The organism is Streptomyces sp. NPDC058664, from assembly GCF_042716635.1.
Lineage (GTDB): Bacteria > Actinomycetota > Actinomycetes > Streptomycetales > Streptomycetaceae > Streptomyces.
Window position 1 is genome coordinate 109,680 of the sequence record NZ_JBHXRW010000012.1, and the last position, 46,239, is coordinate 155,918.

At 72.1% G+C, this 46,239-nt stretch carries 41 protein-coding genes and 1 tRNA gene (1 of these 42 cut by a window edge); 21 read left to right on the forward strand and 21 right to left on the reverse strand.

Annotated elements, in window-relative coordinates; all coding sequences use genetic code 11:
* Positions 1-800, reverse strand: the beginning of a protein-coding gene (locus ACFWUY_RS12860; RefSeq protein WP_384106406.1) for a protein kinase. Its footprint begins 841 nt before the window's first position; 800 of the gene's 1,641 nt are visible here — the first part of the coding sequence; the start codon lies at positions 798-800; its stop codon lies off the left edge, out of view.
* 275 nt (positions 801-1,075) lie between these two features.
* Between ACFWUY_RS12860 and ACFWUY_RS12865 the strand changes: the two genes are divergently transcribed.
* Positions 1,076-2,719: a protein kinase gene (locus tag ACFWUY_RS12865; protein ID WP_384106409.1), complete on the forward strand. Its 1,644-nt coding sequence runs from the start codon at positions 1,076-1,078 to the stop codon at positions 2,717-2,719.
* A 114-nt stretch (positions 2,720-2,833) separates the two neighbouring features.
* Here ACFWUY_RS12865 and ACFWUY_RS12870 read toward each other — a convergent pair whose 3' ends face one another.
* Positions 2,834-3,130 carry a hypothetical protein gene (locus tag ACFWUY_RS12870; protein ID WP_384106412.1) on the reverse strand — a complete coding sequence of 99 codons (297 nt, stop codon included), beginning with the start codon at positions 3,128-3,130 and terminating at the stop codon, positions 2,834-2,836.
* A gap of 34 nt (positions 3,131-3,164) precedes the next feature.
* Between ACFWUY_RS12870 and ACFWUY_RS12875 the strand changes: the two genes are divergently transcribed.
* The 5 genes from ACFWUY_RS12875 to ACFWUY_RS12895 all read left to right on the forward strand — a co-directional run bounded on the left by ACFWUY_RS12875 (position 3,165) and on the right by ACFWUY_RS12895 (position 8,800).
* Positions 3,165-3,626, forward strand: coding sequence for a hypothetical protein (locus ACFWUY_RS12875; RefSeq protein ID WP_384106415.1), 462 nt, complete (start codon positions 3,165-3,167; stop codon positions 3,624-3,626).
* Positions 3,627-3,721: 95 nt separating this feature from the next.
* Positions 3,722-4,477 (forward strand): PadR family transcriptional regulator, encoded by a 756-nt coding sequence (locus ACFWUY_RS12880; RefSeq protein WP_384106417.1) that lies wholly within the window; start codon positions 3,722-3,724, stop codon positions 4,475-4,477.
* A gap of 99 nt (positions 4,478-4,576) precedes the next feature.
* Positions 4,577-5,287 (forward strand): ABC transporter ATP-binding protein, encoded by a 711-nt coding sequence (locus ACFWUY_RS12885; protein WP_384106420.1) that lies wholly within the window; start codon positions 4,577-4,579, stop codon positions 5,285-5,287.
* Complete coding sequence (locus ACFWUY_RS12890; RefSeq protein ID WP_384106423.1) at positions 5,284-8,154, forward strand: ABC transporter permease; 2,871 nt, start codon at positions 5,284-5,286, stop codon at positions 8,152-8,154. The genes ACFWUY_RS12885 and ACFWUY_RS12890 overlap by 4 nt, the downstream gene beginning before the upstream one ends.
* A 97-nt stretch (positions 8,155-8,251) precedes the next feature.
* A complete protein-coding gene (locus ACFWUY_RS12895) occupies positions 8,252-8,800 on the forward strand; it encodes a bacterial proteasome activator family protein (protein WP_384106427.1) in 549 nt (182 codons plus the stop codon).
* A gap of 77 nt (positions 8,801-8,877) precedes the next feature.
* Here ACFWUY_RS12895 and ACFWUY_RS12900 read toward each other — a convergent pair whose 3' ends face one another.
* The 7 genes from ACFWUY_RS12900 to pdhA form a co-directional block, all read right to left on the reverse strand.
* Entirely contained in the window at positions 8,878-9,864 is a 987-nt protein-coding gene (locus tag ACFWUY_RS12900) for an NAD(P)H-quinone oxidoreductase (protein ID WP_384106430.1), read from the reverse strand.
* Between the two features lie 130 nt (positions 9,865-9,994).
* The gene (locus tag ACFWUY_RS12905; protein ID WP_384106554.1) at positions 9,995-11,056 is read right to left on the reverse strand and encodes a potassium channel family protein; all 1,062 of its coding nucleotides are present in this window, start codon (positions 11,054-11,056) and stop codon (positions 9,995-9,997) included.
* A 20-nt stretch (positions 11,057-11,076) separates the two neighbouring features.
* On the reverse strand, positions 11,077-12,495 hold the full coding sequence (locus tag ACFWUY_RS12910; protein ID WP_384106433.1) for a molybdopterin molybdotransferase MoeA: 1,419 nt from the start codon (positions 12,493-12,495) through the stop codon (positions 11,077-11,079).
* Positions 12,492-13,346: an NTP transferase domain-containing protein gene (locus tag ACFWUY_RS12915; protein WP_384106436.1), complete on the reverse strand. Its 855-nt coding sequence runs from the start codon at positions 13,344-13,346 to the stop codon at positions 12,492-12,494. Before ACFWUY_RS12915 ends, ACFWUY_RS12910 begins: the two co-directional genes overlap by 4 nt.
* 285 nt (positions 13,347-13,631) lie before the next feature.
* Positions 13,632-15,035 carry a dihydrolipoamide acetyltransferase family protein gene (locus ACFWUY_RS12920; RefSeq protein ID WP_384106439.1) on the reverse strand — a complete coding sequence of 468 codons (1,404 nt, stop codon included), beginning with the start codon at positions 15,033-15,035 and terminating at the stop codon, positions 13,632-13,634.
* On the reverse strand, positions 15,035-16,081 hold the full coding sequence (locus ACFWUY_RS12925) for an alpha-ketoacid dehydrogenase subunit beta (RefSeq protein WP_384106442.1): 1,047 nt from the start codon (positions 16,079-16,081) through the stop codon (positions 15,035-15,037). Before ACFWUY_RS12925 ends, ACFWUY_RS12920 begins: the two co-directional genes overlap by 1 nt.
* Positions 16,081-17,241, reverse strand: a complete 1,161-nt coding sequence (gene pdhA / locus ACFWUY_RS12930) for a pyruvate dehydrogenase (acetyl-transferring) E1 component subunit alpha (protein ID WP_384106445.1) — start codon at positions 17,239-17,241, stop codon at positions 16,081-16,083. The genes ACFWUY_RS12925 and pdhA overlap by 1 nt, the downstream gene beginning before the upstream one ends.
* A gap of 178 nt (positions 17,242-17,419) precedes the next feature.
* Here pdhA and ACFWUY_RS12935 point away from each other — a divergent pair, with 178 nt between their 5' ends.
* On the forward strand, positions 17,420-18,034 hold the full coding sequence (locus ACFWUY_RS12935; RefSeq protein ID WP_384106448.1) for an Lrp/AsnC family transcriptional regulator: 615 nt from the start codon (positions 17,420-17,422) through the stop codon (positions 18,032-18,034).
* Positions 18,035-18,105: 71 nt separating this feature from the next.
* Here the strand turns inward: ACFWUY_RS12935 and ACFWUY_RS12940 are convergent, their stop codons facing one another.
* Both ACFWUY_RS12940 and ACFWUY_RS12945 read right to left on the reverse strand, forming a co-directional pair.
* Positions 18,106-18,699: a TetR/AcrR family transcriptional regulator gene (locus tag ACFWUY_RS12940; RefSeq protein ID WP_384106451.1), complete on the reverse strand. Its 594-nt coding sequence runs from the start codon at positions 18,697-18,699 to the stop codon at positions 18,106-18,108.
* Positions 18,699-20,297 carry a 3-hydroxyacyl-CoA dehydrogenase gene (locus ACFWUY_RS12945; RefSeq protein WP_384106454.1) on the reverse strand — a complete coding sequence of 533 codons (1,599 nt, stop codon included), beginning with the start codon at positions 20,295-20,297 and terminating at the stop codon, positions 18,699-18,701. Before ACFWUY_RS12945 ends, ACFWUY_RS12940 begins: the two co-directional genes overlap by 1 nt.
* A 124-nt stretch (positions 20,298-20,421) precedes the next feature.
* Between ACFWUY_RS12945 and paaN the strand changes: the two genes are divergently transcribed.
* Positions 20,422-22,119: a phenylacetic acid degradation protein PaaN gene (paaN, locus tag ACFWUY_RS12950; RefSeq protein ID WP_384106456.1), complete on the forward strand. Its 1,698-nt coding sequence runs from the start codon at positions 20,422-20,424 to the stop codon at positions 22,117-22,119.
* Positions 22,120-22,159: 40 nt separating this feature from the next.
* Here the strand turns inward: paaN and ACFWUY_RS12955 are convergent, their stop codons facing one another.
* The 3 genes from ACFWUY_RS12955 to ACFWUY_RS12965 are packed head-to-tail and all read right to left on the reverse strand — an operon-like array spanning position 22,160 to position 24,986.
* On the reverse strand, positions 22,160-22,891 hold the full coding sequence (locus ACFWUY_RS12955) for a TrmH family RNA methyltransferase (RefSeq protein WP_384106459.1): 732 nt from the start codon (positions 22,889-22,891) through the stop codon (positions 22,160-22,162).
* Positions 22,888-24,189: an HTTM domain-containing protein gene (locus ACFWUY_RS12960; RefSeq protein ID WP_384106461.1), complete on the reverse strand. Its 1,302-nt coding sequence runs from the start codon at positions 24,187-24,189 to the stop codon at positions 22,888-22,890. The genes ACFWUY_RS12955 and ACFWUY_RS12960 overlap by 4 nt, the downstream gene beginning before the upstream one ends.
* A complete protein-coding gene (locus ACFWUY_RS12965; RefSeq protein WP_384106464.1) occupies positions 24,186-24,986 on the reverse strand; it encodes a DUF5819 family protein in 801 nt (266 codons plus the stop codon). The genes ACFWUY_RS12960 and ACFWUY_RS12965 overlap by 4 nt, the downstream gene beginning before the upstream one ends.
* Positions 24,987-25,098: 112 nt before the next feature.
* Here ACFWUY_RS12965 and paaA point away from each other — a divergent pair, with 112 nt between their 5' ends.
* From paaA to ACFWUY_RS12995, 6 genes are all read left to right on the forward strand, one after another.
* Positions 25,099-26,121, forward strand: coding sequence for a 1,2-phenylacetyl-CoA epoxidase subunit PaaA (gene paaA, locus ACFWUY_RS12970; RefSeq protein WP_384106467.1), 1,023 nt, complete (start codon positions 25,099-25,101; stop codon positions 26,119-26,121).
* Positions 26,118-26,405 carry a 1,2-phenylacetyl-CoA epoxidase subunit PaaB gene (gene paaB, locus ACFWUY_RS12975; RefSeq protein WP_055599070.1) on the forward strand — a complete coding sequence of 96 codons (288 nt, stop codon included), beginning with the start codon at positions 26,118-26,120 and terminating at the stop codon, positions 26,403-26,405. The genes paaA and paaB overlap by 4 nt, the downstream gene beginning before the upstream one ends.
* Entirely contained in the window at positions 26,402-27,139 is a 738-nt protein-coding gene (gene paaC, locus ACFWUY_RS12980; RefSeq protein ID WP_384106470.1) for a 1,2-phenylacetyl-CoA epoxidase subunit PaaC, read from the forward strand. Before paaB ends, paaC begins: the two co-directional genes overlap by 4 nt.
* Positions 27,133-27,636, forward strand: a complete 504-nt coding sequence (gene paaD, locus ACFWUY_RS12985; protein WP_384106473.1) for a 1,2-phenylacetyl-CoA epoxidase subunit PaaD — start codon at positions 27,133-27,135, stop codon at positions 27,634-27,636. Before paaC ends, paaD begins: the two co-directional genes overlap by 7 nt.
* Positions 27,637-28,728 (forward strand): 2Fe-2S iron-sulfur cluster-binding protein, encoded by a 1,092-nt coding sequence (locus tag ACFWUY_RS12990; RefSeq protein ID WP_384106476.1) that lies wholly within the window; start codon positions 27,637-27,639, stop codon positions 28,726-28,728. It begins immediately after the preceding gene.
* Between the two features lie 94 nt (positions 28,729-28,822).
* Positions 28,823-29,956 (forward strand): acyl-CoA dehydrogenase family protein, encoded by a 1,134-nt coding sequence (locus ACFWUY_RS12995; RefSeq protein WP_384106479.1) that lies wholly within the window; start codon positions 28,823-28,825, stop codon positions 29,954-29,956.
* Between the two features lie 10 nt (positions 29,957-29,966).
* Here the strand turns inward: ACFWUY_RS12995 and ACFWUY_RS13000 are convergent, their stop codons facing one another.
* The 4 genes from ACFWUY_RS13000 to ACFWUY_RS13015 form a co-directional block, all read right to left on the reverse strand.
* Positions 29,967-30,311, reverse strand: a complete 345-nt coding sequence (locus tag ACFWUY_RS13000; RefSeq protein ID WP_384106482.1) for a rhodanese-like domain-containing protein — start codon at positions 30,309-30,311, stop codon at positions 29,967-29,969.
* A gap of 56 nt (positions 30,312-30,367) precedes the next feature.
* Positions 30,368-31,111, reverse strand: coding sequence for a hypothetical protein (locus tag ACFWUY_RS13005; protein ID WP_384106556.1), 744 nt, complete (start codon positions 31,109-31,111; stop codon positions 30,368-30,370).
* A gap of 265 nt (positions 31,112-31,376) precedes the next feature.
* Positions 31,377-32,834 carry a DUF2252 domain-containing protein gene (locus ACFWUY_RS13010; RefSeq protein WP_384106485.1) on the reverse strand — a complete coding sequence of 486 codons (1,458 nt, stop codon included), beginning with the start codon at positions 32,832-32,834 and terminating at the stop codon, positions 31,377-31,379.
* 122 nt (positions 32,835-32,956) lie between these two features.
* A complete protein-coding gene (locus ACFWUY_RS13015; protein ID WP_384106488.1) occupies positions 32,957-34,027 on the reverse strand; it encodes a hypothetical protein in 1,071 nt (356 codons plus the stop codon).
* Between the two features lie 115 nt (positions 34,028-34,142).
* Between ACFWUY_RS13015 and ACFWUY_RS13020 the strand changes: the two genes are divergently transcribed.
* Complete coding sequence (locus tag ACFWUY_RS13020; protein WP_384106491.1) at positions 34,143-34,613, forward strand: MarR family winged helix-turn-helix transcriptional regulator; 471 nt, start codon at positions 34,143-34,145, stop codon at positions 34,611-34,613.
* A 107-nt stretch (positions 34,614-34,720) separates the two neighbouring features.
* Here ACFWUY_RS13020 and ACFWUY_RS13025 read toward each other — a convergent pair whose 3' ends face one another.
* The 3 genes from ACFWUY_RS13025 to ACFWUY_RS13035 all read right to left on the reverse strand — a co-directional run bounded on the left by ACFWUY_RS13025 (position 34,721) and on the right by ACFWUY_RS13035 (position 37,452).
* Positions 34,721-35,380, reverse strand: coding sequence for a response regulator (locus ACFWUY_RS13025; RefSeq protein ID WP_384106494.1), 660 nt, complete (start codon positions 35,378-35,380; stop codon positions 34,721-34,723).
* A 38-nt stretch (positions 35,381-35,418) separates the two neighbouring features.
* Positions 35,419-37,197, reverse strand: a complete 1,779-nt coding sequence (locus ACFWUY_RS13030) for a histidine kinase (RefSeq protein WP_384106558.1) — start codon at positions 37,195-37,197, stop codon at positions 35,419-35,421.
* Positions 37,198-37,365: 168 nt separating this feature from the next.
* Positions 37,366-37,452, reverse strand: a tRNA-Leu gene (locus ACFWUY_RS13035).
* A gap of 503 nt (positions 37,453-37,955) precedes the next feature.
* On the opposite strand from ACFWUY_RS13035, the gene ACFWUY_RS13040 reads away from it, so the two are divergent.
* The 6 genes from ACFWUY_RS13040 (at position 37,956) to pknB (ending at position 46,130) form a co-directional block, all read left to right on the forward strand.
* Positions 37,956-38,816: an FhaA domain-containing protein gene (locus ACFWUY_RS13040; RefSeq protein ID WP_384106497.1), complete on the forward strand. Its 861-nt coding sequence runs from the start codon at positions 37,956-37,958 to the stop codon at positions 38,814-38,816.
* A gap of 10 nt (positions 38,817-38,826) precedes the next feature.
* A complete protein-coding gene (locus tag ACFWUY_RS13045) occupies positions 38,827-39,351 on the forward strand; it encodes an FHA domain-containing protein (protein ID WP_030549817.1) in 525 nt (174 codons plus the stop codon).
* 182 nt (positions 39,352-39,533) lie between these two features.
* Entirely contained in the window at positions 39,534-41,024 is a 1,491-nt protein-coding gene (locus ACFWUY_RS13050) for a Stp1/IreP family PP2C-type Ser/Thr phosphatase (protein ID WP_384106501.1), read from the forward strand.
* A gap of 26 nt (positions 41,025-41,050) precedes the next feature.
* Complete coding sequence (locus ACFWUY_RS13055; protein WP_384106504.1) at positions 41,051-42,472, forward strand: FtsW/RodA/SpoVE family cell cycle protein; 1,422 nt, start codon at positions 41,051-41,053, stop codon at positions 42,470-42,472.
* Positions 42,469-43,935, forward strand: a complete 1,467-nt coding sequence (locus tag ACFWUY_RS13060) for a peptidoglycan D,D-transpeptidase FtsI family protein (RefSeq protein WP_384106507.1) — start codon at positions 42,469-42,471, stop codon at positions 43,933-43,935. Before ACFWUY_RS13055 ends, ACFWUY_RS13060 begins: the two co-directional genes overlap by 4 nt.
* A 155-nt stretch (positions 43,936-44,090) precedes the next feature.
* The gene (pknB, locus tag ACFWUY_RS13065) at positions 44,091-46,130 is read left to right on the forward strand and encodes a Stk1 family PASTA domain-containing Ser/Thr kinase (protein WP_384106510.1); all 2,040 of its coding nucleotides are present in this window, start codon (positions 44,091-44,093) and stop codon (positions 46,128-46,130) included.
* Positions 46,131-46,239: the final 109 nt, after the last annotated feature.

Consider the following 46,239-nt stretch of genomic DNA (forward strand, 5'->3'; position numbering starts at 1 on the left):
TCGAGCTCCGGCGGCACGGAGTGCGTGACGTCGGACGGCGGGACCGGCACGTCCTGGACGTGCTGGTACACGACGGACAGCGGGGTCTCGCCGGTGAAGGGGGGCCGCAGCGCGAGGAGTTCGTAGAGGAGGCAGCCCGTCGCGTACAGGTCGGAGCGGTGGTCGACGGCCTTGCCGAGCGCCTGCTCGGGGGAGAGGTACTGCGGGGTGCCCATGACCATGCCGGTCTGGGTCATCGTCGACTGCGCGCCGTGCAGGGCACGGGCGATGCCGAAGTCCATGACCTTGACGGCGCCGCCGTGGGTGATGATCACGTTCGCCGGCTTGATGTCGCGGTGCACGATGCCGTGCTGGTGCGAGTAGGCCAGCGCCTCCAGGACTCCGGAGACGATGATCAGGGCCTGCTCGGGCCCGGGGGCCTCGGCGCTGAGCAGCAGCTCGCGGATGGTGCGGCCCTCGACCAGCTCCATCACGATGTACGGCACGGGCCGGCCGGCCACGAGGTCCTCGCCGGAGTCGTACACGGCGACGATGGCGTGGTGGTTGAGCCCGGCGACGGACTGCGCCTCGCGGGTGAAGCGGGCCTTGGAGACCGGGTCCTCGGCGAGGTCGGCGCGCAGCAGCTTCACGGCGACGGTGCGGCCGAGCCGTACGTCCTCGGCGGCGAACACCTCCGCCATGCCGCCGCGGCCCAGTCGGTGGGTCAGGCGGTAGCGCCCGTCGCCGACGACTCCGCCGACGCCCCAGGACTCCGCCGACGCGTCCGGCACACCGCCACCTGATCCGGATTCGGGTGCCATCAGTCCTCGCCGTCGTCTGTCGTGCCGTGTCCAGTCGTCACGCTACAGGCTCCGTACGACACCACGGTCCGAGATGGACCGGCCATCCAACCCCGCCCACGTACACCTGTGCAAATTCGGCGGGTTTCCTCCGCCGCTCAGGAAACGCTTCGGAGAAGGTTCCTGTGCGGAGGGTCACGGAACGGGCACCCGGCTTGACGTGTCACTGCCCTCGGGCAGACTTGGCCAGGAAATTCCGGATCAACGCCGCCACGCGCGCGTAGGGGGAAGCACAGATGAGCCAGGACGGCGCACAGGGCCGCTATGCGGGCGGTTCGGTCGCGGGCGGCCGGTACCAGCTGCGCGACCTTCTCGGCGAGGGCGGCATGGCGTCGGTGTACCTGGCCTACGACAGCGCCCTCGACCGGCAGGTCGCCATCAAGACGCTGCACACCGAGCTCGGCCGGGAGCAGTCGTTCCGCGAGCGCTTCCGGCGCGAGGCCCAGGCGGTCGCGAAGCTCTCGCACACCAACATCGTCTCGGTCTTCGACACCGGCGAGGACACCCTCGACGGCTCCGTCATGCCGTACATCGTCATGGAGTACGTGGAGGGGCAGCCGCTCGGCTCGGTCCTCGCCTCGGACATCCGGCAGTACGGCGCGATGCCGGCCGACAAGGCGCTGAAGGTCACGGCCGACGTGCTCGCCGCCCTCGAGGTCAGTCACGAGATGGGCCTGGTCCACCGCGACATCAAGCCGGGCAACGTGATGACGACCAAGCGCGGTGTGGTCAAGGTCATGGACTTCGGCATCGCGCGGGCCATGCAGTCCGGGGTCACGTCGATGACGCAGACCGGCATGGTCGTCGGCACCCCGCAGTACCTCTCCCCCGAGCAGGCGCTCGGCCGCCCGGTGGACGCCCGCTCCGACCTCTACTCGGTCGGCATCATGCTCTTCCAGCTCCTTACGGGCCGGCTTCCCTTCGACGCCGACTCCGCGCTGGCCATCGCGTACGCGCACGTGCAGGAGGAGCCGGTCGCCCCGTCCACCGTGAACCGGGCGGTGACGCCGGCCATGGACGCCCTCGTGGCCCGCGCGCTGCGAAAGAACCCGAACGAGCGGTTCCCGAGCGCGGCGGCGATGCGTGACGAGTGCCTGCGGGTGCTCTCGGCCGGTCAGACCGGCGCCCCGGTGATCGTCCAGGGCGGTCCGGTCAGCAGCGGCGCGGGCGTCGGCTCGGCGGTCTTCCCGCCCGTCGGCCAGACCCCGCCGCCGACTCCGCACGGGGTGCAGCAGCCCTACCAGCCGGGACCGTACGGCCCGGCGACCCCCGCGCCCGCCCCGTCGTACGGCTACCCGCAGCAGGCTCCGACGCCCGCGCCGGCGTACCAGACCCCGGCCCCCGGGCCCGCGGCGTACCAGCAGGCGCCCGCACCCGCGTCGTACGCCCCGGCGCACACGCCCGCGCCCGCCCGGGCGGGCGGCGGCTCCCGGCGGAACATGCCGATGCTCGTGGGCGCGATCGTCGTCGCCCTGCTCGCGATCGGCGGCGCGCTCGTGGTGTTCAACCAGAAGGAGGACGACCCGCAGGCGGGCGGCACCGGCGGCACCACGGGCACGGAGCAGGGCCAGACGGCGGCCCCCGGCCACAAGGGCCCCGACCTGACCAAGACCATCGACCCGAAGAAGTGCACCCAGCCGACCGAGTCGAACGACGACCCCGAGAAGTTCGAGGTCCCGAACTTCACGTACAAGAACATCCAGTCGGTGAAGGACTGCGTCCGGGCGGCCGGGTGGAAGATCATGACCCAGACCCCGGTGGACGAGGCGACGTACGGCGAGGGCACCGTCCTGGAGCAGTACCCGCCGGCCGGCGAGGACATCACGGCCGGGGACGCCGAGTTCACCCTCAAGATCTCGACGGGCAACCCGCCGCAGTAGTCCTGACGCCCCCTCCGGCGCTTCGTTACGCCTACCGACCCCGTCCCGGATGCCGGAATTCTCCCGACATGTGACGCTGAGTCGACCATCTCGGCGGCTCGGTACGGGAGGGGGTCACCCGGTGACTCCAGCACTCCGCAGGGCACGGGCGCGGGCTCTCGGCCCCGCGCTCACCTGCGTGTTCGCCTGCACATGCACCTTGTACGCCGCGCCCCTCGGGTACGGGCAGGGCCTGGCGTACGGGGCGGAGGCACCCGGCACCTCGGTGAGCGGCACGGCCCCGCCGCCCACGATCGGCGGTACCACCACCCCCGCGACGCCCTCGCCCTCCTCGTCGCCCCCCTCGCCCTCCGCACCCCCTGCGCCCTCTTCCTCGCCCCCTTCTTCCGGTGCGCCGTCAGCGACCGTCACCCCTTCCCGTTACCCCTCCGCGTCCGCCTCCCCGGTGCGGACCGGTGGCTCCGGTACGCCACCGCCCCCGGCGCCCGCCCCGACCGGCACCGGGGCGCCCGCGCCCGCCGCGTCGAGCGCCGAGCCCACCGACGCACCCGCCCCCAGCGGCTCCGCCTCCCTCGCGGGCCGGCCGGCCGGTGAGGGACGGACCCGGCCCGGACGGCCCCCGGCGCCCAGCCCCACGGAGGCCTCCCCGGACGACTCCCGTACCGAAACGGCAACAGACCCGCGTACCCCCGAGGCCGACGAGGAGCAGGCCGAAGCGGTACGTGAGGAGGACCCGGTCGTGACGGAGGTGCCGCGGGCCAGTCGGCCGGCCGCCGCGCCGCACGGAGCGGCCGAGGCCGCTCCCACCCTCGTCGACCAGCGGATTCCCGTGATGACCCTGGGGGTGGGCCTGGCCCTGATGGGGCTCGGGATCGGTTTCCTCGGGCTACGGATGCGCCGTCGCTGAGCCTTCCGCCAGGCCCGGGTCCCCCTTGAGGCGGACCCCCCGCTTCCGCCTCAGGACGGTTGTCCGCCTCGGCATACCCGGTATACATACTGAGTATGTCGATCCGCCACGGGCTTCTCGCCCTCCTCGAAAGCGGCCCTCGGTACGGCTCCCAGCTCCGTACGGAGTTCGAGTCCCGCACCGGCTCCACCTGGCCGCTCAACGTCGGCCAGGTCTACACGACCCTCAGCAGGCTGGAGCGCGACGGCATGGTCGCCCAGGGCGGCGAGGACGCGGCCGGGCACGCCCTCTACGCGATCACCGACAGCGGCCGCGCCGAGCTCAGGACCTGGTTCGAGAAGCCGGTGGACCGCACCAGCCCCGCCCGTGACGAGCTGGCCATCAAGCTCGCCATGGCCGTGGGCGCCCCCGGCGTCGACATCCGCCACGTCATCCAGTCCCAGCGCCGGCACACCGTGAAGGCGATGCAGGACTACACCCGCCTCAAGGCCCAGGCTCTCGTCGCCGTCGAGAGCGGCGCGGCCCGCGAACGGGACGACGTGGCCTGGCTGCTCGTCCTGGAGCAGTTGATCTTCCAGACCGAGGCCGAGGCGCGCTGGCTGGACCACTGCGAATCCCGGCTGATCCGGCTGTCGGCTCCGACTCCGGCTCCGGCTCCGGCTCCGGCCGCGAACGCCCCGGGCACGCCGACGACGCCGGACGTGTCCGCTCCGGACGCTCTGAACGCTCCGGACGTGCCGCCCGCCGCGCCTCCCGCGCCCGGTCCGGCTTCGGCGCCCGCTCCGGCCCCCGCTCCCGCTCCCGCAGGGCGGGACGCCGAGGCCGCCCCGCCCGTGGCCGGGCCGCGCTGACCACCGGCGCGCGCCCCACCCGTACCGCTGACGCACCACCTTTCACCGCTCGTTCCCGTACCCGGCCGACCGTCGTGTACGTCCAAGGGGGGACCCCTCATGTCCGCACCGCAGCCCGTGCTGCAACTCCAGAACCTGACCCGCGTCCATGGCGCGGGTGCCACCGAGGTGCACGCCCTGCGCGGTATCGACCTCGCCGTGTACCCGGGTGAACTCGTCGCCGTCATGGGCCCGTCCGGCTCCGGCAAGTCCACGCTGCTGACCATCGCGGGCGGCCTCGACACCCCCACCTCCGGCCGGGTGATCGTCGAGGACACCGACATCACCACCGCGAGCGCCAAGGAGCTCGCGGCACTGCGCCGCCGCAGCATCGGCTACGTCTTCCAGGACTACAACCTCATCCCGGCGCTCACCGCCGCCGAGAACGTGGCCCTGCCCCGCGAGCTGGACGGGACCTCCGCCCGCAAGGCGCGGGTCGAGGCCCTCAAGGCACTGGAGGAGATGGGGCTCGGCCACCTCGCCGACCGCTTCCCCGACGAGATGTCCGGCGGCCAGCAGCAGCGGATCGCCATCGCCCGTGCCCTCGCCGACGAACCGACCGGCGCCCTCGACTCCGAGACCGGTGAGTCCGTGCTCGCCCTCCTGCGCACCCGCTGTGACGCGGGTGCCGCCGGTGTCCTCGTCACCCACGAGCCGAGGTTCGCCGCCTGGGCCGACCGCGTCGTCTTCCTCCGGGACGGCGCCATCGTCGACCAGACCGTGCGCAGCGAGGCCGATTCCCTGCTGTCGGGCCAGGTGGCAGAGGCGTGAAGACCTGGTTCCATTCCTGGCGGGCCGCGATCCGCATCGCCCGTCGTGACGCGTGGCGTTCCAAGGGCCGCAGCGCCCTCGTCCTGGCCATGATCGCCCTGCCGATCCTGGGCGTGAGCGCCCTCGATCTGACCTACCGCAGTTCCGAGCTGTCCCCCGCCGAGCGGGCGACGAGGTCGATGGGCGCGGCCGACGCGATATTCCGGGACGCCCAGGTCGAGGGCGTCCCGATCTACCAGGACCCGACCGGCGAGATGAACACGCCGGTCAAGGAGTACAAGGACCAGCCGTGGCCCAACGGCCGCACCGACGTCACCAAGACGTTCCCCGCGGGTTCCAAGGTCCTCGAGGACAGCACCGGGTCGGCCAAGCTGACCACGGTCCACGGCCTGCTCACGGCCGACGTGCGTGAGCTGAAGGCCTCCGACCCGATGGCCCGGGGCATCATGACCCTCCTGACGGGGCGTTTCCCGGAGAAGAACGACGAGGTCGTGGCGACCTCGCACTTCCTGGAGAGCAGCGGTCTGAAGGTCGGCTCGACCCTTTCCGCCCGCAACTTCGACCGTCCGTACCGGATCGTCGGCTCCTACGAACTTCCCGACGCGCTCGCCGCCGACCAGGTCAACGCGCTGCCGGGAGCCTTCCTCGCCCCGTACGGCAAGGCGGTCGAGAAGGCCGGACTCTCGGCCCCCTCGACCTCCACCACCTATCTGGTGAGCAAGTCCGGTGGTTTCACGTGGAACATGGTCAAGGAGATCAACGCCAAGGGCGTGACCGTCACGTCGCGCGCCGTCCTCATCGACCCGCCCGCCGATTCCGAGGTACCGCTCTACCAGAAGGAAAGCTGGGGCCTGTACGAGTCCAGCCCGGTGGACGACGCCGCCGAACTCGCCGCCATCGGCACGGTCGTCGGCCTGGCGATGCTGGAGATCTGCCTGCTCGCCGGACCGGCCTTCGCCGTCGGCGCCCGCCGCTCGCGCCGCCAGCTCGGTCTGGTCGGGGCCAACGGCGGTGCCCGCAGCCACATCCGGGCCATCGTGCTGAGCGGCGGTCTGGTCATCGGCGTCGCGGCGGCCGTCACCGGCACCGTCCTCGCCGTGATCCTCACCCTGGCACTCCAGCCGGTCCTCGAGGACGTCATGAACCAGCGGTTCGGCGCCTTCGACGTCCGGCCGCTCGAACTCCTCGGCATCGCGCTGCTCGCCGTTCTGACCGGTCTGCTCGCGGCGATCGTGCCGGCCGTCACCGCCTCCCGGCAGACCGTCCTCGCCTCGCTCACGGGCCGTCGCGGCGTCCGCCGCAGTAGCAGGGTGCTGCCGCTGATCGGCCTCGCGGCCGTCCTGCTCGGCGGCGCGATCGCCCTGTTCGGCTCCATGGTCTCCGAGCAGTTCATCGTCGTGGCGGCCGGCTCGGCCCTCGCCGAGCTGGGCGTCGTCGCCATGACCCCGGCCCTGGTGGGCCTGTTCGGGCGGGCCGGGCGCTGGCTGCCGCTGTCGCCGCGGCTCGCGCTGCGGGACGCCGTCCGCAACCGGGGACGTACGGCCCCCGCCGTCGCCGCCGTCCTCGCCGCCGTCGCGGGCACGGTCGCCGTCTCCACCTTCACGGCCAGCAGCGAGGCGCAGAACAGGGCCGGCTACCAGGCCCGCCTGCCGCACGGGGCGGTCTCCACCTTCGTCCTGGAGGAGGGCGGCCGGGACGTCCCCGCGGTCCGCGAGGCGGTCCAGCGCCACCTCCCCGTCGACGTCCGCGCCGACGTCGAGCGGGTCTCGGTCGGCAAGCCCGGCTGCGACCCCTGGGGCAACACCCCGGGCTGCGGCCGCTACGAGGTCGTGCTTCCCAAGGCGAACGAGTGCCCGCTGTACGCCACCACCCTGCCCGGCGAAGGCGACCCCAGCCAGAAGTACACCCCCGAACAGCGGCGAAAGATGATCACCGAGGACTGGCGGTGCGACCAGGCCTCCAGCGGCGGCTGGGTCTCCGTCGACGGCGGCCTGCTCGTCGGTGACGCGAAGGTCCTCCAGGTCCTCGGCGTCGACGACCCGGAGGCCGTGAAGGCCCTCGCCGACGGGAAGATCGTCGCCTTCTCCCGGGCCGAGATCGACAAGAACGGCACCGTCGGCATCAAGCAGGTCACCGACATCCCCGCCGCCGACAGGGCCTCGGAGAAGGGCCTGCCCGCGCCCGGAAAGGTCAGCTCCGTCCCCGCCTATCCGGTGCCCGAGGGCCAGGAGTCCTACGGCGTCCAGTTCCTGATGACCCCGGCCACCGCGAAGGCCGCCGGACTCTCGACCCTGCCGGCGGGTGCGTACTTCAGCACCGAGCGGATGCCGGGCACCGAGGAGCGCCAGAAGCTCGAGGGCGAGCTCGCCAAGCTCGGCAGCGATGTCGACCTGCACGTGGAGGAGGGCTTCGTCAACGACGACGACCTCTTCCTGATCGCCCTGGCGATCTTCGCGGGCCTCGTCACCATCGGCGCCGCCGGCATCGCCACCGGCCTCGCCCAGGCCGACGCCGAGGCCGACCTCAAGACGCTCGCCGCCGTGGGCGCCCCGCCCCGGGTCCGCCGTACGCTCAGCGGCTTCCAGTGCGGAGTCGTCGCGGCGATGGGCGTGATCCTCGGATCGGCGGCCGGTGTCCTGCCGGCCATGGGCCTCCGTCTCACCGAGGAGCGCGAACAGATCCGCTACTACGAGGAGGCGATCAGCCAGGGCTGGGACAACGGCATGTCCGGCCCGCCGTACGTCCCGATCGTCATCCCCTGGGAGACCCTCGCGGGCCTGCTCGTCGCCGTACCGCTGGGTGCCGCGCTGCTCGCCGCCCTGGTGACCCGCTCGCGCGGCGCGCTGGCCCGGCGCGCGGCGACCTGACGGTCTTCGTTGCCTTCCTGTGCCCCTGTACGAGGGTGGATCACCCTCGTACAGGGGCACACCCCGTCGTGACGCGTATGTACGAGAGAATGGCGGCATGGAGATGCCGAGGAATGACAGGTCGCAGGAGAGCCCCCAGGTCCTCATCGTGGGACAGAACGGGATGGCGCTCGGCGGCACTCAGGGCGACGACGAACCCCGCGAGGTCCCGGTGACGGAAATGGTCGAGCAGCCTGCGAAGGTCATGCGGATCGGCAGCATGATCAAACAGCTCCTGGAGGAAGTACGCGCGGCACCTCTCGACGAGGCCAGCCGGGTCAGACTCAAGGACATCCACGCCAGTTCCGTGAAGGAACTGGAGGACGGGCTCGCGCCCGAGCTGGTCGAGGAACTGGAGCGCCTCTCCCTGCCGTTCACGGACGAGGCGATCCCCTCCGAGGCGGAGCTGCGCATCGCGCAGGCCCAGCTCGTGGGCTGGCTGGAGGGCCTCTTCCACGGCATCCAGACCGCCCTCTTCGCCCAGCAGATGGCGGCCCGCGCGCAGCTGGAGCAGATGCGCAGGGCGCTGCCGCCGGGCGCGTCCCACGACGATGACGATGACGACCGGGGCCCCGGCCACGCGGTCCGCTCGGGGCCGTACCTGTAGGTCCATCGCCCGTAGGGCGTCCGTGGAGACAGAAGGGGCCCGGCACACCGTGTGCCGGGCCCCTTCCGCATGGCGCGTCAGCCCCGGGGCGCGAGCAGCAGCACCTTGCCGACGTGACCGCCGGACTCCAGCGCGCGATGGCCCTCGGCGGCGTCCTCCAACGGCACCGTACGGTCGACCACCGGCCGGACCGTGCCCGCGCCGATCAGCGGCCAGACGTGCTCCCGTACGGCGGCGACGATCGCCGCCTTCTCCTCCGCCGGACGGGAACGCAGCGTGGTCGCCAGGACGGCGGCACGCTTCGCGAGCAGCGCCCCCAGGTTCAGCTCGCCCTTCACACCGCCCTGGAGACCGATGACGACGAGCCGGCCGTTCACGGCCAGCGCCTGCACGTTCCGCTCCAGGTACTTGGCGCCGACGATGTCCAGGATGACGTCCGCGCCCGCCCCGTCGGTCGCCTCGCGCAGCTCCTCGACGAAGTCCTGCTCGCGGTAGTCGATGAGGATGTCCGCACCGAGTTCGGCGCAGCGCGCCAGCTTCTCCGGGCCCCCCGCGGTGACAGCGACCCGCGCCCCGACCGCCTTCGCCAGCTGGATCGCCATCGTGCCGATGCCGCTCGCGCCGCCGTGCACGAGCAGCGTCTCGCCCGGCCGCAGGTGCGCGATCATGAAGATGTTGGACCAGACCGTGGAGGCGACCTCCGGAAGCGCGGCGGCCGTGGCCACGTCGACACCCTCCGGTACCGGGAGCAGCTGGCCGGCCGGGACGACGACCTTCTCCGCGTAACCGCCGCCGGCGAGCAGCGCGCACACCTCGTCGCCGACGGACCAGCCGGACACCCCCGGGCCGACGGCGGCGATCCGGCCCGAACACTCCAGACCGGGGTACGGGGAGCTGCCCGGCGGCGGGTCGTAGAAGCCCTGGCGCTGGAGCAGGTCGGCGCGGTTGACGGCGCTCGCCACCACCTCGACGAGCACCTCGCCCTCGCCGGGTACGGGATCGGGCACCTCGGCCCAGACGAGTGCCTCGGGACCACCGGGTTCCGGAATCGTGATCGCATACATGGCGGCGAGGCTACTCCCGCCACCACCCCGGGGCGGGTGCCCCCGCTCCCTCCTCCGGCGGACGGTCCCCGCTCGGTCCTCCCGCGGCGGGTGGGTCCCGCTCGATCCTCCGGTGGCGGGTGGTTCCCGCTCAGTCCTCCGGCGGTGTGGTGAGCCGGGTGACCGGCGCGGCGCGCACGATGGTGATCACCCGGTCGGTGAGCTGGAGCGGACTGGCCGCGGGATCGTCGTAGCCGAGCAGCCGGTGGCCCCGGAGGACGCTCACCACCAGGTCGCCGGTCTCCCGCACGCTCTTGCCGACCTCGCTCTTGGTCACCGGGCGCTCCACGAGGTCCAGGCCGGAGCCCTGCTGGATCAGGTCCTCCATCACCGTGCCGGCGCTGGGGCTGAGCACGGAGAGGCCGAGCAGGCGCCCGGCCGCGCTGGCGCTGGTGATGACCGCGTCCGCGCCGGACTGGCGCAGCAGCGGCGCGTTCTCCTCCTCGCGGACGGCGGCGACGATCTTCGCGCCCCGGTTGAGCTGCCGGGCCGTCAGGGTGACCAGGACGGCCGTGTCGTCGCGCTGGGTGGCGATGACGATCTGCCGGGCACGCTGCACCTCGGCACGGAGCAGCACGTCGCTGCGGGTCGCGTCGCCGACGACACCGACGAACCCGTCCGCGTTCGCCGTCTCGATGACCTTGCTGGACGGGTCGACGATGACGATCTGCTCCTTGCTCAGACCGGTGGCGCAGAGGGTCTGGATCGCGGACCGCCCCTTGGTGCCGAAGCCGACGATGACGGTGTGGTCGCGCAAGGTGGACCTCCAGCGGTTCAGCCGGAACTCCTCGCGGGTCCGCTCGGTGAGGACTTCGAGAGTGGTGCCGACCAGGATGATCAGAAACAGCACGCGCAGGGGCGTGACCAGCAGGATATTGGCGAGCCGCGCCGTGTCGCTGTACGGGACGATGTCGCCGTACCCGGTGGTGGAGAGCGTCACGGTCGCGTAGTAGACGCAGTCGAGGAAGTCGAGCGTCTCGTTGGCGTTGTCGTGGTAGCCATCGCGGTCGACGTAGACGATGAGGACCGTCAGGACCAGCACGCCGAGCGCCATGAGCAGACGCTTGCCGACCTGGCGCAGCGGCCGCTCGACGACGTGTCGAGGCATGCTGACCCGGGGGCCGGAGAGTTTCTCGTCCGCGTGGCGGGCCATCACGTCACGACTGGGAAGTTTCACGTGAAACACGCTCCTTGGGCCGGTACGGCCCCCGCCTCGGTCGGCCAGGGAAGGCCGAGGATGTCCAGCTCCTGGCCGGGCAGCGCGCCGCCGGGCGGTACGACGGCCAAGCCGTCCGCGGCGGCGATGCCCCGGAGCATGGCCGGTCCGCTGTAGTGCAGGGGTATGGCCCGCCCGCCACGGCGGACGACCGGGACGAGGCGTGTGTCGTACGGATGCCCGTGCACCTCGTCCTGGACGGGGACGCGGGGCAGGAGCGGGGCCGGAGCGGCTTCGATGCCTGTTTCGACTACGACTTCGGCTTCGGGCCCAGGTCCCGGTCCCGGTCCGGCGCCGATCAGGGCCGTGAGCAGGGGCTCGGCGAGCGTGAGGAGGCCGGACACGGCCGCGAGCGGGTTGCCGGGGAGCCCGACGAGGTGCCGGACGTGGCGGTCCCGGGCGTGGCGGTCCCTGACCTGGTGATCCCGGGCGGGCTCGGCCCCGAGGCGGGCGAGCAGCATCGGGTGGCCCGGCCGGACCTTCACCCCGTCGACCAGGAGGGCGGCGCCGGCCTTCTCCAGCACCCCGTGGACATGGTCCACGGGCCCGGCGGCGGTTCCACCGGTGGTGACGACGAGGTCGGCGGTGGAGCCGGTGACGGCGGCGTACAGCTCCTCGGCGTCGTCACCGATCCGCCGGGTGGCGAGGACCTCGGCGCCGAGCACCGTCAGCCAGGGGCCGAGCATCGGGCCGAGGGCGTCACGGATGAGCCCCTCGTGGGGGAGGCCCGCCGTGAGCAGCTCGTCGCCGAGGACCAGGACCTCCACCCGGGGGCGGTACGGCACGGGCAGCTCGTCGTATCCGGCGGCGGCCGCGAGGCCCAGCACGGCCGGGGTCACGCGGGTCCCCGAGGGGAGAAGTTCGTCACCGGCGCGGCACTCCTGGCCCCGGGGGCGGATGTCCTGCCCCGGCACCACCTCACGGAGGGCGTGCAGCAGGGTGGCGGCGCCTGTGCCCGCCTGCTCGGTACGGGAGTGCTCGGTACGGAGGACGGCGGTGGTGCCGGAGGGGACGCGGGCGCCGGTCGCGATCCGCACGGCCTCACCGGCGGCGGACACGGCCGAGGACGCCTGCCCGGCGAGCACGGCGCCGTCCTCGCGCACGGTCCAGGGGCCGGGGCCGGCGACCGCCCAGCCGTCCATGGCGGAGGTGTCGAAGGGCGGCAGGTCGGTGAGGGCGAGCAGCGGCTCGGCCAGGACCTCGCCGAGCGTCTGCCCGAGCGGAACGCCCCGCGGCGTCCGGCCGGCCCGCGCGAAGACCCCGGCGCGGACGGCGGCGGCTCGCGCCTCGGGCCAGGCGGTGGCCCGGTGCGGCTGCCCGGCACGCGCGTCGGTGGCGGTGCCCGGGGGCACCGGGGCGGGCTCCTTCGGGCTCATCCGGCCTCGTCCTGCTCGGCGGCCCAGCGCTGGGCCAGCGCGGCGGCCTTGCGAGCGGCCTCGGCGACCGCTTCCGGACCGCCCTCGGCGCCCGCGCGCGCCGCCGCGTACCCGACCAGGAAGGTGGTCAGGGGCGCGGCGGGGCGCGCCACTCCATGGGCGGCGTCACGGGCCAGGTCGAGCAGCACGCCGGTGTCGACGTCCAGCTCGATGCCCAGTTCGTCCTTGACTGCGGTGATCCATTCATCCAGCACGGTCCCATGCTCCCTGATGCGGGCCCGGGCCGTGGCGATGTCCTCCCAGGTGTCGCAGTCGAAGGAGGCGAGAGCGCCCGCGGCGACCCGGACGGGGCGGAGCACCCGCGTGAGGTAGCGCAACGGCAGGTGGTCGAGTCCTCGGTGGTCGTGCGTGAGACGGCGCAGCTCGCGTCGCAGCGGTCCGGTCCGGTACGCGGCGACGAGCGGCTGGTCCTTTCCCTCGGCGTCGACGAGGAGGGCGGCCTCCGCCTCGGGAGCCCCGTCGAGCGCCGCCAGGAGGGTCCGTACGGTGTCCCGGTCCAGGAAGGGCAGATCGGCGGAGAGGACGAGGAGGACGGCGGCCTCCGTCTCCCGGGCTCCGGCGTCGAGGGCGGCCACCGGCCCACCGCCGGGCGGCTCCTCCCGGGTCCAGCGGACGGGACGGGCCGTCGGGCGCGGATCGCCGACGACCACGGTCAGGCCCGCGTCGGGGCAGGCCGCGAGGACCCGGTCGAGGAGGGTCCTTCCCCCGACTCGTACCGCGGGTTTGTCGGAACCGCCGAGACGCCGGGCGGCGCCCCCGGCGAGCACGACGGCGTCGTAGGCGGTGGTCACCCCAGCAGTATGGGGCTCGGGGGTCCGCGGACGCCCGCCCCGTCCCACCCAGAGAGACGGACCGGGCCGGACCAACGGCTCTCACGGAGGAGGGAGTCCCGCCGGCAGGCCCTCCCAGGAGCGTCCCGGGCGGTGGGCCGCCGCAGAGAGCGCCCACTCAGGAACACCGGACACCGAGCGCCCCGGGCCGGCGGGCCGCCGCGGAGAGCGTGCTCCCGCAGGAGCACTTCCGGGCCGGCGGGCCGCCGCCCCGGGGAGGGCGGTGGCCCGGACCGGCGCGGACCGTCAGAGCGTGCGCAGCAGGACCGCGGGCCGCTCGACGCAGTCCGCCACGTACCGCAGGAAGCCGCCCGCCGTGCCGCCGTCGCAGACGCGGTGGTCGAAGGTGAGCGAGAGCTGCACCACCTGACGGACGGCCAGTTCGCCCTGGTGCACCCAGGGCTTGGGGATGATCCGGCCGACGCCGAGCATCGCGGCCTCGGGGTGGTTGATGATCGGTGTGGAGCCGTCGACCCCGAACACCCCGTAGTTGTTCAGGGTGAACGTGCCACCCGTCAGATCCGCCGGGGTGAGCGCGGACTGCCGGGCGGCCTCCGTCAGCCGGGCGAACTCCGCCGTCAGCGACTCCGCCGTGCGGCTCCCCGCGTCCTTGACCACGGGGACGACGAGACCGCGCGGGGTCTGGGCGGCGAAGCCGAGATGCACGGCCGGCAGCCGGACGATCTCCCTGGCGGCGGTGTCCACGGTGGAGTTGAGCTCGGGGAACCGGGCGAGGGCGTGGACGCAGATCCGGGCGAGGAGCGCGAGCAGCGAGATCTTCGGCCCGCCGGCCGCGTTCATCGCCGCACGCGCGGCCATCAGCTCCGTGGCGTCAGCGTCGACCCAGCAGGTGGCGTCCGGGATCTCCGTACGGCTGCGTGACAGCTTGTCCGCGACGGCGCCGCGGACCCCGCGCAGCGGAATCCGCTCACCGGCCGCGGCGGCGGGTGCCGGAGCGGGAGTACCGGCGGACACGGGCACGGCCGCGGTCGCGGTCGCGGCGGCCGACGGCTCGACGGCCGTGAGGGCCCGCTCCACATCGGCCCGCAGGATCAGCCCCTCGGGCCCCGATCCGCGGACCTCCCGCAGGTCGAGTCCCCCGTCCCTGGCCAGCTTCCGCACGAGCGGCGAGATGACCGGCACCGGCCCCTCGTGTCCGCCGACGCCCACGGCGGCGGGCGCCGGAGCAGCCGCCGGAACCGGGACGGGGGCAGCGGCGGGCGCGGGACTCTGAGCCACGGCCGGGCTCTGGTGCCGCACCCGGCGGCGCCGGGCGGCGGGCTCCGCCGTGCCGTATCCGACCAGCACGTTGCCCGAGTGCTCGGACGACACGGCGGAGGCGCCGGAAGCCGCGGAGGCGGTTTTCCCCGAAACGCCGGGGGAGGCGATCTCCGGCGCCCCCGTACCGCCCACCGCGACCGTCAGGAGCGGTGCGCCGACGGGGAGTTCGGTGCCCTCCTCGCCGTACCGGGCGGTGACGACACCGCCGTACGGGCAGGGCACCTCGACCATGGCCTTGGCCGTCTCGACCTCGACGACCGGCTGGTCGATGGCGACGACGTCGCCGACGCTGACCAGCCAGCGGACGATCTCCGCCTCGGTGAGCCCCTCACCGAGGTCGGGCAGCTTGAACTCGAGCACCTGCGCCATCAGCTTCCCGCCTCCCACTGCAGCCGCGCCACCGCGTCCAGGACCCGGTCCACGCCCGGCAGGTGGTGCCGCTCCAGCATCGGCGGCGGGTACGGGACGTCGAAGCCCGCGACCCGCAGCACCGGTGCCTCCAGGTGGTGGAAGCATCGCTCGGTCACGCGCGCGACGATCTCCGCGCCGGGGCCGCCGAAGCCGGTCGACTCGTGGACCACGACCGCGCGGCCGGTGCGCCGCACCGAGGCGCAGACCGTCTCGTCGTCGAAGGGCACGAGGGAGCGCAGGTCGACGACCTCCAGGTCCCAGCCCTCGGCCTGGGCGGCCTCCGCCGCCTCCAGGCAGACGGGCACGGAGGGACCGTAGGTGATCAGGGTGGCCCCGGTGCCCCGCCGCCGTACGACGGCCTTGCCGATCGGCTCCACGGGCGCGGGCGCCTCGGGGGACCAGTCGGACTTGGACCAGTAGAGCCGCTTGGGCTCGAGGAAGACCACGGGGTCGTCGGAGGCGATGGCCGCGCGCAGCAGCCCGTAGGCGTCCTCGACGGTGGCCGGGGTGACGACGTGGAGACCGGGGGTTGCCGTGTAGTAGGCCTCGGAGGAGTCGCTGTGGTGCTCGACGCCACCGATGCCGCCGCCGTACGGGACGCGGATGACGATCGGCATCGGCATCGTGCCGCGCGTCCGGTTCCGCATCTTCGCCACATGGGAGATCAGCTGCTCGAACGCCGGGTAGGCGAACGCGTCGAACTGCATCTCGACGACCGGTCGCAGGCCGTACATGGCCATGCCGACGGCCGCGCCGAGAATGCCGGCCTCGGCCAGCGGGGTGTCCGTGCAGCGGTCCTCGCCGAACTCCTTGGCGAGCCCGTCGGTGACCCGGAAGACGCCGCCGAGGGTGCCGACGTCCTCGCCCATCACGTGGACGGTCGGGTCCTCGGCCATCGCGTCGCGCATGGCGCGCTGGAGCGCCTGCGCCATCGTGGCGGGCTTGGTCCTGCCGGCGTTTCCGCCGGCCTTGGCCGCGGCCGGGCCGGTCGTCGCGGTCGTCATCACGCCTCACCCTCGGCTTCGAGCTCGGCGCGCAGCTGCGCCGCCTGTTCGCGCAGCTGCGTGGTCTGCTCCGCGTACACGTGGGCGAAGAGGTCCATCGGGTCGAGCACCGGGTCGGCGTTCATCCGTTCGCGCAGCTCCGCGGCCATCGTCTCGGCGGCCTCCGCCGCCGCGCGCCTGCCGTCCTCGTCGAGCAGGCCGCGCTCGGTCAGTTCCCGTTCGAGGATCAGGATCGGGTCGTGCGCCCGCCAGGTCTCGACCTCGCCGGCCGCGCGGTAGCGGGTGGCGTCGTCGGCGTTGGTGTGGGCGTCGATCCGGTACGTGATCGCCTCGACGAGCGTGGGGCCGCCGCCGCGCCGCGCGCGTGCCACGGCCTCGGTGAGGACCTGGTGGACGGCGACCGCGTCGTTGCCGTCGACGAGCCGTCCGGGCATCCCGTATCCGACGGCCTTGTGGGCGAGGGAGGGGGCGGCGGTCTGCTTGGCGAGCGGCACGGAGATCGCGAAGCCGTTGTTCTGCACGAGGAAGACCACCGGGGCCTGCCAGACGGCCGCGAAGTTCAGCGCCTCGTGGAAGTCGCCCTCACTGGTGCCGCCGTCGCCGACCATGGCGAGGGCGACCACGTCGTCACCCTTGAGCCGGGCGGCGTGGGCGAGGCCCACCGCGTGCGGCAGCTGGGTGGCCAGCGGGGTGCAGAGCGGTGCGATGCGGTGCTCGTGCGGGTCGTACCCGGTGTGCCAGTCGCCGCGCAGCAGGGTCAGCGCCTGTACGGGGTCGAGGCCCCGGGCGACGGCCGCCAGGGTGTCGCGGTACGAGGGGAAGAGCCAGTCCCGCTCCTCCAGGACGAGGGCGGCGGCGATCTCGCACGCCTCCTGGCCGGTGGTGGACGGGTACACGGCGAGGCGGCCCTGCTTGGTGAGGGCGGTGGCCTGCGTGTTGTACCGGCGGCCGCGGACCAGCTCCGCGTAGAGCCGGAGCAGCAGCGCGGGGTCGGCGTCGGCCACGGCGTCCGTGCCGAGCACGCGCAGCGGCTCGGCGTCGGGCAGCAGCGGGGCGGGGTCGGTGCGCGGCTGCCACGCCGGCGGCGGGGTGGGCCGGTGGGCGGGAACGGCACCGGGCGGCTCTTGGACTGTCGAACTGCGCTGTTGCAACGAGTCCACCTCCTCGTGGGAGCGGGCATGAAGACCCGAAGGCGGATGGCGCGAGTGTGGTGCGCCTCACCTACCGATTGTTCGGTCGTGGAGGCATTTTGGCTACAGGCACCTTCAGCCTGTGGACAAACGGTTCTCCACAGCCTGGGATAGGAGCAGGTCGTCCAGCGGAGAGAGGCGGGGGGACATGGCGGATGAACAAATGGCCGTCGACCGGAGCGGGGTTCCGGGCGACGAGACGGGCCGCGACATGGGCCGCGACACGGGCGGGGCCCCCGGCGGGGCCGAGGACGAGGTGCCCGGCGAGGCCCTGAGCGCGCCGGTCGGCGTGCCGACGGGCGCGCCGTCGGCACGCCCGCTCGACGCGATCGACCGGGACATCCTGCGGTTGCTGCAAACGGACGGCCGTGCCTCGGTGCGCTCCGTGGCCGAGCGGGTGCACGTCTCCCGCGCCAACGCGTACGCGCGCATCAACCGGCTCATCGACGACGGGGTGATCCGCGGCTTCAGCGCCCGGATCAACCACGAGCGCGCGGGCCACGGCGCCTCCGCCTACATCACGCTCAAGATCGTCCAGAACTCCTGGCGCACGGTCCGGGACCAGCTCAAGACACTGCCGGGCGCCGCCCACATCGCACTGGTCAGCGGGGACTTCGACGTCCTGCTGCTGGTGCACACGCCGGACAACCGGACGCTGCGCGAGCTGGTGCTCACCCGGCTCCAGGCGATCCCCGAGGTGCTGTCGACGCGCACGCTGCTGGTCTTCGAGGAGACGGACCTGAACACCGATCCGCGCGCGTGAGGCCGGCGGCGCAGTACGGGTCCCGGCCACACCGACCCGCGCCCGAAGGCCGCGGCGGAGCCGAGCGGTCCTCAGCGGGCCGTCCGCAGCCCGTCGAAGGCCAGGTGGGCGACGGTCTCGGCGAGCTGCTCCCGCTCCGCCGTCGCGTCCGGATGGGGCCGGTACCACTCCACAAGCGAGTTGATCATGCCGAAGAGGAGCCGGGTCGCGAGCCGGATGTCCACGTCGGCCCTCAGGTCGCCCTCGTCGGCGGCGGCCCTGAGCAGTTCGGCCACCCGGTGGTCGAACTCGCGCCGCCGCTCCATGGCCCACCGCTCGGTGGACGTGTTGCCGCGCACCCTCAGCAGCAGCGTCACGTACGGCAGCTCCGCTATCAGCACCTCGACCGTCCGCCGCGTGACGTACTCGACCCGCTCGACGGCCCGGCCACGCCCGGCGCCCGGCTCGTCGAGGATCCCGAAGAGCCCGTCGAGCGCCCGGCTGACCGCCCGCCGCAGCAGCTCCTCCTTGCCGGACACGTGGTGGTAGATCGACGACTTGGAGATCCCGGCCGCCTTGGAGAGGTGCTCCATGGAGGTGCCGTCGTAGCCGCGCTCGTTGAAGATCCGCACGGCGACCGAGAGCAGCGTCTCGGGGGTGTACGTGTCGCGCTTCGCGGTCGTCATCAGGACTCCCCGGCTTCCTCGGCGTAGCCCCGTCGTACGAGGGCGACGCTCGGCGCGTACCGCCCCGTCGGGTACCACCCGTGCAGCTCCCGCAGCAGGCCGCACGTGCGGCGGTAGCCGACCTTCCCGGCCCACTCGAGCGGTCCGGCCGGATAGTTGACCCCGAGCCGCATCGCCGTGTCCACGTCCTCCTCGGTCGCGACCCCGCGGTCGACCGCGTCGGCCGCCACGTCGGCCAGCATCGCGACCGTACGGGCCACGATCATGCCGGGCACGTCCCCGATGACGGAGACCTGCTTGCCGAGCGCCTGGAAGAGCCCCACCGCTTCGGCGAGCACCTCGGGGTCGACGCCCTCGCGAGCCGACAGGACGATCCGGGTCGCGGCGGCGTAGTCGAGCGCGAGGTCGAAGTAGAGGATGTCCTCCTTGTGGTACTCGAAGGAGGACTCGCCGTCGGCGAGGCTGAGCTCACCGCCTCCGGGCAGCTTGATGTACCCGCCGTCCCCCTTCTTGCGCCGGACCGTGATCCCGGCCTCCTCGAAGAGCCCCACCAGCGGCTCCGCCGGCCCGAGGTCACCCCGGACGACGATCCGCTCGGGCGCCTTCGCCGGCGCCGCCGTGTGCGGTGCGGGCCGCTCGGCGCCCTCCGCGTACGAGAACCAGCCCTGGCCCGTCTTGCGGCCGAGCCGCCCCGACTCCACGAGCCGCCGCTGAGCGAGCGAGGGCGTGAACTTCGGGTCCTGGTAGAAGGACTCCCACACCGAGCGGGTGACGGCCTCGTTCACGTCCTGGCCGATCAGGTCGGTCAGCTCGAAGGGGCCCATGCGGAACCCGCCGCACTCGCGCAGGGCCGCGTCGATCGTGGCCGGATCGGCCGCGCCCTCCTCGTAGACCCGCAGCGCCTCGGCGTAGAAGGGCCGCGCGACGCGGTTCACGATGAAGCCGGGGGTGTCCGCGCAGCGCACCGGGGTCTTGCCCCAGCCCTTCACCGTCTCGTACGCGCGCGTGGCGACGTCCGGGTCGGTGGCGAAGCCGCTGACGACCTCGACGAGGGGGAGCAGCGGCGCCGGGTTGAAGAAGTGCAGTCCGACGAACCGGCCGGGCAGCCGCAGTCCTCCGGCGATGGCGGTGACGGAGAGGGAGGAGGTGTTGGTGGCGAGGAGGGTGTCGTCGCCGACGACCTTCTCCAGGTCGGCGAAGAGCTGCTGCTTGACGGGGAGGAGCTCGACGATCGCCTCGACGACCAGTGCCGCGTCCGCGAGCTCGTCGAGCTCCTCGGCCGCGTGCAGCCGCCCGACGGCGGCCTCGCGCGCGGTGGCGTCCAGGCGCCCCTTCTCGACGAGCCGGTCGAGGCGGGCGGTGAGGGCGGCCACGGCCTGCTCGGCGCGGCCGGGGGCGCTGTCGTAGAGACGGACGGGGTGGCCGGCGACCAGGGCCACCTGGGCGATCCCCTGGCCCATGGTCCCGGTGCCGACGACGGCGACGGTGCGGTCCTGTCCCACGGTTTCGACGGCTCCTGCCGCGGCGGGCTCACTGGCGGTCACGTCGTCGCTCCCCCTGACGGTCACGGTGGCGCTCATGGTCGTGTCGGCGCTCATAGGGGTGATCCTCCCCGATGGGTTTTCCACAGGATCGACGGCCCCCCTTGTCCCGACCGATCGTTCGGTTACTCTAACTCCGTACGCGTCTCCCTGCCCAGCTCGACGAGGAGTTGGTCCATCCATGGCCACCGCTCAGCTGACCACCGACCGTCTGGCCGAGAAGCACCGGTCCACGCTCGACCAGGCGCTCGACACCATCCGGACCCGTGCCTACTGGTCGCCGCACCCCGAGCACCCGAAGGCGTACGGGGCGGACGGCTCGCTCGACGCCGCGGCCGGTCTCGCCGCCCACCAGGCCACTCTGAACAGCCGCTTCGAGCTCGACCAGCCCGGCACGGACGGCTGGACCGGCGGCGAGACCTCGCCGTACGGCCCGTCGCTCGGCATCGAGTACCCGCACGCCGACATCGACGTCCTGCTCCCCGCGATGCGCGCGGGCATGGGCGCCTGGCGCGACGCCGGGGCCGAGACCCGGGCCCTGGTCTGTCTGGAGATCCTCGCCCGGATCTCCGCCCGCACCCACGAGTTCGCCCACGCCGTCATGCACACCAGCGGACAGGCGTTCATGATGGCGTTCCAGGCCGGCGGCCCGCACGCGCAGGACCGCGGCCTCGAAGCCGTGGCGTACGCGTACGCGGAGCAGACCCGCACCCCCGCCGGGCGGGCCGACTGGTCCAAGCCCCAGGGCAAGCGCGACCCCCTGCAGCTGAGCAAGGAGTTCACCCCGGTCGGCCGCGGCATCGCCCTGATGATCGGCTGCAACACCTTCCCCACGTGGAACGGCTACCCGGGCCTGTTCGCCTCGCTCGCCACCGGCAACCCGGTCCTGGTCAAGCCGCACCCGCGCGCGGTGCTGCCGCTCGCGCTGACCGTCCGCGTCGCCCGTGAGGTGCTCGCCGAGGCCGGCTTCGACCCGAACCTGGTCGCGCTCGCCGTCGAGCGGCCGGGTGAGGGCATCGCCAAGACGCTGGCCGTGCGCCCCGAGATCCGGATCATCGACTACACCGGCTCCACCGAGTTCGGCGACTGGCTGGAGGCCAACGCCCGGCAGGCGCAGGTCTACACCGAGAAGGCCGGCGTCAACACGGTGGTGGTCGACTCCACCGACGACTACAAGGGCATGCTCGCCAACCTGGCGTTCTCGCTGTCCCTGTACAGCGGCCAGATGTGCACCACCCCGCAGAACCTGCTGATCCCCCGCGACGGCATCACCACCGACCAGGGCCCCAGGTCGTACGACGAGGTCGTCGCCGACCTCGCGGCGGGGGTCGGCGGTCTGCTCGGCGACGACGCCCGGGCGAACGGCATCCTCGGCGCCCTGGTCAACCCGGACGTGAAGGCGCGCCTGGAGGCCGCCGCCGACCTCGGCGAGGTGGCACTCGCCTCCCGCGAGGTGGTCAACCCGGAGTACCCGGACGCGGTCGTGCGCACGCCGGTCATCGTGAAGCTGGACGGCTCCAAGCCCGACGCCCAGGCCGCGTACTTCTCGGAGTGCTTCGGCCCGGTCTCCTTCGCCGTCTCGGTGGACTCCACCGAGGAGGCCCTGGAGCTGCTGCGGCGCACGGTCCGGGAGAAGGGCGCGATGACGGTCGGGGCCTACACGACCTCGGCGGAGACCGAGCGCGCGGTGGAGGAGGTCTGCCTGGAGGAGTCGGCCCAGCTCTCGCTGAACCTCACGGGCGGGGTGTACGTGAACCAGACCGCCGCGTTCTCCGACTTCCACGGCTCCGGCGGCAACCCGGCGGCGAACGCGGCGCTGTGCGACGGCGCCTTCGTCTCCAACCGCTTCCGTGTGGTGGAGGTCCGCCGCCAGGCCTGACGACGCGCGCGTGGAGGCCCCGCGGGGCCTCCACGCCACCTCAAGGGCTCTCGATCTCCGCGTAGCGCTGTACCCACGCGTGCATGGCGATGGCGGCGGCCGCCCCCGCGTTGATCGAGCGGGTCGAGCCGAACTGGGCGATCGAGCAGACCATCTCCACGTGGGCGCGGGCCTCCTCGGTGAGCCCAGGGCCCTCCTGCCCGAAGAGCAGCACACAGCGGCGGGGCAGCACGGTCCGCTCCAGCGGCACGGCGCCCGGCAGGTTGTCGATGCCGATGACGGGGATGCCCTCGGCCGCCGCCCACGAGGTCAACGACTCGGTGTCCGGGTGGTGCCGGACGTGCTGGTAGCGGTCGGTGACCATGGCGCCGCGCCGGTTCCAGCGCCGCCGGCCCACGATGTGGACCTCCTTCGCCAGGAAGGCGTTGGCGGTCCGCACCACCGAACCGATGTTGAAGTCGTGGCCCCAGTTCTCCACCGCCACGTGGAAGTCGTGCCGGCGGGTGTCCAGGTCGGCGACGACCGCCTCCCGCGTCCAGTACCGGTAGCGGTCGACGACGTTGCGCCGGTCGCCGTCGGCAAGCAGCTCGGGGTCGTACCGCTCACCCTCGGGCCACGGCTCCGGGTGCGGCCCGACGCCGACCTCGGGGCCGAAGCCCTCGTCGTACTGGACCGGCTCCGCGACTCCGGCCTCGCCCGCTGCCCCGGTTCCGGCCTCGCCCGCGGTTCCGGCTGCGGTTCCGGTTCCGGGCTTCTCTTCGGTGGTGCTCACCCGACGAGGGTACGGGGACCGTGCTCCTCACCCGTACGGCGCTGCTCGGGCAGCTTCTCGACGGGCGCACGCCGCAGCAGCCGGTCCCTGCCCCGCACGACCCGCGCACCGAGCGCCACCAGGAAGGGCGTCGGCAGGAACACGGCGTCGGCGGAGATCATCGCGAGCGAGAAGACCGGCAGCCCGAGGAGCACCGCGATCCCCGCGTGCTCCAGCATCATCACGACGAGCAGGACGTTCTTGACCTTGCGGTGGAAGAGCGTGAAGGGGAAGGCGACCTGGACGATCACCGTGCCGTAGGTCAGCAGCATCACCATCACCCCGCTGCTGGCCAGCAGGTCGGAGAGGGCCGGCCACGGCGTGAAGTAGTCGAGGTGGAGCGGGTAGTACAGCGCGGTGCCGTCCTGCCAGCGCGAGCCCTGGATCTTGTACCAGCCGGCCGTGGCGTAGATCAGACAGACCTCCGCCATGATCACGAAGAGGGCGGCGTTGTGCGCGAGGTGGGCGAGCGCGTCGAGCAGGGTGCGCGGCTCCCCCGGCGCGTACCGGCAGACCAGCCACCACAGGCCGTTCCCGAGCCACAGGACCCACAGCAGCACGGGCAGCCACCACTCGCCGGTGACCTCGCTGAACCAGGTCGTGGCGAGGAGGAAGCCGCCGAGCACGATCCACAGCAGCGGGCCGACGCGGTCGGCGCGCGGTGACCCGCCCGCGCGGGCGGCACGGGCGTCACGGGCCGCCCGCCGGGCGTCGAGGGACCACACCTGGGCGCAGCGGGTGAGCACGAGGTAGATCGCGACGAGGTGGAGGACGTTGTCGCCGCCGTCGCCCACGAAGACGGAGCGGTTCTGCAGCGAGAGCACCCCGGCCATGAAGACCACCGAGACGGCCCGGGTGCGCCAGCCGACGAGGAGCAGCACGGCGGAGAGCACGGCGAGGCCGTAGACGAACTCGAACCAGAGCCGGCCGTCCGACCACATGAGGACGGTGAAGGACCGGTTGTCGGCGATCAGCCGGCCGGCCATCTCCCAGGACCAGGGGCCTTCGGGGCCGTACAGCTCGTGCCGGTGCGGCAGCTCGCGCAGCAGGAAGACCAGCCAGGTCAGCGAGAAGCCGATCCGCACGATCGCGCTCTGGTACGGGCCGAGTGAGCGGCCCGTGAGGGCTTGGACGGCGCGGGCGAGCCGACGGTCGAGAGGCTCACGGGCAGGCGCGCGCGTGCCGGCGGCCGCGGCAGGGGCCACGGGGCCGGGAGTGGCCAGGGGTTCCGGAGTGGCCAGGGGGTCGGGGGTGGTCATCGGCCCGTCTCCGTGCGGCTCAGGTCGCCTCCGGCGGGGAGGTCGGCGGCGGTGACGGGCCACCACGGGAAGTCCCGGTAGGAGGGGTCCGTGTCGATCTTCTCGAAGCTCCACCGGGGGGCGGCGACGGACCGGGTGACGGTACGGAGCTGGACGCGCCGCACGTCACCGGCGATCGGCCGGCCGTCGGGACCTTCGAGGACGGGGAGTGCGTCGAGGCGGAGCATCGCGATCCGGCGCATGTACTCCTCCGAGAGCCGACCGCGCATCCCGTTGGGGCGACCTTCGTCGGAGTGCGAGTTGGAGTAGTAGTCGATGGCCCGGCGAAGCACGTTCTGCTGGGTGTGGCTGGGGATCGGGTTGTGCCGGACGGCCTCGATGTCCTGGGCGGTGAGGTCGATCCAGCCGGTGGTGCGGCGCCCGCCGTCGGGGGTGGCGAGCTCGGCGCGGACCTCGACGGAGATGTTCTGCCGGAGCGGATTGGGCGCGAAGAGCTTCCAGTTCTGCTCGAACTCGGGGTAGACCCAGTCGTCGACGGCCTGACCGTGCCGTTTGGTCAGCGTGTTGGACGGCGCCACGTGCAGGAACACCATCGCCAGATGGCCGCAGGCGAACACGCCGGCGACGGCGAGCGCCACGGCGAGGACGACCTGGTAGGGCAACGAGAGGGCCATGATCCCGTGGGTCGCGCGCCGTGTCCCGGGGGTGGTGTCCGGGGGCCCCGCCGGGGGGTCCGCAGGGGATGTCGGACGGCCCTCGTCCACGTCAACGGCACTCTTCTCGACGTACGCGTCCATCCGGCCCCGCTCCCGATCGGCCCACCCCGGTTATCCACAGGGTTGACACCATACGGGCCGTCGACCCACCATTGAAGTCATTCAACCGAACGATCGGTCGGTAGGGGGTCCGATGACCGCAGTGACGGCAGGGACGGCAGAGACCACGGGCGTGCCCGGAGTGTCGGACGCGGCCGTGGCGGCGGAGCAGGCCGCTTACGAGGCCGTGTTCGACGCCGCCGTGGCCGCCGACGAGCGGATCGAGCCGCGCGACTGGATGCCCGAGGCCTACCGCGCCTCGCTCGTCCGGCAGATCGCGCAGCACGCCCACTCCGAGATCATCGGCATGCAGCCGGAGGCGAACTGGATCACCCGCGCGCCCTCGCTGCGGCGCAAGGCGATCCTCATGGCCAAGGTCCAGGACGAGGCCGGCCACGGCCTGTATCTGTACAGCGCGGCGGAGACCCTCGGCACCAGCCGCGACGAGCTGCTCGACAAGCTCCACTCGGGCCGCCAGAAGTACTCCTCGATCTTCAACTACCCCACGCTGACCTGGGCCGACGTCGGCGCGATCGGCTGGCTGGTCGACGGGGCCGCGATCACCAACCAGGTCCCGCTCTGCCGCTGCTCCTACGGGCCGTACGCCCGCGCGATGGTCCGGGTCTGCAAGGAGGAGTCCTTCCACCAGCGCCAGGGGTACGAGGCGCTGCTCGCCCTCTCCCAGGGCACCGAGGCCCAGCACGCCATGGCCCAGGACGCCGTGGATCGCTGGTGGTGGCCCTCGCTGATGATGTTCGGCCCGCCCGACGACGAGTCGACCCACACCGCCCAGGCGATGGCCTGGAAGATCAAGCGCCACTCCAACGACGAGCTGCGGCAGCGCTTCGTCGACATCGCCGTGCCGCAGGCCGAGGCCCTCGGGCTCACCCTCCCCGACCCCGATCTCCGGTGGAACGAGGAACGCGGGCACTACGACTTCGGCCCGATCGACTGGACCGAGTTCTGGGACGTCCTCAAGGGCAACGGTCCCTGCAACGACCAGCGGCTGAGCAGGCGGCGCCAGGCCCATGAGGACGGCGCCTGGGTCAGGGAGGCCGCGGCCGCCCACGCGGAGAAGCACAAGCACACCGGCAAGCACGGGGAGGCACAGGCATGACGAGCGACGGTTGGCCGCTGTGGGAGGTGTTCGTGCGCTCCCGCCGCGGACTGTCCCACACCCACGCGGGCAGTCTCCACGCGCCCGACGCGGAGATGGCCCTGCGCAACGCCCGCGACCTGTACACCCGCAGGAGCGAAGGCGTGTCGATCTGGGTCGTGCCCTCGGCGGAGATCACCGCCTCCTCACCCGACGAGAAGGACCCCTTCTTCGAGCCGGCCGCCGACAAGCCCTACCGCCACCCGACGTTCTACGAGATCCCGGAGGGGGTGAAGCACCTGTGAGCACCCCCGACACCCGTGAGGGCGCCGTGGTCACCGGAGCCGCCCTCGCCCTCGGCGACGACGCCCTCGTCCTCTCCCACCGCCTGGGGGAGTGGGCCGGACACGCCCCCGTCCTGGAGGAGGAGGTCGCCCTGGCGAACATCGCGCTCGACCTCCTCGGCCAGGCCCGGGTCCTCCTCTCGCTCGTCGGCGACGAGGACGAACTGGCCTACCTGCGCGAGGAGCGTTCCTTCCGGAACGTCCAGCTGGTCGAACAGCCGAACGGCGACTTCGCCCACACCATCGCGCGACAGCTCTACTTCTCCACCTACCAGCGCCTCCTGTACGGGCAGCTGGCCGCCGGGGACGGCCCCTTCGCCGGTCTCGCGGCCAAGGCCGTCAAGGAGGTCGCGTACCACCAGGACCACGCCGAGCACTGGACCCTGCGGCTCGGCGACGGCACCGCCGAGAGCCACGAGCGCATGCGGCGGGCCTGCGACGCCCTGTGGCGGTACACGGGCGAGCTGTTCCAGCCCGTCGAGGGACTCGACGTGGACCACGCGGCCATGGAGAGCGCCTGGCTGGCGTCGGTGACGGACGTCCTCGACAGGGCCACGCTCACCGTGCCCGAGGGGCCCCGCACCGGCGCCTGGACCGCGGGAGCCGGCCGGCAGGGGCTCCACACCGAGCCCTTCGGACGGATGCTCGCAGAGATGCAGCACCTGCACCGCAGCCACCCGGGGGCGACATGGTGACCATGACCGCCCTGGAGGAGGAGCTGAGCCGGATCGCAGGCGCCGTCCTCGACCCCGAGCTGCCCGTCCTCACCCTGGCGGAGCTCGGTGTGCTGCGGGGCGTCCAGGTCACCGGCCCCGGCCGGGTCGAGGTCGCCCTCACCCCGACGTACACGGGCTGTCCCGCCGTCGAGGCCATGTCCTCCGACATCGAGCGCGCCCTCCACGAGCACGGAGTGCCGGAGGTCTCCGTCGTCACGGTCCTCGCCCCCGCGTGGTCCACCGACGACATCAGCGAGGAAGGACGCCGCAAGCTCGCCGAGTTCGGCGTCGCCCCGCCGCGCCCCCAGGGCCCCGGCCCGGCCGGCGGCCCGGTCCCGCTGACCCTCGCGATCCGCTGCCCCCACTGCGGCTCCACCGACACCGAGCTCCTGAGCCGCTTCTCCTCGACCGCGTGCAAGGCACTGCGCCGCTGCACCGCCTGCCGCGAACCGTTCGACCACTTCAAGGAGTTGTAGATGGTGTCCTCAGGCGCCGCCGGACGGGCCGGGTTCCATCCGCTCCGGGTGAGCGAGGTCGAGCGGCTCACGGACGACTCCGTGGCCGTCACCTTCGCCGTCCCGCCCGAACTCCACGAGGCGTACCGGCACCTCCCCGGCCAGCACCTCGCCCTGCGCCGCACGGGCGAGCGGGGCGAGGAGGTCCGGCGCACGTACTCGATCTGCACCCCCGCGGCCCCGGCCGGCGAGCCCCCCGTCCTGCGTGTCGGCATCCGGCTGGTCGACGGCGGCTCGTTCTCGACGTACGCGCTCAAGGAACTGGCCGTCGGAGACCTCGTCGAGGTCATGGAGCCCATGGGCCGCTTCTCGCTCGCCCCGCGCCCCGGTCACTTCGCGGCCGTCGTCGGCGGCAGCGGCATCACTCCGGTCCTGTCGATCGCGGCCACCCTGCTCGCCCGGGAACCGGAGGCCCGGTTCTGCCTGGTCCGGAGCGACCGCACCGCCTCGTCCACGATGTTCCTCGACGAGGTCGCCGACCTGAAGGACCGCTACCCCGACCGCTTCCAGCTGGTCACCGTGCTCTCCCGGGAGGAACAGCAGGCGGGTCTGCCCTCCGGCCGTCTCGACCACGAGCGGCTCGCCGAGCTGCTGCCCGCGCTGCTGCCGGTCGACACGATCGACGGCTGGTTCCTCTGCGGCCCCTTCGGGCTCGTGCAGGGCGCCGAGCGTGCGCTGCGCGGACTCGGGGTCGACCGTGGCCGGATCCACCAGGAGATCTTCCACGTCGACGACGGCTCCGCACCCGCCGCGGCCCCCGCGGGCGACATCCCCGCGCACGCCACCCTGACGGCGACCCTGCACGGTCGGTCCGGCACCTGGCCGGTGGACCGGGGCGAGACGCTCCTCGACACGGTGCTCCGTGCCCGCGCGGACGCTCCGTACGCCTGCAAGGGCGGGGTGTGCGGCACCTGCCGCGCCTTCCTCGTCGGCGGAGAGGTGCGGATGGACCGCAACTTCGCACTGGAACCGGAGGAGACCGAAGCCGGATACGTGCTGGCCTGTCAGTCCCACCCGGTCACCCCGGACGTGGAGTTGGACTTCGACCGCTGACGAGTCCGGGCGCGGCCCATTCCCTTCCACTAGAACCTGTTCTATCTTGACGAACCGTCAGGAAGCACGAGGACGGCAACGGGAGGGCAGGGCAGTGGACTTCACCTTCACCGAAGAACAGCAGGCGGCCGTCGAGGCGGCCAAGGCGGTCTTCTCGGACGTCGCGCCCGACGCGGTACCGAGCCCCGCCCTCACACCGGGTGCCGTCTCCGAGGACCTGGACCGACCACTCTGGTCCCGTCTCGCCGCGGCCGGCCTGCTGGGCCTGACGGTGTCCCCGGAACACGGAGGCGCCGGGCTCGATCCCGTCGCCCTCTGCCTCGTCCTGCGCGAGTCGGCCCGCGTCCTCGCCCGCGTCCCCCTCCTGGAGACCAGCGCCGTCGCCATGACCGTCGAGCGGTACGCCCCCCGGGAAACGGCCGCCGCGCTGCTCCCCCGGGTGGGCCGCGGCGAACTCGTGCTCACCGCCGCCTCCCAGGGGCACACCGGCCACGACCCCGCGGAGTGCTCCGTCACCGCCCGCCACGACGGCACCGTCTGGATCCTCGACGGCCTCCAGACCGCCGTTCCCTGGGCCCACGGAGCGGACCTCGTCGCCGTACCCGGGCACACCCCCGAGGGACGCACCGTCCTCGCCCTGCTGCCCCGGACGCACGCGGGCCTCACGCTCACCGCGCAGTACTCCACCAGCGGCGAACTCCTCGCCGAACTACGGCTCGACGCCGTACGCCTCGCCGACGCCGACGTCATCGACGCCGAAGGCGCCTGGAAGTGGCTGCGCGGACTCCTGACCACCGGGACCTGCGCGCTCGCCCTCGGCCTCGGCGAGGCCGTGCTCACCATGACGAGCCAGTACACCGGGAAACGCGAACAGTTCGGCCACCCCGTGGCCACGTTCCAGGCGGTCGCCGTGCAGACCGCCGACCGCTACATCGACCTGCGCGCCATGGAGGCCACCCTCTGGCAGGCCGCCTGGCGGCTCTCCAGCGCCTCCGAAGGGGCGCTCCCCGCAGAGGGGGACATCGCCGTCGCGAAGATCTGGGCCTCCGAAGGCGTACGACGCGTGGTGCAGACCGCGCAGCACCTGCACGGCGGCTTCGGCGCCGACACGGACTACCCCCTGCACCGCTACCACGCCTGGGCCAAACACCTGGAGCTGTCCCTCGGCCCCGCCGCGGCCCACGAGGAGGCCCTGGGCGACCTGCTGGCCGCCCACCCCCTCGGCTGACCGCCGGCCGTCAGAGGACGAAGGCCGGGCTGCCGTTCTCCGTCACCATCGGACGCCCGGCACCGTCCCAGGCGAGCATCCCGCCGTCGACGTTCACCGCGTCGAAGCCCTGCTGCACCAGATACTGCGTGACCTGCGCCGACCGGCCGCCGACCCGGCACATCACATGGGCACGACCACGCTCGGCCACGGCCTCCGTCACCTCACCGAAGCGGGCCACGAAGTCGCTCATCGGCACGTGCAGAGCGCCCTCGACATGACCGGCCGCCCACTCGTCGTCCTCCCTGACGTCCAGCACCAGGGCATCGGCCGGCACGGAAGCCGCGTCCACCGAGGGCAGCGGGGAGAAATTCATGGGACAAGCCTTCTCTCGTCAGTACCGCCCGGGGGAACCCGAGCACACGGAAAAACCTACTGCACCAGCTCGGCCAGCTCGTTCTCCCGCTCGGAGACCTGCGCGAGCAGCTGCTCCGCGATCTCCTCGAGGAGCCGGTCCGGGTCCTCCGGCGCCATCCGCAGCATCGCGCCGATCGCGCTCTCCTCCAGCTCGCGCGCCAGCGCCGACAGCATGTCCTTGCGCTGCGCCAGCCACTCCAGACGCGCGTACAGCTCCTCGCTCTCGCTGAGCCGCTCCTCGGCCGGCGCGGGACCGGCCTCCCACTCCGCGGAGAGCTCGCGAAGGAGCGCCTCGTCGCCGCGGGCGTAGGCGGCGTTCACCCGGGTGATGAACTCCTCGCGCCGCTTCCGCTCGTCCTCCTCACGGGCCAGGTCGGGGTGGGCCCTACGGGCCAGCTCCCGGTAGAGCCTGCGGGCCTCCTCACCGGGGCGGACCCGCTTCGGAGGCTGCACCGGCCGGTCGGTGAGCATGGCCTGCGCCTCGGGGGAGAGCCCGTCGGAGTCGATCCAGTCGTGGAACAGCTCGTCCACCCCGGGCATCGGCATGACCGCGGCCCGCGCCTCCTGTGCTCGCCGCAGATCCTCCGGGTCGCCGGTGCGGGCGGCCCGCGCCTCGGCGATCCGGGCGTCGAGCTCGTCGAGCCGCGCGTACATCGGGCCGAGCTTCTGATGGTGCAGCCGCGAGAAGTTGTCCACCTCGACCCGGAACGTCTCGACGGCGATCTCGAACTCGATCAGGGCCTGCTCGGCCACCCGCACGGCCCGCTCAAGCCGCGCCTCGGGCCGCTCGTCCCCAGGCCGCGCCTCGGACCGCTCGTCCTGGGACCGCTCGCCCTCGGGCCGCTCGTCCCCGGGCCCCTCGTTCACACCCTGGTCCACGCTCACGTCAACGCCCGCCCAGTCCTCGTTCCGCCTCGTCCCCCCAGCCTACGGGCCTCGGGGGGGCTCCCCCCTCCCTCCCCCTCCCCTCCCTCCCCCTTTGTTGCCCTTGCCCCGACGTCGTCCCTCGCTCTCGCGACGGGCGTCAGACGCCCAGCTCGGCCGCTGTACGGCCGGAGCGGACGGCCGCGAGCAGGTCGGCGTGATCAGCGGTGGTGCGGTCCGCGTACGAGACGGCGAAGGAGGCGACGGCCTCGTCGAACTCCTCGTTCTTGCCGCAGTACCCGGCTATCAGACGCGGATCCGCGCTGTGGGCGTGGGCGCGGGCGAGCAACGCCCCGGTCATCCGGCCGTAGTCGTCGACCTGGTCGACGGTGAGGGCGGCGGGGTCGACGCTGCCCTTGCGGTTGCGGAACTGGCGCACCTGGAAGGGGCGCCCCTCCACCGTGGTCCAGCCGAGCAGGATGTCGCTGACGACCTGCATCCGCTTCTGCCCGAGCACCACCCGCCGACCCTCGTGGCCGGGGTCCGGCACGGTGAAGCCCACGGCGGGCAGATGGGGCAGCAGGGCGGACGGCCGGGCCTCCTTCACCTGGAGCACCAGCGGCTCGCCCCGGTGGTCGAGGAGCAGCACGACATAGGAGCGGGTGCCGACGCTGCCGGTGCCGACCACCCGGAAGGCCACGTCGTGGACGGCGTACCGCGCGAGCAGCGGAAGCCGGTCCTCGGAGACGGTCTCCAGGTATGCGCCGAGGGAGGCGGCGACCGCGGCGGCCTCGGAGTCCGTGACCCTGCGCAGCACCGGGGCGGCGTCCACGAACCTGCGCCCGCCGCCGTCCACGTCGCTCACCGCCTCGGTCGACCGGGCGGCGAACCGGGCGCTCGTGTTCCTGCGGGCCTTGGCGGACACCTGTTCCAGGGTGCCGAGGAGATCACGGGCGTCGGTGTGCGAGACCAGTTCCTCGTCGGCGATCGCGTTCCAGGCGTCGAACGCGGGAAGCCGGGCGAGCAGGCGCATGGTGCGCCGGTAGGCGCCGACGGTGTCGAAGGCGGCGGCCCGGCACACCTCCTCGCTCGCGCCCACCTCCCTGCCCGCGAGCACCAGGGAGGTGGCGAGCCGCTTGAGGTCCCATTCCCAAGGGCCGACGATGGTCTCGTCGAAGTCGTTGAGGTCCATGACGAGCCGGCCGTGGGCGTCGCCGTAGAGCCCGAAGTTGGCGGCGTGCGCGTCGCCGCACAGCTGGGCGGCTATTCCGGTGACGGGAGTGCCGGCGAGGTCGTGGGCCATCAGTCCGGCGGATCCGCGCAGGAAGGCGAAGGGGCTCGCCGCCATCCTGCCGACCCGTATCGGCGCGAGCTCGGGAACCCTGTCGCGGCTCGACTCCTCGACGGCTCCGACCGCGTCGGGGCGGTCGGCGGCGAGGGCCGGCAGGGAGTGCGAGGAGCGCGGGACCCGCTGCCTCAGCTCCTTGCCCCGTTTCTTGTGGGCTGCCCCGCCGATGTCTGCGCGGCGCGCGAACCCCGGCACGTGTGGCATCCGTACGCCGCCCGGCTCTCCGTCCGTTCCGCGCTGTCCCTGCACCACGGCCTGGATCTCACCCATGGCACGCCCTCCCCCGACGAAAGTCCAACATCATCCGCGCTGACGGTACCGCCGCGGTCGAGCGGGCGTCTCCCCCTGTGGACAACGCTGCCCGCACCCTGTGGACAAGCCCCGTGAAGCCCTCAGACGGCCACCGCCTCCTCCATCTCCTCCTCGGCCGGGTCCGGGGCCGGGACCGGGGCGGAAGCGGAAGCGGAAACCGAAGCGCCGTCCCCGGCCACGCGCGCCCGCCTCTTCTCCGTGATCCCGGCGGCGACGACGAGAGCGGCTCCGACGAGGAACCAGACGGCAAGGACCAGAACGTGCCCGCCGAGCGCGTGTCCGCCGAAGTACACATGGCCGCGTACGCCCTCGACGAAGCCCGCGCCGTTCCAGAAGGCGTGCAGCGCGCCGAAGAAGCCGGGCTGGAGCTCGGGCCGGTAGATGCCGCCGGAACTCGTGAAGTTGAGCATGACGAAGAGCACCATCACGCCGAGCGTGGTCCAGCGGCGCAGATAGGTGTGCAGGCCGACGCCGACGAGCAGGATGCCCGCCGCGTACAGCCAGGACAGCGCCCACACACCGCCGAGCCCCTGATCGACCAGGTGGAAGACCGGTCCGGCGAAGAGCGTCCCGATCAGGCTGACGACGAGCGACATTCCGGCGGCGAGGAGGGCCCGGATCCGCAGGGGCAGGACCGCCCCTGCCCCACCGATGACGGCGACCGAGGCGTACGCCCCGATGCTGAGGGCGACGAGCAGGAAGAAGACGCCCTGCCCGGTGGGGTCACCGGAGGCGAGGGGCGCGACGTCGGTGACCTTGAGCGGGGCACCCTGACCGGCGGCGACCTTGGTGAACAACTTCTCGACGGCCATGGCACTGGTGTCGGAGGAGGCCGGGGCCACGAGCAGCTCGGGCTTCTCGCCGGGGACGTAGGCGCCGAAGCTGCTCTGCTCGCGCAGGGCGGTGACGGCCGTGTCCCGGTCGGCGACGGTACGGACGTCGAGGGCGCCGGCGCCCTTGTCCTGGAGGGTCTGCGCGAGGACCTGGGCGGTGGGTCCCGAGCCGACGACGTCGACGCGCAGGTCGTGGGGTTCGGGGGCATGGAAGGCGCCGAGGTAGGCGAGTCCCATGCCGACACACATCAGCAGCGGGGTGAGCAGATGTCCGAGGACATGCCGCAACGCGCCCCTGGTGTTCGGTCCTGCGGACACCGATACCTCCATGGTTGGCTTTTACAACTAAAGAACCGTTGTACTATACAACTGAAAGTCCGTGGCAGGCGACCGCAGTGTCCGCAGTGCCCGCCCGACGACGAGGGAGCCCACCATGACCGGCGACGGCGCAGAGCCTCCACGCGAGGTGTCCATGGACGTCATCCAGCGTGAGCTGACGGCCTTCGCCCGCCGGGCCCGCGCCGCGGCGGCCCGCGTACACCCCGAGCTCCCGCTCGTCTCGTACACGCTGCTCGCCCACATCGAGGAACAGCACGGCTGCCGCGCGACCGACCTCGCGGCCCACTACCTGCTGGACAAGTCGACGGTCAGCCGTCAGCTCGCGGGCCTGGAGAAGCTCGGCCTCGTCGAGCGCCGCCCCGCACCGGACGACCACCGCGTGCATGTCCTCCATCCCACGGAGGCGGGCACCAAGGTGTTGTCCTCGGCCCGGACGAGCCGACGCGCGGCCTATCAGGAGCGTCTCAGGGACTGGTCGGCCGATGACCTCGACCGCTTCGCCGCCTATCTGCTCCGCTACAACACCGCCGGTCCGAACGACCTCCCGGACAACCCCTCACACTGACCGGAACACCGGCCGAAACACTGGCCGAAGCACCGGCCGAAGCACCGGCCACCGACGACAGACCTCGTCCCCGGTCCGCCCCGCCCGATGCCCCCGGGTCCCGGCCCCTACAGCCCCGCGTCCCGGGCCAGCAACGCCGCCTGCACCCGGTTCTCACAGTCCAGTTTGGCGAGGAGCCGGCTCACATAGGTCTTCACCGTGGCCTCGCTCATGTGCAGCCGCTTCCCCGCGTCCGCGTTGGAGAGTCCCTCCCCGAGAAGCGCCAGCACATCGCGCTCCTTCTCGCTCAGCCCGGCGACCCGCGTCCGCGCCTGCTCCGCGCGGACCGCCTCCCGGCCCCTGGCGAGCCGCTCCACCACGTGCCGGGTCGCCGCCGGCGAGAGATACGCGTCGCCCGCCGCGGCCGCCCGCACCGCCCGGATCAGCTCCGCGGGCGCCGTGTCCTTGAGCAGGAACCCGGCTCCGCCGTGCTCCAGCGCCCGCAACACGTTCTCCCGCTCCCCGAAGGTCGTCAGGACGACCACCCGGGCGTTCGGCGCGGCTCTGCGCAGCTCCGGCAGGGCCGAGAGCCCGTCGAGCACCGGCATCTGGATGTCGAGCAGCACCACGTCGGCCGCGTGCGCCCGAGCGGCCTCGACCGCCTGCCGGCCGTCGGCGGCCTCGCCGACGACCTCGATCTCCGGGTCCGAGGTGAGAATCATCCGGATCCCGGCTCTGATCAGAGGCTCGTCGTCGGCGATCACGACCCTGATGGGCTGCCCTGCCACTGCTGTCCCCCCGCGGCTTCGGTACGGGCGGATCGGCGCTACCGCGCCTCCACCTCGTACGACTTCTTCTCGATCAGCTTGCCGTCCCTGAAACAGAACCGGAAAACAGGCTCCCTGTCGAAGCTCTCCCCCGTCTCCGAGGACATCAGCACCAGGCAGCTGGCGTTCTCCGGTCTCGCGGGCCCCTTGCCGTCCAGCCCCGTGGTGGCGATCGTGTCGCCCGAAGGGAGCTGCTCCCGGACGTCCTGCTCGGACATCCCCACCTTCACCGCGTCGTACTGCTCGGGTTCGATCATCCCCTGCTGCAGAGAACCCATCAGGAAGTAGAGGCCGAACCCGCCCGCCACCAGCAGCAGTACGAGCGCCGCGAAAGCGATCCCGCAGCCCAGCGCTATCGCGCCGCCCGTACTTCTGCCCCTGCCCCCGTGCACCGCCATCGCGAGCTCCCGCTCCGTGAACGTCCAGTCGGCCGGTCCGACCACGACCGGACGACCATCGCCCACCAGCGGCTTCGTGGTCTGCTGCCGGAAGTCGTCGGCCACATCGACCAAAGGTGCAGCCTCCGCGACGGGCGCCGCCCCGTACGGCAGCATCCCGGCCACCCGGAACCCTCCGCCGTCGGCCGGACCCGCATGGCACATGCCGCCCACCAAGCGGGCCCGCTCGGCGAGACCGGCCAGCCCCTGCCCACCGCTCACCACGTCCTTCGGGGGCCCTTCCGTCGGCTGCTCGTTGAGGACCTCCACGACGAAGGTGTCCGGCTCGTAGCGCAGTTCGACGCCGATCGGCGCCCCCGGCGCGTACTTGTAGGCGTTGGTCAGGGCCTCCTGCACGATCCGGTACGCGGCGTGGTCGGCGGCCGGCGCGAGCGTCCGTTCCTCCCCCGCCCGTCTCAGCCCGACCGTGGTTCCCGCCGCTCTGGCCGCCTCCACGAGACCCTCGATGCCAGCGATCCCCCGTGCGGCCCGTCCCGTCTCGTCCCCGGCCCGTGACGGCGTCCCGGCCGGCCTGTCGACGGCCTCGACGCCGTCGCGGAGTATCCCGACGACCTCCCGCAGCTCGTGCATCGCGGTCACCGACGCGTTCCGCAAGACCCCGACGACCTCGCGCTGCCGCTCGCTCAGCTCCCGGTCCACCTCCAGCGCGCCCGTGTGCACGGCGATGAGGGCCAGTTGGTGGCCGAGGCTGTCGTGCATGTCCTGGGCGATCCGCTGCCGCTCCCGCAGCCGCGCCTGCCAGGCGACCATCGTCCGCTCCCGCAGCAGTTGGGCGTTGCGCTCCTGGAGCGCGTGCAACAGGGTCCTGCGCTGCGTCCAGTAGCGGTGGGCAAGGCCGGGAGCCAGCGTGGTGCCCAGGTAGAAGAGGGTCGCCATGAGGGCGACGGCGAGCAGCCGCTGCCGGTCCCAGGGCCCGACGAGGCTCCCCCCGACGTTCAGGACGAAGGCGGCGATGAACGCGGCCAGCGCACGTCCGACACCCGCGATGTATCGGCCGGACGACCAGCCGACCACGATCAGCAGGGGGCCGAGGCCCGGCACGAAGGGCGCGGCCCCGGCGGTCAGGACGAGCACGCTCGCGGGAAGTCTGCGCCTCACCAGCGACAGCACGGCGGAACCGGCGGCGACCCCGGCCGGCCGCCAGCCCTCGCCGCCCAGAAGCTCTTCGGTCCCCGCGCCGAGCAGCGCGACGACAGCGGCGAGCGCCACCTCACCGGTGGTCCTGCGCCCCGACCACTGTCCCGGCACCGCGAACCAGTGCCACCAGGCGGCGAGCACGGCCCCGATCCCGTACGAACTCCGGGTCCCCGACTTCGACATAGCGTCCACGCTCGCACCGTAGGCCGCGGCCCGATCCCGGAGCTTCCCTCTTTCGTCTCGGCCCTCAACGACGAAAGTCACAGCTTGCCGCCGCGGAACGTGGGAAGGCTCACACCCGTCACGAGAACGCGGAAGCCCCGTAGGTCGATGACCTACGGGGCTTCCGTCTGGTGCGCGAGGGGGGAGTTGAACCCCCACGCCCTTTCGGGCACTGGAACCTGAATCCAGCGCGTCTGCCTATTCCGCCACCCGCGCATTGGGTGTGCTCCGGGCTCTCTCACTTTTCGGTGCGAGCGCCTGGCGACATCAGAAGATTAGCACGTCGCAGACCGTGGATTCACATCCGTTGTTTCCGCTCCGCCGGGGGAGACCAAGGTGGGGAAGGTCGCAGAGGGACGGAAGCGGGAAGGAGCCGAGGACGGGCGGGGAGACAGGCGGAGAGGAAGGCGGAGGGGAGGGACGAGCGGACGGAGGGGCAGGAAGCAATGGAGCGAGGAGCGAAGGAAGGGAAGGAAGGGGGTGAAGAGAGGGGAAGGAGGGGGAGGAAGGGGACGGACCGCCCCCGGTCCCCGAACCGAGCCCCCGCTCCCACAGCCGGGTGCGGGACACTGTCCACAGGCCGCCTCTACGATCCGTGGGGAAAGCTTGTGAGAGGTGACACTCGTCCACAGGGCAGAGAAGGGGAACCAGCCGATTTCCCGACGCGTGGATACGATCAGTAAGCAGTACCAGGACGACAACGACGGAGGAGGTGCCCCATGGGAGTCCTGAAGCGTTTCGAGCAGCGTCTCGAAGGTCTGGTCAACGGCACCTTCGCCAAGGTCTTCAAGTCCGAGGTCCAGCCGGTCGAGATCGCCGGCGCGCTCCAGCGCGAGTGCGACAACAACGCGCAGATCTGGAACCGCGAGCGGACCGTCGTCCCCAACGACTTCATCGTGGAGCTGAGCACGCCGGACTACGAGCGCCTCAGCCCCTACTCGGGCCAGCTCGGCGACGAGCTCGCCGGCCTGGTCAGGGATTACGCGAAGCAGCAGCGGTACACCTTCATGGGCCCGATCAAGGTCCATCTGGAGAAGGCCGAAGACCTCGACACCGGTCTGTACCGCGTCCGCAGCCGCACGCTGGCGTCGAGTACGTCACAGCAGCAGCCGCCCGCGGGCGGACAGCAGCACCACCAGCAGCAGAGCCCGGTGCAGGGCCGCGGCGGCTACGGGTATCCCCCGGCCGGCGCCCCGCCCATGCCCGCCTCCCCGCCTCCCGGCGCTCCGCGGCCGGTGGCCGCAGCGGGCGGACCCGGTGCCATGCCCGGCGCCGGCACGCACGGCGGAGCGGGCGTCCGGGTGCGCCACTGGATCGAGATCAACGGCACCCGCCATCAGATCTCCCGCCCGACCCTGGTCCTCGGCCGCAGCACCGACGCGGACGTGAGGATCGACGATCCCGGCGTCTCCCGCCGGCACTGCGAGATCCGGACCGGAACGCCCTCGACGATCCAGGATCTGGGATCCACCAACGGCATCGTGGTGGACGGGCAGCACACCACCCGCGCTACGCTCCGCGACGGCTCGCGGATCGTCGTGGGCAGCACCACCATCGTTTACCGGCAAGCCGAAGGGTGAAGCGGGGGCAATGTCAGAGCTGACCCTTACGGTCATGCGGTTGGGTTTCCTGGCCGTTCTGTGGCTGTTCGTCATCGTGGCCGTCCAGGTCATCCGTAGCGACCTCTTCGGTACGCGGGTGACCCAGCGCGGTTCACGGCGCCAAGAGGCGCGACCGCAGCAACAGCAGGCGCGGCAGGCCGCCGCGCCTCCGCAGCAGCGCGGCCAGCAGAGCGCGGGCGGTGGGCGGCAGCGCCGCGGCGCCCCGACCAAGCTGGTCGTCTCCGAGGGCACCCTCACCGGCACGACCGTCGCCCTCCAGGGCCAGACGATCACGCTGGGCCGGGCGCACGATTCGACGATCGTCCTTGACGACGACTACGCGTCCAGCAGGCACGCCCGGATCTACCCGGACCGGGACGGCCAGTGGATCGTCGAGGATCTCGGGTCCACCAACGGCACGTATCTCGACCGGACCCGCCTCACCACCGCCACACCCATTCCGCTGGGCGCGCCGATCCGCATCGGCAAGACCGTCATCGAGCTGCGGAAGTAGTGCTACATCATGAATAGGCGCGAGCGGAGCGAGCGAGTCGGGACGGTCCCCGCCACAGGCCGTGCCGCGCTCCCGACCGGAGCGACTGAGGCGACGACCGGCGTGACCGGAGCGACCGGAGGGTGGGCAGTGTGGGTCGAGACCGGCCGTACCCCGATGCAGCGGCGACAGGGCAGGTGCGCATGACTCTGTCCCTGCGATTCGCCGCGGGCTCGCACAAGGGCATGATCCGCGAGGGCAACGAGGACTCGGGTTACGCCGGTCCCCGACTGCTCGCCATCGCCGACGGCATGGGCGGCCAGGCAGCCGGCGAGGTCGCCTCGTCGGAGGTGATCTCCACCCTCGTCACGCTGGACGACGACGTCCCCGGCTCCGACATCCTCACCTCGCTCGGTACGGCGGTGCAGCGCGCCAACGACCAGCTTCGGATGATGGTCGAGGAGGACCCGCAGCTGGAGGGCATGGGCACCACGCTCACCGCCCTTCTGTGGACCGGCCAGCGCCTCGGTCTCGTGCACGTCGGCGACTCGCGCGCCTATCTGCTCCGCGACGGTGTCCTCACCCAGATCACCCAGGACCACACCTGGGTCCAGCGGCTCGTCGACGAGGGCCGGATCACCGAGGAAGAGGCCACCACCCACCCGCAGCGCTCGCTGCTCATGCGCGCGCTCGGCAGCGGCGACCACGTCGAACCCGACCTCTCCATCCGCGAGGTCCGGGCCGGTGACCGCTATCTGATCTGCTCCGACGGCCTGTCCGGCGTGGTCTCGCACCAGACCCTCGAGGACACCCTCGCCAGCTACCAGGGCCCGCAGGAGACCGTGCAGGAGCTGATCCAGCTCGCACTGCGCGGTGGCGGCCCCGACAACATCACGGTGATCGTCGCCGACGTCCTCGACGTCGACGGCGGCGACACCCTCGCCGGTCACCTCAACGACACCCCGGTCATCGTCGGCGCGGTCGCCGAGAACCAGGCCCAGCTGAACGACGGCGGGGCCATGCAGACCCCGGCCGGCCGCGCCTCGGGCCTCGGTCGCACGGCCTCGCACCAGCAGCCGCCCTCCGGCGGCTTCGGTCCGCCCGGCAGCGGCGACGGCCACGGCTACGGCGGCATGCCCCCGCAGGGCTCCTTCGAGTCGTACACGGACGACGACTTCGTGAAGCCGCGCACCGGCCGCAAGTGGCTCAAGCGCTCCTTCCTCCTCGTCCTCGCCCTCGCCGTCCTGGGTGGCGGCGCCTACGGCGGCTGGCGCTGGACGCAGACGCAGTACTACGTCGGCTCCAAGGACCAGCACGTGGCGCTGTACCAGGGCATCAGCCAGGACCTGGCCTGGGTCTCGCTCTCGAAGGTCCAGAAGGACCACCCCGAGATCGAACTCAAGTACCTCCCCGCCTACCAGCGGAAGCAGGTCGAGGACACGATCACGGGCGGCAGCCTCGGCAAGGCCCAGACGAAGATCGCCGAGCTGGCGGCGCAGGCCTCGGCCTGCAAGAAGACCGAGCAGCGCCGCGAGGCCGCCGAGAAGGCCGCCGACCAGGCGAGCAAGCCGCCGGCCGAGAAGCCCGACGCCACCGCCACCCCTGACCCCAAGCCCACCACAGCCGCTCCGTCGCCGGGTCCCACCCTCACCGCGGAGGAGCAGAAGCTGGCCTCGAACTGCGGCAAGCAGTAAGCACCCGTAGGGGGCCTTTCACCACCATGAGCGTTGTCACCAACACGACCACCATCGGCGCGATCGAGGCGCCGAGCCGCCGCAACACCGAGCTGGCGCTGCTCGCGTTCGCCGTCGTCATCCCGGTGTTCGCGTACCTCAACGTGGGCCTGGCCATCGACGGCGAGGTCCCGGCCGGCATGCTCGGATACGGCCTCGGCCTCGCCCTGCTCGCCGGCGTCGCCCACCTCGTGGTGCGCAAGTGGGCCCCGTACGCGGACCCGCTGCTGCTGCCCCTCGCCACCCTGCTCAACGGCATGGGTCTGGTGCTGATCTGGCGTCTCGACCAGTCGCCGCGGCTGATCGCCACGTCGATGCGGCTGTACGACAGCTTCAGTCCGGACGCCCCCAAGCAGATGATGTACTCGGCGATCGGCATCGCGATGTTCGTCGGCATGCTGCTGATGCTGAAGGACCACCGGGTCCTGCAGCGCTACACGTACATCTCGATGGTGGCGGCGCTGGTCCTCCTTTTGCTGCCGTTGGTTCCGGGCCTCGGCTCGGCCGTCTACGGCGCCAAGATCTGGATCAACGTCGCCGGTTTCTCCATCCAGCCCGGTGAGTTCGCCAAGATCGTGCTCGCGATCTTCTTCTCCGGCTACCTGATGGTGAAGCGGGACGCGCTCGCCCTGGCCAGCCGCCGCTTCATGGGGCTCTACCTGCCGCGTGGGCGCGACCTCGGCCCGATCCTCACGATCTGGGCGGTCAGCCTCCTCATCCTGATCTTCGAGAACGACCTCGGTACCTCGCTGCTGTTCTTCGGCATGTTCGTGATCATGCTGTACGTGGCGACGGAGCGGACCAGCTGGATCGTCATGGGTCTGCTGATGTCGGTCGCGGGCGCGGTCGGCGTGGCCTCCTTCGCCGGCCACGTGCAGGACCGTGTGGACGCCTGGGCCGATCCCTTCTCCTGCGCCGACAAGGTCGCCGCCTGCGACCAGATGACCGAAGTGCTGATGTCCTTCGGTTCCGGCGGCATCCTCGGCACCGGTCTCGGCCAGGGCAACTCCGACCTCATCGGCTTCGCCGCCAACTCCGACTTCATCTTCGCCACCGTCGGCGAGGAACTCGGCCTCACCGGCGTGATGGTCTTCCTGCTCTTCTACGGGCTGATCGTCGAGCGCGGCGTCCGCACCGCACTCGCCGCCCGCGACCCCTTCGGCAAGCTGCTCGCGATGGGCCTCTCCGGCGCCTTCGCGCTCCAGATCTTCGTCGTCGCCGGCGGTGTGATGGGCCTCATCCCGCTCACCGGTATGACGATGCCGTTCCTCGCGTACGGCGGATCCTCCGTGATCGCCAACTGGGCCCTGATCGGCATCCTGATCCGGATCAGCGACACCGCGCGGCGCCCCGCGCCCGCGCCCGCCCCGTCCCCCGACGCCGAGATGACCCAGGTGGTCCGTCCGTGAACAAGCCGCTGCGCCGGGTCGCGATCTTCTGCGGCCTGCTCATCCTCGCCCTGCTCCTGCGGGACAACTGGCTCCAGTACGTCCGCGCCGACGAGTTGAACACCCACTCGTCGAACAAGCGCGTCCAGATCGAGCGGTACGCCAACGAGCGCGGCAACATCATCGTCGACGGCAAGCCGATCACCGGCTCCGTCGACTCCAAGGACCCGTACTACAAGTACAAGCGGACCTACACCGACGGCCCCATGTGGGCCCCCGTCACCGGCTACGCCTCGCAGGCCTACGACGCCAACCAGATCGAGAAGATCGAGGACGGCATCCTCACCGGCAACGACGACCGGCTCTTCTTCGACCGCACCCTCGCCATGTTCACCGGTGACGAGAAGAAGGGCGGCGACGTCGTCACCACCCTCAGCGGGGCCGCCCAGAAGGCCGCCTACGAGGGCCTCGGCGACAAGACCGGCGCCGTCGTCGCCATCGAGCCGAAGACCGGCAAGATCCTGGCGCTCGCCTCCACCCCCTCGTACGACCCCGCCACCTTCGCCGGCTACTCCCACAAGGACGAGAAGGCCTGGGTGGCACTGGAGAAGGACAAGAGCAAGCCGAAGCAGAACCGCGCGATCCGCGAGATCTACCCGCCCGGTTCCGTCTTCAAGGTCGTCACCGCCGCCGCCGCTCTGGAGAACGGCAAGGTCACCGACATCAACGCGGCGACCGATACCCCCGAGGGCTGGAAGATCCCCCTCTCCACGAAGGAGATGGTCAACCACGCCCAGGGCTGTGCCAACGCCAGCCTGAAGCGCGCCCTCGACATCTCCTGCAACTCGGTCTTCGCGAAGCTCGGCGACGACGTCGGCGTCGAGAAGATGACCGAGATGGCCGAGAAGTTCGGTTTCAACGCCGAGCAGTTCACCCCGGTCCGTTCCGCCGCCTCCGTCTACGACAAGAAGGCCGACCGCGGCGGAAACGCGCTCTCCTCCATCGGTCAGTTCAACACCGCGACCACCCCGCTCCAGATGGCGATGGTCACGGCGGCGATCGCCAACGACGGCAAGCTCATGCAGCCGTACATGATCGACCAGCTGCGCGCCCCGAACCTCGACATCATCAAGCAGAACGAGCCGAAGGAGATGAGCCAGCCGGTCTCCCCGAAGAACGCCCAGCTCCTTCAGCAGATGATGGAGAGCGTCGTCACCAACGGCACCGGTGGCAAAGCCGACCTGAACATGGACGGCGTGAAGGTCGGCGGAAAGACGGGTACGGCCCAGCACGGCGACAAGAACGCCAAGCGTCCGTACGCCTGGTTCATCTCGTACGCGAAGACCGCCGAGGGCTCCCCGGTCGCGGTCGCGGTGATCGTCGAGGACTCCGCGGGCACCGACCGCGAGGACATCAGCGGTGGCGGCCTGGCCGCCCCGATCGCGAGGGACGTCATGAAGGCGGTCATGAAGAGCCGCGGCTGACGCCACGGCCCCGTACGTGCCAGGTACCGGTCAGGTATCAGCTACCGGCCCCGGGCGGATCGTCTTCCCGGGGCCGGTACCGTATGCGCGAACAGCACACACCGCCGGACCACCCATGGGTGCGGTCGGGACAGACGGAGAGGGCTGGATTAGCTATGGAAGAGCCGCGTCGCCTCGGCGGCCGGTACGAGCTGGGCTCGGTGCTCGGCCGTGGTGGCATGGCCGAGGTGTACCTCGGTCAGGACACCCGGCTCGGCCGCACCGTCGCCGTGAAGACGCTGCGGGCCGACCTGGCCCGCGACCCGTCCTTCCAGGCCCGGTTCCGCCGTGAGGCACAGTCCGCCGCCTCGCTGAACCACCCGGCGATCGTCGCGGTCTACGACACCGGCGAGGACTACGTCGACGGGGTCTCCATCCCGTACATCGTGATGGAGTACGTCGACGGGTCGACCCTGCGTGAGCTTCTTCACTCCGGGCGCAAGCTGCTGCCCGAACGCACGCTCGAGATGACGGTCGGCATCCTCCAGGCGCTGGAGTACTCGCACCGCGCCGGCATCGTGCACCGTGACATCAAGCCGGCGAACGTCATGCTGACGCGCACCGGCCAGGTCAAGGTCATGGACTTCGGCATCGCGCGCGCCATGGGCGACGCGGGCATGACCATGACGCAGACCTCCGCGGTGATCGGCACGGCCCAGTACCTCTCTCCGGAGCAGGCCAAGGGCGAGCAGGTCGACGCGCGCTCCGACCTGTACTCCACGGGCTGCCTGCTGTACGAGCTCCTCACCGTCCGTCCCCCGTTCATCGGCGACTCCCCGGTCGCGGTCGCGTACCAGCACGTCCGCGAGGAGCCGCAGCCGCCGAGCAACTTCGACGGCGAGATCACGCCCGAGATGGACGCCATCGTCCTCAAGGCGCTGGTCAAGGACCCCGACTACCGCTACCAGTCCGCCGACGAGATGCGCGCGGACATCGAGGCCTGCCTCGACGGTCAGCCGGTCGCGGCCGCCGCGGCGATGGGCATGGGAATGGGCATGGGGGCGCCCGCGTACGGCGGGGGTTACGGCGGCTACCCGCCGGAGGACCAGCCGACCACGGCGCTGCGCCAGGCCGACCCGGCCGGCCAGACCACGATGCTGCCCCCGATCAACCCGGACGACGGCGGCTACGGCTACGACGACCGTCCGGACCGCCGGCGCGGTGGCCAGAAGAAGTCGAACACCTCGACGATCCTGCTGGTCCTCGCGGGCATCCTGGTGCTCGTCGGCGCGATCTTCATCGGCGTCTCGGTGTTCAACGAGAAGGAAGGCACCCGGCAGGTCTCCGTCCCGCAGCTGGTCGGCCAGACCATCGAGGCGGCGACAGGGCTCGCGAGCAATGCCAGCGTGAAGGTGCAGGAGGCCGGCACAGAGCGCTGCGACCAGCCCAAGGGCGCCATCTGCCGGCAGACCCCGGCCGCGGAGAACAGCGCGAAGATGGACACCGGCGCCACGATCCAGGTGTACGTCTCCGAGGGCGCGCCGCTCGTGGAGGTCCCGGACGTGCAGGAGCAGTCGCAGGAGCGGGCCACGGAGTCCCTGGAGAGCAAGGGCTTCAAGGTCAAGGTCGAGGAAGAGGAGTCCGACGAGGACCCGGGAACGGTCCTGCGGCAGAACCCGCAGGCCGGCACCAAGGCCGAGAAGAACTCCGAGATCACGCTCACCATCGCGAAGCAGAAGCTGAAGACGGTGCCCCCGGTCGTCGGCAACCAGCTCGCCCAGGCCGATCAGCAGCTGAAGGCGCTGGGATTCGTCGTGATCACCGAGGAAGTGGACTCCGACAAGCCCAAGGGCGAGGTCCTGGAGCAGAGCCCGAACGGCAACGCTTCCGCGGCCGAGGGTGCCGAGGTCACGCTGAAGGTCTCGAAGGGCCCGCAGCAGCCGGCTCAGGTCCCGCTCCCGGCGGGTCTGGCCAACAGGCCGTTCAAGGACGTCAAGGCGCAGCTGGAGGCCATGAACCTGAAGGTCGTCCAGGAGGGCTCGGACAAGGAGGACGCCCTGGTCTTCGGGACGAACCCGCCCGAGGGCTCGATGGTCACTCCCGGTCAGGAGATCCGCGTCTACACCGCCGGTGGCGGCGGCAACGGCGGCGGGGACAACAACGGCGACAACAACGGTGGCGGTGACGGCAGCGGCATCGGCGGCTTCTTCGACTGAGCCCCGTACCTGAGCCCCGTCCCGATACGGGAGTGGCGCGGGGGCGACAAGCGGGAGCCGGGCGGCCCCCGACGAGGGGGGCCCCCCCCCCCCCACCCCCACCCCCCCC

Excerpts from the sequence above, each read along its gene's own strand:
- ACFWUY_RS12865 (WP_384106409.1), top strand. The coding sequence starts at position 1,076 with ATGAGCCAGGACGGCGCACAGGGCCGCTATGCGGGCGGTTCGGTCGCG.
- ACFWUY_RS12880 (WP_384106417.1), top strand. The coding sequence starts at position 3,722 with ATGTCGATCCGCCACGGGCTTCTCGCCCTCCTCGAAAGCGGCCCTCGG.
- ACFWUY_RS12885 (WP_384106420.1), top strand. The coding sequence starts at position 4,577 with ATGTCCGCACCGCAGCCCGTGCTGCAACTCCAGAACCTGACCCGCGTC.
- ACFWUY_RS12895 (WP_384106427.1), top strand. The coding sequence starts at position 8,252 with ATGGAGATGCCGAGGAATGACAGGTCGCAGGAGAGCCCCCAGGTCCTC.
- ACFWUY_RS12900 (WP_384106430.1), bottom strand. The coding sequence starts at position 9,864 with ATGTATGCGATCACGATTCCGGAACCCGGTGGTCCCGAGGCACTCGTC.
- ACFWUY_RS12905 (WP_384106554.1), bottom strand. The coding sequence starts at position 11,056 with ATGGCCCGCCACGCGGACGAGAAACTCTCCGGCCCCCGGGTCAGCATG.
- ACFWUY_RS12910 (WP_384106433.1), bottom strand. The coding sequence starts at position 12,495 with ATGAGCCCGAAGGAGCCCGCCCCGGTGCCCCCGGGCACCGCCACCGAC.
- ACFWUY_RS12920 (WP_384106439.1), bottom strand. The coding sequence starts at position 15,035 with ATGGCGCAGGTGCTCGAGTTCAAGCTGCCCGACCTCGGTGAGGGGCTC.
- ACFWUY_RS12925 (WP_384106442.1), bottom strand. The coding sequence starts at position 16,081 with ATGACGACCGCGACGACCGGCCCGGCCGCGGCCAAGGCCGGCGGAAAC.
- ACFWUY_RS12935 (WP_384106448.1), top strand. The coding sequence starts at position 17,420 with ATGGCGGATGAACAAATGGCCGTCGACCGGAGCGGGGTTCCGGGCGAC.
- ACFWUY_RS12940 (WP_384106451.1), bottom strand. The coding sequence starts at position 18,699 with ATGACGACCGCGAAGCGCGACACGTACACCCCCGAGACGCTGCTCTCG.
- ACFWUY_RS12945 (WP_384106454.1), bottom strand. The coding sequence starts at position 20,297 with ATGAGCGCCGACACGACCATGAGCGCCACCGTGACCGTCAGGGGGAGC.
- paaN (WP_384106456.1), top strand. The coding sequence starts at position 20,422 with ATGGCCACCGCTCAGCTGACCACCGACCGTCTGGCCGAGAAGCACCGG.
- ACFWUY_RS12960 (WP_384106461.1), bottom strand. The coding sequence starts at position 24,189 with ATGACCACCCCCGACCCCCTGGCCACTCCGGAACCCCTGGCCACTCCC.
- ACFWUY_RS12965 (WP_384106464.1), bottom strand. The coding sequence starts at position 24,986 with ATGGACGCGTACGTCGAGAAGAGTGCCGTTGACGTGGACGAGGGCCGT.
- paaA (WP_384106467.1), top strand. The coding sequence starts at position 25,099 with ATGACCGCAGTGACGGCAGGGACGGCAGAGACCACGGGCGTGCCCGGA.
- paaB (WP_055599070.1), top strand. The coding sequence starts at position 26,118 with ATGACGAGCGACGGTTGGCCGCTGTGGGAGGTGTTCGTGCGCTCCCGC.
- paaD (WP_384106473.1), top strand. The coding sequence starts at position 27,133 with ATGGTGACCATGACCGCCCTGGAGGAGGAGCTGAGCCGGATCGCAGGC.
- ACFWUY_RS12990 (WP_384106476.1), top strand. The coding sequence starts at position 27,637 with ATGGTGTCCTCAGGCGCCGCCGGACGGGCCGGGTTCCATCCGCTCCGG.
- ACFWUY_RS13000 (WP_384106482.1), bottom strand. The coding sequence starts at position 30,311 with ATGAATTTCTCCCCGCTGCCCTCGGTGGACGCGGCTTCCGTGCCGGCC.
- ACFWUY_RS13010 (WP_384106485.1), bottom strand. The coding sequence starts at position 32,834 with ATGGGTGAGATCCAGGCCGTGGTGCAGGGACAGCGCGGAACGGACGGA.
- ACFWUY_RS13020 (WP_384106491.1), top strand. The coding sequence starts at position 34,143 with ATGACCGGCGACGGCGCAGAGCCTCCACGCGAGGTGTCCATGGACGTC.
- ACFWUY_RS13030 (WP_384106558.1), bottom strand. The coding sequence starts at position 37,197 with ATGTCGAAGTCGGGGACCCGGAGTTCGTACGGGATCGGGGCCGTGCTC.
- ACFWUY_RS13040 (WP_384106497.1), top strand. The coding sequence starts at position 37,956 with ATGGGAGTCCTGAAGCGTTTCGAGCAGCGTCTCGAAGGTCTGGTCAAC.
- ACFWUY_RS13045 (WP_030549817.1), top strand. The coding sequence starts at position 38,827 with ATGTCAGAGCTGACCCTTACGGTCATGCGGTTGGGTTTCCTGGCCGTT.
- ACFWUY_RS13050 (WP_384106501.1), top strand. The coding sequence starts at position 39,534 with ATGACTCTGTCCCTGCGATTCGCCGCGGGCTCGCACAAGGGCATGATC.
- ACFWUY_RS13055 (WP_384106504.1), top strand. The coding sequence starts at position 41,051 with ATGAGCGTTGTCACCAACACGACCACCATCGGCGCGATCGAGGCGCCG.
- pknB (WP_384106510.1), top strand. The coding sequence starts at position 44,091 with ATGGAAGAGCCGCGTCGCCTCGGCGGCCGGTACGAGCTGGGCTCGGTG.